This window comes from Streptacidiphilus sp. ASG 303, from assembly GCF_020991365.1.
Lineage (GTDB): Bacteria > Actinomycetota > Actinomycetes > Streptomycetales > Streptomycetaceae > Peterkaempfera.
In genome coordinates this window covers 115,344-168,063 of sequence record NZ_JAJLRA010000013.1, presented here as the reverse complement: position 1 = coordinate 168,063, position 52,720 = coordinate 115,344, and the positions used below count along the sequence as shown (strand labels likewise).

General features: G+C 77.2%; 39 protein-coding genes (1 of these 39 running past the window's edge). 28 read left to right on the top strand and 11 right to left on the bottom strand.

Going from position 1 to position 52,720, the window contains the following annotated elements:
• Positions 1 to 17: 17 nt before the first annotated feature.
• Both LO771_RS18280 and LO771_RS18275 read right to left on the bottom strand, forming a co-directional pair.
• Positions 18 to 404 carry an ATP-binding protein gene (locus LO771_RS18280; protein ID WP_230653753.1) on the bottom strand — a complete coding sequence of 129 codons (387 nt, stop codon included), beginning with the start codon at positions 402 to 404 and terminating at the stop codon, positions 18 to 20.
• A gap of 322 nt (positions 405 to 726) precedes the next feature.
• Positions 727 to 1,032 carry an STAS domain-containing protein gene (locus tag LO771_RS18275; protein WP_230653750.1) on the bottom strand — a complete coding sequence of 102 codons (306 nt, stop codon included), beginning with the start codon at positions 1,030 to 1,032 and terminating at the stop codon, positions 727 to 729.
• Positions 1,033 to 1,217: 185 nt separating this feature from the next.
• Here LO771_RS18275 and LO771_RS18270 point away from each other — a divergent pair, with 185 nt between their 5' ends.
• The 3 genes from LO771_RS18270 (at position 1,218) to LO771_RS18260 (ending at position 3,106) form a co-directional block, all read left to right on the top strand.
• Positions 1,218 to 1,367, top strand: a complete 150-nt coding sequence (locus tag LO771_RS18270; protein ID WP_230653747.1) for a hypothetical protein — start codon at positions 1,218 to 1,220, stop codon at positions 1,365 to 1,367.
• Between the two features lie 168 nt (positions 1,368 to 1,535).
• Positions 1,536 to 2,330 (top strand): SDR family NAD(P)-dependent oxidoreductase, encoded by a 795-nt coding sequence (locus tag LO771_RS18265; RefSeq protein ID WP_230653744.1) that lies wholly within the window; start codon positions 1,536 to 1,538, stop codon positions 2,328 to 2,330.
• Positions 2,331 to 2,422: 92 nt separating this feature from the next.
• On the top strand, positions 2,423 to 3,106 hold the full coding sequence (locus tag LO771_RS18260; protein WP_230653740.1) for a dihydrofolate reductase family protein: 684 nt from the start codon (positions 2,423 to 2,425) through the stop codon (positions 3,104 to 3,106).
• Between the two features lie 20 nt (positions 3,107 to 3,126).
• On the opposite strand, the gene LO771_RS18255 is transcribed toward LO771_RS18260, so the two are convergent.
• Positions 3,127 to 4,005 (bottom strand): CDP-alcohol phosphatidyltransferase family protein, encoded by an 879-nt coding sequence (locus LO771_RS18255; RefSeq protein ID WP_308188934.1) that lies wholly within the window; start codon positions 4,003 to 4,005, stop codon positions 3,127 to 3,129.
• Positions 4,006 to 4,410: 405 nt separating this feature from the next.
• Between LO771_RS18255 and LO771_RS18250 the strand changes: the two genes are divergently transcribed.
• The 6 genes from LO771_RS18250 (at position 4,411) to LO771_RS18225 (ending at position 10,236) form a co-directional block, all read left to right on the top strand.
• Complete coding sequence (locus LO771_RS18250) at positions 4,411 to 5,412, top strand: zinc-binding alcohol dehydrogenase (protein ID WP_374228190.1); 1,002 nt, start codon at positions 4,411 to 4,413, stop codon at positions 5,410 to 5,412.
• A 184-nt stretch (positions 5,413 to 5,596) separates the two neighbouring features.
• Positions 5,597 to 5,995, top strand: a complete 399-nt coding sequence (locus tag LO771_RS18245; RefSeq protein ID WP_230653737.1) for a 6-carboxytetrahydropterin synthase — start codon at positions 5,597 to 5,599, stop codon at positions 5,993 to 5,995.
• A gap of 11 nt (positions 5,996 to 6,006) precedes the next feature.
• Complete coding sequence (locus tag LO771_RS18240) at positions 6,007 to 7,260, top strand: glycosyltransferase family 4 protein (protein WP_230653735.1); 1,254 nt, start codon at positions 6,007 to 6,009, stop codon at positions 7,258 to 7,260.
• Positions 7,257 to 8,126, top strand: coding sequence for a class I SAM-dependent methyltransferase (locus LO771_RS18235; RefSeq protein ID WP_230653733.1), 870 nt, complete (start codon positions 7,257 to 7,259; stop codon positions 8,124 to 8,126). Before LO771_RS18240 ends, LO771_RS18235 begins: the two co-directional genes overlap by 4 nt.
• Positions 8,123 to 9,292 carry a lysylphosphatidylglycerol synthase transmembrane domain-containing protein gene (locus tag LO771_RS18230; protein WP_230653731.1) on the top strand — a complete coding sequence of 390 codons (1,170 nt, stop codon included), beginning with the start codon at positions 8,123 to 8,125 and terminating at the stop codon, positions 9,290 to 9,292. The genes LO771_RS18235 and LO771_RS18230 overlap by 4 nt, the downstream gene beginning before the upstream one ends.
• Positions 9,293 to 9,534: 242 nt before the next feature.
• Complete coding sequence (locus LO771_RS18225; protein WP_230653728.1) at positions 9,535 to 10,236, top strand: GNAT family N-acetyltransferase; 702 nt, start codon at positions 9,535 to 9,537, stop codon at positions 10,234 to 10,236.
• Positions 10,237 to 10,353: 117 nt separating this feature from the next.
• On the opposite strand, the gene LO771_RS18220 is transcribed toward LO771_RS18225, so the two are convergent.
• A complete protein-coding gene (locus LO771_RS18220) occupies positions 10,354 to 11,553 on the bottom strand; it encodes a CopD family protein (RefSeq protein WP_230653726.1) in 1,200 nt (399 codons plus the stop codon).
• Positions 11,554 to 11,714: 161 nt separating this feature from the next.
• On the opposite strand from LO771_RS18220, the gene LO771_RS18215 reads away from it, so the two are divergent.
• The 4 genes from LO771_RS18215 (at position 11,715) to LO771_RS18200 (ending at position 18,117) form a co-directional block, all read left to right on the top strand.
• Entirely contained in the window at positions 11,715 to 12,140 is a 426-nt protein-coding gene (locus tag LO771_RS18215; protein ID WP_230653724.1) for a helix-turn-helix transcriptional regulator, read from the top strand.
• Between the two features lie 217 nt (positions 12,141 to 12,357).
• Complete coding sequence (locus LO771_RS18210) at positions 12,358 to 14,754, top strand: excinuclease ABC subunit UvrA (protein ID WP_230653722.1); 2,397 nt, start codon at positions 12,358 to 12,360, stop codon at positions 14,752 to 14,754.
• A gap of 260 nt (positions 14,755 to 15,014) precedes the next feature.
• Positions 15,015 to 16,058, top strand: coding sequence for a cation diffusion facilitator family transporter (locus LO771_RS18205; protein WP_230653719.1), 1,044 nt, complete (start codon positions 15,015 to 15,017; stop codon positions 16,056 to 16,058).
• A gap of 370 nt (positions 16,059 to 16,428) precedes the next feature.
• On the top strand, positions 16,429 to 18,117 hold the full coding sequence (locus LO771_RS18200; RefSeq protein ID WP_230653716.1) for a glycoside hydrolase family 13 protein: 1,689 nt from the start codon (positions 16,429 to 16,431) through the stop codon (positions 18,115 to 18,117).
• A 187-nt stretch (positions 18,118 to 18,304) separates the two neighbouring features.
• Here the strand turns inward: LO771_RS18200 and LO771_RS18195 are convergent, their stop codons facing one another.
• The 3 genes from LO771_RS18195 to LO771_RS18185 all read right to left on the bottom strand — a co-directional run bounded on the left by LO771_RS18195 (position 18,305) and on the right by LO771_RS18185 (position 26,476).
• The gene (locus LO771_RS18195; protein ID WP_374228191.1) at positions 18,305 to 20,695 is read right to left on the bottom strand and encodes a PP2C family protein-serine/threonine phosphatase; all 2,391 of its coding nucleotides are present in this window, start codon (positions 20,693 to 20,695) and stop codon (positions 18,305 to 18,307) included.
• Positions 20,696 to 20,985: 290 nt separating this feature from the next.
• Complete coding sequence (locus LO771_RS18190; RefSeq protein WP_230653714.1) at positions 20,986 to 25,572, bottom strand: HAMP domain-containing protein; 4,587 nt, start codon at positions 25,570 to 25,572, stop codon at positions 20,986 to 20,988.
• Between the two features lie 307 nt (positions 25,573 to 25,879).
• On the bottom strand, positions 25,880 to 26,476 hold the full coding sequence (locus tag LO771_RS18185; RefSeq protein ID WP_230653712.1) for a TetR/AcrR family transcriptional regulator: 597 nt from the start codon (positions 26,474 to 26,476) through the stop codon (positions 25,880 to 25,882).
• Between the two features lie 212 nt (positions 26,477 to 26,688).
• Between LO771_RS18185 and LO771_RS18180 the strand changes: the two genes are divergently transcribed.
• Positions 26,689 to 27,633: an NAD(P)-dependent oxidoreductase gene (locus LO771_RS18180; protein ID WP_230653768.1), complete on the top strand. Its 945-nt coding sequence runs from the start codon at positions 26,689 to 26,691 to the stop codon at positions 27,631 to 27,633.
• A gap of 223 nt (positions 27,634 to 27,856) precedes the next feature.
• On the top strand, positions 27,857 to 28,675 hold the full coding sequence (locus LO771_RS18175; RefSeq protein ID WP_230653765.1) for a hypothetical protein: 819 nt from the start codon (positions 27,857 to 27,859) through the stop codon (positions 28,673 to 28,675).
• Positions 28,676 to 28,862: 187 nt separating this feature from the next.
• Here the strand turns inward: LO771_RS18175 and LO771_RS18170 are convergent, their stop codons facing one another.
• On the bottom strand, positions 28,863 to 32,720 hold the full coding sequence (locus LO771_RS18170; protein WP_230653710.1) for a S8 family serine peptidase: 3,858 nt from the start codon (positions 32,718 to 32,720) through the stop codon (positions 28,863 to 28,865).
• Between the two features lie 348 nt (positions 32,721 to 33,068).
• Entirely contained in the window at positions 33,069 to 33,437 is a 369-nt protein-coding gene (locus LO771_RS18165; protein ID WP_230653708.1) for a helix-turn-helix transcriptional regulator, read from the bottom strand.
• Positions 33,438 to 33,534: 97 nt separating this feature from the next.
• Between LO771_RS18165 and LO771_RS18160 the strand changes: the two genes are divergently transcribed.
• Entirely contained in the window at positions 33,535 to 35,616 is a 2,082-nt protein-coding gene (locus LO771_RS18160) for an HAD-IC family P-type ATPase (protein ID WP_230653706.1), read from the top strand.
• Positions 35,613 to 36,023, top strand: coding sequence for a (2Fe-2S) ferredoxin domain-containing protein (locus LO771_RS18155; RefSeq protein WP_230653703.1), 411 nt, complete (start codon positions 35,613 to 35,615; stop codon positions 36,021 to 36,023). The genes LO771_RS18160 and LO771_RS18155 overlap by 4 nt, the downstream gene beginning before the upstream one ends.
• 209 nt (positions 36,024 to 36,232) lie before the next feature.
• Here LO771_RS18155 and LO771_RS18150 read toward each other — a convergent pair whose 3' ends face one another.
• Positions 36,233 to 37,291, bottom strand: coding sequence for a hypothetical protein (locus LO771_RS18150; protein ID WP_230653700.1), 1,059 nt, complete (start codon positions 37,289 to 37,291; stop codon positions 36,233 to 36,235).
• A 572-nt stretch (positions 37,292 to 37,863) separates the two neighbouring features.
• Between LO771_RS18150 and LO771_RS18145 the strand changes: the two genes are divergently transcribed.
• Both LO771_RS18145 and LO771_RS18140 read left to right on the top strand, forming a co-directional pair.
• A complete protein-coding gene (locus LO771_RS18145) occupies positions 37,864 to 38,289 on the top strand; it encodes a PPOX class F420-dependent oxidoreductase (RefSeq protein WP_230653697.1) in 426 nt (141 codons plus the stop codon).
• 150 nt (positions 38,290 to 38,439) lie between these two features.
• Positions 38,440 to 40,281, top strand: a complete 1,842-nt coding sequence (locus LO771_RS18140; protein ID WP_230653695.1) for a glycoside hydrolase family 15 protein — start codon at positions 38,440 to 38,442, stop codon at positions 40,279 to 40,281.
• A gap of 83 nt (positions 40,282 to 40,364) precedes the next feature.
• On the opposite strand, the gene LO771_RS18135 is transcribed toward LO771_RS18140, so the two are convergent.
• Complete coding sequence (locus LO771_RS18135) at positions 40,365 to 41,693, bottom strand: DUF3370 family protein (RefSeq protein ID WP_230653692.1); 1,329 nt, start codon at positions 41,691 to 41,693, stop codon at positions 40,365 to 40,367.
• A gap of 313 nt (positions 41,694 to 42,006) precedes the next feature.
• Here LO771_RS18135 and LO771_RS18130 point away from each other — a divergent pair, with 313 nt between their 5' ends.
• From LO771_RS18130 to LO771_RS18090, 9 genes are all read left to right on the top strand, one after another.
• Positions 42,007 to 43,326, top strand: a complete 1,320-nt coding sequence (locus tag LO771_RS18130) for an ABC transporter substrate-binding protein (RefSeq protein WP_230653690.1) — start codon at positions 42,007 to 42,009, stop codon at positions 43,324 to 43,326.
• A 98-nt stretch (positions 43,327 to 43,424) separates the two neighbouring features.
• Positions 43,425 to 44,303 (top strand): carbohydrate ABC transporter permease, encoded by an 879-nt coding sequence (locus tag LO771_RS18125; protein ID WP_230653688.1) that lies wholly within the window; start codon positions 43,425 to 43,427, stop codon positions 44,301 to 44,303.
• Positions 44,300 to 45,244: a carbohydrate ABC transporter permease gene (locus tag LO771_RS18120; protein WP_230653685.1), complete on the top strand. Its 945-nt coding sequence runs from the start codon at positions 44,300 to 44,302 to the stop codon at positions 45,242 to 45,244. The genes LO771_RS18125 and LO771_RS18120 overlap by 4 nt, the downstream gene beginning before the upstream one ends.
• Positions 45,241 to 46,050 carry a GntR family transcriptional regulator gene (locus LO771_RS18115; protein WP_230653682.1) on the top strand — a complete coding sequence of 270 codons (810 nt, stop codon included), beginning with the start codon at positions 45,241 to 45,243 and terminating at the stop codon, positions 46,048 to 46,050. Before LO771_RS18120 ends, LO771_RS18115 begins: the two co-directional genes overlap by 4 nt.
• Positions 46,047 to 47,096, top strand: a complete 1,050-nt coding sequence (locus LO771_RS18110) for an ROK family protein (RefSeq protein WP_230653679.1) — start codon at positions 46,047 to 46,049, stop codon at positions 47,094 to 47,096. The genes LO771_RS18115 and LO771_RS18110 overlap by 4 nt, the downstream gene beginning before the upstream one ends.
• Positions 47,093 to 48,763, top strand: coding sequence for a DUF4127 family protein (locus LO771_RS18105; protein WP_230653676.1), 1,671 nt, complete (start codon positions 47,093 to 47,095; stop codon positions 48,761 to 48,763). Before LO771_RS18110 ends, LO771_RS18105 begins: the two co-directional genes overlap by 4 nt.
• Positions 48,760 to 50,592, top strand: coding sequence for an FAD-dependent oxidoreductase (locus LO771_RS18100; RefSeq protein WP_308188933.1), 1,833 nt, complete (start codon positions 48,760 to 48,762; stop codon positions 50,590 to 50,592). The genes LO771_RS18105 and LO771_RS18100 overlap by 4 nt, the downstream gene beginning before the upstream one ends.
• 12 nt (positions 50,593 to 50,604) lie before the next feature.
• Positions 50,605 to 51,327, top strand: coding sequence for an N-acetylmannosamine-6-phosphate 2-epimerase (locus LO771_RS18095; RefSeq protein WP_230653675.1), 723 nt, complete (start codon positions 50,605 to 50,607; stop codon positions 51,325 to 51,327).
• Positions 51,324 to 52,720, top strand: the 5' portion of a protein-coding gene (locus LO771_RS18090) for a hypothetical protein (RefSeq protein ID WP_230653674.1). 1,318 nt of this gene lie beyond the right edge of the window; 1,397 of the gene's 2,715 nt are visible here — the first part of the coding sequence; it begins with the start codon at positions 51,324 to 51,326; its stop codon lies off the right edge, out of view. Before LO771_RS18095 ends, LO771_RS18090 begins: the two co-directional genes overlap by 4 nt.

The window sequence follows — 52,720 nt, the reverse complement described above, 5'->3', positions numbered from 1 at the left end:
GGGTGGGGGTGGTGGGGTCAGGTGAGGGGGAGGTGGGCGTGGAGGCGTTTGCCGTGGGGGGTGGTCTCGGTGTGGAGGCGGGTGCAGAGGGCGAGGACGATCTCGAGGCCGTGGCCGCCGATGCGGGCGGCGTCGTGGGTGCGGGGGGCGGGGAGGGCGGGGTGGGTGTCCTCGACGGTGATGTGGAGGTGCTGGTCGGTGAGGGTGAGGTCGAGGCGGCAGGGGCCGGGGGCGTGGCGGGTGGCGTTGGTGACGAGTTCGCTGACGACGAGGAGGGCGGTCTCGCGGGTGCGGTCGGTGAGGGGGTGGCCGGTGGCGGCGGCGTGGGTGAGGAGGTCGGCGGTGAGGGTGCGGGCGGTGGCGGCGGTGCCGGGGGTGCCGTCGAGGGTGGCCTGCCGGCGCATGGGCGTGCTCCTGCCGCTGTCGGGTGCGCCGCCGGGGACGCCGCCGTCGGGGGGGCCGTCGCCGGGCCGGTCCGGGGGGCCGGCGGGGCCGGGGCGCGGCGGACCCTGCGGACACGGGCCCGGTGCGCGGGTTCCCGCGCAGCCGGTCCGGATCGGGCCGGGAAGGGGGGCGCCGAAGCGGCTCCGCTCCCGGGGTTCGTCCTGGTCCGACGCGGTCCGGACGGCGGTGTCGGGGGTGGTCACCCCGGGCGGCTACCCCCCGATCCGCGTCCGATACCCGGTCGGGCGGTGCGAATTCCCGGTACCGGGCCGGCGCCGCCCGTCACGCGGCGTCCAGCAGCCCCGTCACCCCGGCCACCTCGAACAGGAACAGGGCCTGCTCCCGTGCCCCGACGATCCGCATCCGGCCGCCGGCCGCGCTGATCCGGTGCCGTGCGGCCAGCAGGACGTGCAGACCGGAGGAGTCCATGAACGACACCTCGGTCAGGTCCACGACCACGGTCGCGGCCGCCCTCTCGGCCAGCGGCGCCAGCTCCGCCGCCAGCACCGGGCAGGTGTCGAAGTCGACGTCGCCGGCCACCGCGACCCGCACCGTGCCGGTCGCGTCCACCTCGGTCCTGGCTTCCACCGGTCGCATCCCTTCCGCGGCCTCAGGTGACCGGGCTTCTTCCGTCCGGGTGAGTACCGCCGGCCCCCAGCCTGACACATGCCGGGGCCTGCGCCCATCCCTGACCCGGGGCGGGCCGGCCGCGGGGGCCGGAATGCGCCATCCGACGCAGGCCCCGGCGCCCGCGGCGCCGTCCCACGACCCCGATGCGGCCAAGGGCTGACCTGTGCACGGACGTGTGCAGCGGGCACCCGTACGACCGGCTGCTCCTCTCCGCCTCCCCCGCGGTCCACGGCGCCGGCGGCTGCTGCGGCACCGCCGTGGAGGGCGGGCACATGACCGCCGTCCTCCGCTGAATGGCCCGGGCCGCAGCCCGCAGCCCGCAGCCGCCCGCCCCCGCCGTCCCCGGCCGGCCGCCGGACGGTCCCGTGCCCGCGCCCGGGCTGCTCCGTCCGTGGGCCGGGGGGAGGGGCCGCTCGCGTGGCAGGCCGCCCCGCGTCCGCGGGTGTGCGAGCGTGCGGCGCATGCGCATCGATCTGGGCGGCAGGACCGCCGTCGTCACCGGCTCCTCCCAGGGCATCGGCCTGGCCGTCGCGGCCGGCCTGGCGCAGGCGGGCGCCAGGACGGTCCTCACCGGCCGGGGCGAGGACCGGCTGCGGCAGGCGGCCGACCGGGTCGCCGGGGCGGCGCCCGGAGCCGAGGTCGTCACCGTCGCCTCGGACCTGACCACGTCCGAGGGGGCCGAGGCGCTGCTCCGGGAGGTCCCGGACGCGGACGTGCTGGTCAACAACCTCGGGATCTTCGAGGTCGCCGCCCCGCTGGAGATCACCGACGAGCGGTGGCGCACGTACTTCGACACCAACGTGCTGAGCGCGGTGCGCCTGATCCGCGCCTACCTGCCGGGCATGGAGCGGCGCGGCTGGGGCCGGGTCCTGAACATCGCCAGCGACTCCGCCCTGGTCATCCCGGCCGAGATGATCCACTACGGGATGACCAAGACCGCCCTCCTGGCCGTCTCCCGCGGCTTCGCGAAGGCGGCCGCCGGCACCGGGGTCACCGTCAACTCCGTGATCGCCGGGCCCACGCACACCCCCGGCGTCGAGGACTTCGTGTACGACCTGGTGGGGCGCGACCGCCCCTGGGAGGAGGCCCAGCGGGAGTTCATGCGCCTCCACCGGCCGCAGTCGCTGCTGGGGCGGCTCATCGAACCGGAGGAGATCGCCCACCTGGTCGTCTACCTCAGCTCCCCGCAGGCGTCGGCGACCACGGGTGCGGCGGTCCGGGTCGACGGGGGCTACGTGGACTCCATCGTGCCGTGACGGCGCCGGTCCTGATCCGCCGTGGCCCCGTGGCGCCGTGACCTCCGGGACCCGTGCCCGCCCCGCGGGGGCCTGTGCCAGTCTTGTCCCCCATGAGACCGCGCCCCCATGTGCTCCTGTCGGCCGCCGCGTCGCTGGACGGGTGCCTCGACGACACCAGCTCCACCCGTCTGCTGCTCTCCAACGAGGCGGACTTCGAGCGGGTGGACGAGGTCAGGGCCGGGGTGGACGCCATCCTGGTCGGCGCCGCCACGATCCGGGCGGACGACCCCCGGCTGCTGGTCTGCTCGGAGGACCGGCGGCTGCGCCGCGTCCGCGAGGGGCTGCCGCCGACGCCGGTGAAGGTCACGCTGACGGAGAGCGGGGACCTCGACCCGGCGGCCCGCTTCTTCACCACCGGCGACGGCGACAAGCTCGTCTACACCACCACGGGGGCGCTGGCCTCCGTCCGGGAGCGCCTGGGGCGGGCCGCCACGGTCGTCGGTGCGGGCGACCCGCTGGACGTGCACGCGGTGCTGGCCGACCTCGCGGGGCGCGGGATCGGGCGGCTCATGATCGAGGGCGGCGGCGCCGTGCACACCATGTTCCTCACGGCCGGCGTCGTCGACGAGCTGCACCTCGTGTACGCCCCGTTCTTCGTCGGCCAGGCCGACGCGCCGCGGCTCGTCCGCCCGGCCGTCTTCCCGCAGGGGCCGGACCGGCGCATGACGCTGGCGGAGGCCCGGCAGATCGGCGACGTGGTGCTGCTCCGCTACCTTCCGCACCGCGACGACTGACCCTCCGTCGGGAACCCCGCCTACCGGAGGCGCACCGGCCCGGCGGCGACCCGCGCCCCGCGGTCCCGCCCCGGTCCGTCCTGGGGCCGGGGCGGCCCGGCGGCCGCGGCGGCCACCGGGAGCCCGGGGAGCCCGGCCGCCACGGGGAGCACCTCGGCACCGGCGGCCCGCGCGGCACCGGCCGGGGCGGGCGGGGCCGCCGGCGCGGGCGGGGAGCCCGCGCGGTCCGCGGCGTCCGTGAGCCCGGAGGCGGCCGCGACGGCGCCGCGCGGCCGGGTCCGCCACAGCCACACCGTGTCCCGGCCGAAGGACCACACGAGCGCGGCGAGCGCCGCGGCGGCCACGGCGGTCGACGCCGTGGGCGGCAGGACCCCCGCGCACACCACCGCCAGGGTGACGCCCTGCTGGGCGGCCACGGCCTTCCGGGCGAGGCTCGGCGGAAGGGCGGCGCGCAGCCACGGCGCGACCCGGGCGGCCGCGACGAAGGCGTACCGCATGGCCCCGGCCGCCAGGACCCACGTGCCGCACGAGGCGGCCGCACGGACGCTCAGCACCAGGATGAGGAAGGCGTCCGCCTCCATGTCGAACCGCGCCCCCAGCGGGGACGCCGTGCCGGTGCGCCGGGCGACCCGGCCGTCCACCGCGTCGAGGGCGAGCGCCGCCGCGGCCAGGCCCGTCAGGACCGCGCCGTGCCCGGTGCCGTCCGCGACCAGCGCCGCCACGCCGCCGCCGAGCACGGTCCGGGCCAGGGTGACGCGGTCGGCCGGCCCCGGCGCGGAGGCCCCCGACCGCCGCAGGGCGCCGGCCAGCAGGGCCGGGACGGCGACGGCGAGCACCCCGCCCGTGAGCCACCCCGCGGGGCCCAGGCCCACCGAGGCCCCCAGCAGGACCAGCAGCATGACCTGCGCGGCGGCACCGGCGGCCGGCGTCCGCCAGACCGGACCCCGCCCGGCCGGACCCCTCCGTGCCGGACCCCGCCCGACCGCGCCGTGCCCGGCCGGACGGTCCCGCCGGGCCGTGCCCCGCCCGCGCGGGGCGTGCCCGGCCGCGTCGCGGCCCTCCGGTCCCCGCCGGGCCGCGCCGCGCCGCACCGGGCCCCGCCCGTCCGTGCCGTGCCCGGCCGGCCTGCGCCCGGCCGTGCCTCCGCCGCGCCGGTACCGCACGTCCATCACCGCTCCCGTCTCCGCCTGAGTCTCCCCCCGGTCCGCACCGCCCCCGTCCGCGGCCGCGCCGGGGGACCGCGTACGGTACCGGCACGACCGGGGCGGCGGGCGCCGCCCGTCCGTCCGTCATGGAGGTCTCTGGTGGAACGCACGGCACGCGCCTTCTGGTTCACCCCGTCCGGCGGGGGAGCGTCCGGCGGGGGAGCGGGGGAGATCCGGTCCGCCGTCCTCCCCGCGACCGGCCCCGGCGAGGTCCTGGTCCGGTCCCTCTACTCGGGGGTGAGCCGCGGGACCGAGTCCCTGGTCCTGCGCGGCGGCGTCCCCGAGAGCCAGCGCGAGGCGATGCGGGCGCCCTTCCAGGAGGGCGACTTCCCGGGGCCGGTCAAGTACGGCTACCTCAGCGTCGGGGTGGTCGAGGAGGGCCCGCCGGACCTGGCCGGCCGTCACGTCTTCTGCCTCCACCCGCACCAGACGCGGTACGTCGTCCCGGCGGCCGCGGTCACCCCCGTGCCGGACGGGGTGCCCCCGGCGCGCGCGGTGCTGGCCGGGACCGTGGAGACCGCGGTCAACGCGCTGTGGGACGCCGCGCCGCTGGTGGGCGACCGGATCGCCGTCGTCGGCGCCGGGATGGTCGGCTGCTGTGTCGCCGCGCTGGCCGCCCGCGTCCCCGGGGCCAGGGTCCAACTGGTCGACGTCGACCCCGCCCGGGCCGCCGTCGCCGAGGCCCTCGGCGCGGACTTCGCGCTGCCCGACCGGGCCGAGGGCGGCTGCGACCTGGTGCTGCACGCCAGCGCCACCGCGGAGGGGCTCGCCCGCTCCCTCGACCTGCTGGGGCACGAGGGGACGGTCGTCGACCTCAGCTGGTACGGCGACCGGCAGGTCGCGCTGCCCCTGGGGGAGGCCTTCCACTCCCGCCGCCTCACCGTGCGCAGCAGCCAGGTCGGCACGGTCTCGCCGGCCCGCAGCGCGCGGCGCGGCTTCGCCGACCGCATGGCCCTGGCCCTGCGCCTGCTCGCCGACCCCGCCTTCGACGTGCTGGTCACCGGCGAGAGCGCCTTCGAGGACCTGCCCCGGGTGATGCCGATGATCGCCGGCGGTGAACTTCCGGCGCTCTGCCACCGTATCGTCTACGGGCCCGCCTGACCGGGTCCGCCTGACCGGGCCCCCGGTCCGGGCGCCGCGGCGGCGCCCGCCGGCAGGGCCGCACCCGGCCCGACCGCACACCGCAGCACCGCACGCCCCGGCACCGCCGGATCCCCCGACCCCCGACCCCGCACCGCCCGGTCCCCGCACCGCGGGACCGCCTACCGCCCCGGGAGGGACCCCCTTGTTCAGCGTCACCGTCCGCGACCACATCATGGTCGCCCACAGCTTCCGCGGCGAGGTCTTCGGCCCCGCGCAGCGGCTGCACGGCGCGACCTTCCTGGTGGACGCGACGTTCCGCCGCGCCGAACTCGACGCCGACAACCTCGTCGTCGACATCGGGCTGGCCTCCGCGGAGCTCGCCGGGGTGCTCGGCGGGCTCAACTACCGCAACCTCGACGACGACCCCGAGTTCGCCGGGGTCAACACCTCGACGGAGTTCCTGGCCAAGGTCATCGCCGACCGGCTCGCCGACCGGGTGGCGGCCGGCGCCCTCGGCGAGGGCGCCCGCGGGCTGGCGTCGCTCGCGGTCGTGCTGCACGAGTCGCACGTCGCCTGGGCGAGCTACGAGCGCACGCTGTGAGGACGTCCGCCGTGACGGGGTCCCCGCCGGGGGCGGCGGGGGCCCGGCCCGTCCACCTCGTCGTCCCCGGCGACGTGGACGACCCGGGCGCGCCCAGCGGCGGCAACGTCTACGACCGCCGCATGAGCCGCTGCCTGGCCGCGGCGGGCCGGCCGGTCCGCGAGGTCGCCGTCGCCGGCGACTGGCCGCAGCCCGGCCCCGCCGCGCGGGCGGAGCTCGACCGGTCGCTCGCCGCCCTCCCCGACGGCGCCGCCGTGCTCCTCGACGGGCTCGTGGCGTGCGGCGTGCCGGAGGTCGTCGTGCCGCACACGCGCCGGCTGCGGACGGCGGTCCTCGTCCACCTGCCCCTCGCCGACGAGACCGGACTGGCCCCCGACCGCGCCGCCCGGCTCGGCGCCAGGGAGCGGGAGACCCTGCGCGCCGCCGACCTGGTGGTGGCCACCAGCCCCCGGGCCGCACAGGACCTGACGGTGCGTCACGCACTCGACCCGGCCCGGGTCCACGTCGTCGCCCCGGGCGTCGACCCGGCGCCGCCCGCACCCGGCAGCGACGCGGGGAACCGGCTGCTCTGCGTCGCCTCCCTGACCCCGCGCAAGGGGCAGGACCTGCTCGTCGAGGCGCTCGCCGCCGTCTCCGGCCTCCCCTGGGACTGCACGTTCGCCGGGCCGCACGGCCGCGACCCCGGCTACGCCGCCCGCCTGAGGGAGCGCATCGCACGGCACCGCCTCGCGGACCGCGTGCACCTGCCCGGACCGCTGGCGGGGGAGGCGCTGGACGCGGCGTACGCCTCCGCCGACCTGCTGGTGCTGCCGTCCCGCGCCGAGACCTACGGCATGGTGGTCACCGAGGCGCTCGCCCGGGGGCTGCCCGTCCTGGCCGCCGCCGTCGGCGGCGTCCCGGACGCCCTCGGCCGCGACCCCGGCGGCGGCCTGCCCGGCGTCCTCGTCCCCCCGGACGACGGGGCGGCCCTCGCGGCGGCCCTCCGCCGCTGGCTCGGCGACCCGGAGGAGCGGCGGCGCCTGCGCGCCTCGGCGCTGCGGCGGCGCTCCGCCCTGGAGGGCTGGGACCGGGCCGCCGGGCGCCTGGACGCGGTACTGCGGCTGCTGCACGCGGAGCCCCCGCACGCGGCGGCCGACCTGCACGGGAGGACCGGTCCGCGCCGCGGGACCGGCCTGCACGGGAAGACCGACCTGCGCCGGAGGACCGGCCCGCACGGGACGGCAGGCCCCCGCGAGGAGCCCCGTCCGGACGAGGAGACCCGTTGAACGCCCCGGAGGCACCGCAGTTCACCCCGCACTGGCTGGCGCTGCGGGAGGACGCCGACGCCGACGCCCGCGCCACCGGCCTGCTCGGACCGCTGCGGGACCACCTCGCGGCGGCCGACGCCCCCCGGCGGGACGGCCGCCTGGTCGTGCGCGACCTCGGCTGCGGCACCGGCTCCCAGGCCCGCTGGCTCGCCGGGCGGCTGCCCGGCCCCCAGCACTGGATCCTCCACGACCGGGATCCCGCCCTGCTCGCCCTCGCCGCCGCGGGCACCGCCCGCCTCACCGCCCACGGGACCGCGGTCACGGCCGAGACCCGCGAGGGGGACCTCACGGACCTCCGCGCCGCGGACCTCGCCGACACCTCGCTCGTCACCGCCTCCGCCCTCCTCGACCTGCTCACCGCCGAGGAGGTGGACGCCCTCGCCGCCGCCTGCACCGGGGCCGGCCGTCCGGCGCTGCTCACCCTCTCCGTCACGGGCAGCGTCGCCCTCCACCCGGCCGACCCCCTCGACACCGCGGTCGCCGCTGCTTTCGACGCCCACCAGCGGCGCCGCACCGGCGGCCGCCGCCTGCTCGGTCCGGACGCGGTGGCCGCCGCGGCCGAGGCGTTCGGACGCCTCGGCGCGACGGTGCTGCACCTCCCCAGCCCGTGGCGGCTCGGGCCGGACCGGGCCGCGCTGGCGGAGGAGTGGCTGCGGGGCTGGGTCGGCGCGGCGTGCGAGCAGGAGCCCGACCTCGCACCCCGGGCGGACGCCTACCTCCGGCGCAGGCTCGACGCCTGCGCCGCCGGCGCGCTGCACGTCACGGTCGGCCACGGCGACCTGCTGGCGCTGCCGCCCGCCGCCCCCGGCGGCGGCGCCCGGTGAGGCGGCGCACCGGGCCCCTGCTGCGGACCCTGGCCGGCGCCGTGATCCTCGCCGTCCTCGTGCGGCGGCTCGGCGCCGGCGCCTTCACGGCGGCCCTGCGCGAGGTCGACGGCCGGGCGGTCTTCGCCGCGCTCGGCATCGGCCTGCTCACCACCGTCCTCAGCGCGTGGCGCTGGCGTCTCGTGGCGGACCGCCTCGGCCTGCGGCTGCCGCTGGCCCGGGCCGTCGCTGACTACTACCGGGCGCTGCTGCTCAACGCGGTCCTGCCCGCGGGGGTGCTCGGCGACGTCCACCGCGCGGTGCACCACGGGCGGCGGTCCGGCGACGTGGGCCGGGGGGTGCGGGCCGTGGTCCTCGAACGCGTCGCCGGGCAGGCGGTCGTCCTCGTCCTCGGGGGAGCGGTGCTGCTCGCCCGGCCCTCCCTGGTCGCCTCGCTCGCCTCCTCCTCGGCCCCCGGACCGGCCGGCCGGCTCGCCGCGGCCGGCGCGGCGGTGGCGGCGGCGGTGGCCGCGGTCCCCGCCCTCCGGACCCTGCGCAGGAAGGCCGCCCGGCGGGAAGAGGCCCGGCGCGAAGAGGCCCGCCGGGAGACGGACCGGGGGAGGGACGCCCCGGCGACGGCCCCGGCCGACGCGCGCCGGGTCCTGCTCGCCCGCGGCGCCTGGCCCGGCGTGGTGCTCGCGTCGGCGGCCGCGATGGCGGGACACGTCGCGCTCTTCCTCGTCGCGGCGCGCGCCGCGGGCTCGGCGGCCCCCGCCGCCGACCTGGTGCCGCCGCTGGTGCTGGCGCTGCTGGTGATGGGCATCCCGCTCAACGTCGGCGGGTGGGGCCCCCGGGAGGCCGCCGCCGCGCTGGCGTTCGGCGCCGCCGGACTGGGCGCCGACCGGGGCCTCGCAACCTCGGTGGTGTACGGGGTGCTGACCCTCGTGGCGGCCCTGCCGGGCGCCGCGGTGCTGCTCGCCCCGGCGGTCGCGGCACTCGCCGGACGGCTCCGCCGCGGCGCGCCCCGTCCGATCCCCGGGGAGCCCGCACGGACGGCAGCCGCTGCACCCGGCGCAGCCGCCCCACCTGGCGCATCCGACGCACCGGCCGGCCCCGGCGGCGCCCGCCGCCTGCGGACCGCCGCCCTGCGGGGATCCCCCGGCCGGCGCGGGGATGCGGCCGCCTGACGCCCCGTCGTGCGGCACCGGCGGGGGCGGGGCGGCCGTACCGGCCGGCGGACCGCCGCCGCGCCGGGGTCCGGGTGCGGGTCGGGTGTCCGCGCCGGGGGCCCGGTGCCCGGACGGGCGGGAATACCGGGGACCCGGCGCGGGTTGAAGCGGCGTCTCCGCAGTCCCGGTACCAGAAGGACGCCCGCCATGCCCCAGGCGCAGCCGCACGCCGCCCCGCCCCGCACGACCGGGGCCGCGTCGTGAGCGCACCGCACCCCCTGGACAACCCCGTCTGGTGGTCGCTGACCGGCGCCCACGCCCACCTCGCCGAGCGGCGGGGCGGCGCCCTGCGCTACCCGGCCGACGTCTCCCCGTTCGCCGCGGTGCCCGACGAGCCGGACGCGGCCGACTGGGCGGGCGTCGCCAAACTCGCCGCCTCGGGCACGGGGCCGCTCCTCACCACCGGCGTGGCGGCCGCCCCGCCCGAGGGGTGGGAGACGCTCTTCAGCGTCGAGGGGGTGCAGCTGGTGGACGACGGGCTCGCCGCGGCCCCCGACGCGGAGGCCGTGCGGCTGGGCGCCGAGGACGTGCCCGAGATGCTGGACCTGGCCGGGCGGACCAGGCCCGGCCCGTTCCTGCCGCGCACGGTCGAACTGGGCACGTACCTAGGCATCCGGCGCGGCGGCGCGCTGGTGGCGATGGCCGGCGAGCGGCTGCGGCCCCCGGGGTGGACGGAGATCAGCGCGGTCTGCACCGACCCGGACTTCCGCGGGCAGGGTCTGGCGGCCCGGCTGGTCCTTGCGGTCGCGGCCGGCATCCGCGCCCGGGGCGAGACGCCCTTCCTGCACGCCGCCGCGGACAACACCCCGGCGATCCGCCTGTACGAGGCGCTGGGCTTCCGTCTGCGCCGCACCACCTCCTTCGTCGGCTCCCGCCCGCTCGACCCGGTACCGGCGGTCTGAGCCCGGGCTCCGCGCGGCCGCCCGGGGCCGCAGCCCCGCCGCCCCGGGCCCGGCCGACCGGCGCCCGCGCCGGGCCGCAGGGGTGCGCCGCTCCCCGGCCGGGGCCCGGCGGCCGCGTCAGGGCGCCGGGGCCGGTGCCGTGCCCCCGTCCCGGACGGTGCGGCGGGAGAGGGCCTCGGAGGCCCTCGCGGTGGCGTAGAGGGAGGCCGCGAGGGTGAGGGCCAGGGCCAGGCCCGCGGCGAGGATCCCGCCGGTCGCGGCCGGCGGGTCGCCCGCGTCGCCCGCCTGGGCGCGCGCCGAGCCGTTCAGGAAGGGGACGACGGCCAGGACGGCGACGCCGAGGACCGCCTCGCCCAGGACCACCCGGGGGAAGTGGCGCAGGGTCAGCCGCAGCAGCGTCGGGGTCGCGTCGGCCGCCCGGGCCCGGGCGATGCGCGGCATCAGCCGGAACTGGTTGAAGGCCCCCGCCGCGACCATGCCCAGCACCAGCGCGGTCTTGACGAGCAGGAGGACCCCGAAGGCGGTGGTCCACAGCTGCTCCGGCGCGCCGACGCTCCGCCAGGTGAGCCAGAGGCCGGAGACGAGCACCGCCCCCACGGCGGCCAGTGCGACGGTGCCGAAGCGCCGCCAGACGCCCGCCCAGAGCACCCCCGCGTGCCCGCCGCGCCTCCCGCGGAGCCCGGCGAGGGCGGCGAGGGCGGCGAGGCCGCCGACCCAGGCGGCGCCGCCGAGGATGTGGGCCTGCACGAGCAGGCGGTCCAGGGTGTCGTCCAGGACCTCGGGCGCGGCCTTGACCGGGACGGACCCGATGAGCGTGACCGCCGCGCAGAGGGGGAGGGCGGTCAGCACGAGGGCGTCCAGGTGCCTGCGGCCCCTGCGGGTGAAGAGCGCGGTCAGCGCGAGGGCGGCCAGGACCAGCACGGCGTTCTGCACCGTGAGCAGTGTGCCCCGCGCCACCCAGGCGCCGGGTTCGGCGGGCGCGCCCAGGAGGTCCGCGATGCGCCCCGGGGCCAGCGCCCGGCCGAAGGGGGTCCCCTCGTCGGCCCGCGCGACCCGCGCGGCGAGCTGGGCGTAGCCGGCGACCGGCAGGACGACGCCCGTCCAGGCCAGGTACCGCGCGGCCCGGCGTTCCAGTGCGGCCGTGGCGGCGGCGCCGGCTTCCCCGCCGCGCAGCCCGGGGCGGACCGCGGCCGCGTACGCGAGGGTGGCGCCGAGGGCGCCGGAGAGTCCGGCGAACCAGCCGAACCTGGTGAGGATCCGCCACAGCGGGGGAACGGCGTCGGGGGCTGCGGACGCGGCAGCCAGCGATATGCTCATGAAGGTTAGCCTAACCTAACTTGAGGGCGCGTCGGTGCCCCTCGGGACCGAGGGGCGCGGGGCGCGCGGTCGGCGCGCCACGCCTTCGCGCGGACGGGCCCCCACGCCACCGCCGCCGTCACCGCCAGCGGCGCCGCCCGGTGCTGTGGGAGGCTGGCCGGGTGAACCTGGAGGACCTCGTCCGGCTGCGCCGGGCCCGTGACCTGATGGACCGCGACTACGCGAAGCCGCTCGACGTCCCGGCGCTGGCGCGCGTCGCCCTCATGTCGCCGGGCCACTTCTCCCGCAGCTTCCGCGCCGCCTTCGGGGAGACGCCGTACAGCTACCTGATGACGCGCCGGATCGAGCGGGCCATGGCGCTGCTGCGGCGGGGCGACCTGACGGTGACGGAGGTCTGCTTCGAGGTCGGCTGCACCTCGCTGGGGTCGTTCAGCTCGCGGTTCACCGAGCTGGTCGGCGAGAGCCCGAGCGCGTACCGGGCCCGCCGCCCCGACGAGGTCTCCGCCCTCCCGGCCTGCGTGGCCAAGGTCCACACGAGGCCGGTCAGGAACGGAGAAGCGAGACCTCCCTCCCCGCCCGTAGCGTGAGACGCGTGGACACCGGGCTCCCGCCCTGCTCCGCCGTCGACGGCCACGACCCGGTCCGACGCACCGGCCGGCGCCGCCGGCCGGGCGGCGTGCCGCTGCCGCGGCCCGCCGGCGAAGGAGGACCGTACGCACCGCCCGAGGCCGGCCGGACCGGTCCGGCCGACCCCGACGGGGACCGCGGAGCCGGCCCCGCCCGACGGATGGAGAGACGCCGAGCATGGCCACGACGACGGACGCGCAGCCGCCTGCGCCGCACGGTGCCGACAGCCACGACCTGATCCGGGTGCAGGGCGCGCACGTGAACAACCTCAAGGACGTCAGCGTCGAGATCCCGAAGCGCCGCCTGACGGTGTTCACCGGCGTCTCCGGCTCGGGCAAGAGCTCCCTGGTGTTCGGCACGATCGCCGCGGAGTCGCAGCGGCTGATCAACGAGACCTACAGCGCCTTCGTCCAGGGCTTCATGCCGACGCCAGCACGGCCCGAGGTCGACGTCCTCGAAGGGCTGACGACCGCGATCGTCGTCGACCAGCAGCGGATGGGCGCCGATCCCCGCTCCACGGTCGGCACCGCCACCGACGCCAACGCGATGCTGCGCATCCTCTTCAGCCGGCTCGGGCAGCCGCACATCGGCCCGCCCAGCGCGTTCGCCTTCAACGTCCCCTCGGTCCGGGCGAGCGGTGCGATCACCGTCGAGCGCGGCGCCGGGAAGGCCGTGAAGGCGTCCTTCACCCGCACCGGCGGCATGTGCCCCCGCTGCGAGGGCATGGGCACGGTCTCCGACATCGACCCCGCCCGGCTCCTCGACGACTCCAGGTCGCTCGCCGACGGCGCCATCACCGTCCCCGGGTACCAGGGGGGCGGCTGGAACCACCGGCTCTACACCGAGTCCGGCCTCCACGACCCGGACAAGCCGGTCCGCGAGTACACCGCGCAGGAGCTGCACGACCTCCTCCACCGCGAGCCGACCAGGATGAAGATCGCGGGCATCAACATGACCTACGAGGGGCTGGTCCCGCGGATCCGGAAGTCGATGCTCTCCAAGGACAGGGAGGCGCTGCAGCCGCACATCCGGGCGTTCGTGGACCGCGCGGTCACCTTCACCGCCTGCCCCGCGTGCGACGGCACCCGGCTCGCCGAGGCGGCCCGGTCGTCGCGGATCGGCGGGACCGGCATCGCCGACGCGTGCGCGATGCAGATCAGCGACCTGGCCGCATGGCTCCGCGGCGTCGGCGAGCCCTCGGTGGCCCCGCTGCTCACGGCACTGCAGCGGACCCTCGACTCCTTCGTGGAGATCGGGCTGGGCTACCTCTCGCTCGACCGGCCGGCGGGCACGCTGTCGGGCGGCGAGGCGCAGCGCGTCAAGATGGTCCGCCACCTCGGCTCCTCGCTCACCGACGTCACCTACGTCTTCGACGAGCCCACCACCGGCCTGCACCCCCACGACGTCCAGCGGATGAACGGCCTGCTGCTGCGGCTGCGGGACAAGGGCAACACGGTGCTCGTCGTGGAGCACAAGCCGGAGGTGATCGCGATCGCCGACCACGTCGTCGACCTCGGCCCCGGCGCCGGTACGGCGGGCGGCACCGTCTGCTTCGAGGGCACCGTCCAGGGGCTGCGGACCGCAGGCACCGTCACCGGCCGCCACTTCGACGACCGGGCCGCCCTCAAGGGGACGGTGCGGACCCCCACCGGCACGCTCCCGGTCCGCGGCGCGACGGCGAACAACCTGAGGGGCGTCGACGTCGACATCCCGCTCGGGGTGCTCACCGTCGTCACGGGCGTCGCCGGCTCCGGCAAGAGCTCGCTCGTGCACGGTTCGCTGGTCGGCGGTCCGGCGGGCGCCGGCGCCGGTGTGGTCGCGGTCGACCAGGGCCCGATCCGCGGCTCGCGGCGGAGCAACCCGGCGACGTACTCCGGACTGCTCGACCCGGTCCGCAAGGCGTTCGCGAAGGCCAACGGCGTGAAGCCGGCGCTGTTCAGCGCCAACTCCGAGGGCGCCTGCCCCGCCTGCAACGGCGCCGGCGTCGTCTACACCGACCTGGTGATGACGGCCGGCGTCGCCACGACCTGCGAGGAGTGCGAGGGGCGGCGGTTCGACGCGTCGGTGCTGGAGTACCGCCTCGGCGGCCGCGACATCAGCGAGGTGCTCGCGATGTCAGTGGACGAGGCCGGGGAGTTCTTCGGCGCCGGCGAGGCGCGCACGCCGGCCGCGCACGCCGTCCTCGGCCGGCTCGCCGACGTCGGGCTCGGCTACCTCCGCCTCGGCCAGCCCCTCACCACGCTGTCCGGCGGCGAGCGGCAGCGGCTCAAGCTGGCCGTGCACATGGCCGAGAAGGGCGGCGTCTACGTCCTCGACGAGCCGACCGCCGGCCTCCACCTCGCCGACGTCGAGCAGCTGCTCGGCCTGCTCGACCGGCTCGTCGACTCCGGCACGTCGGTCATCGTCGTCGAGCACCACCAGGCGGTCATGGCGCACGCCGACTGGATCATCGACCTCGGGCCCGGCGCCGGCCACGACGGCGGCCGGATCGTCTTCGAGGGAACCCCCGCCGACCTCGTCGCCGCCCGCTCCACCCTCACCGGCGAGCACCTCGCGGCCTACGTCGGGGCCTGACCGGCCCCCGCGGCCGCCGTGGGGCGGGTCCGTCCGTCCGGACCCGCCCCGCCCGGTGCCCGGGGGAGGGGCCGGCCGACCGCAGGGGGAGGGCACCGGCCGCCGGCCGCGGGGGGCGTCCTCCCGGCCGGTCCGCCGTGCGGCCGGTCCGCCGCAACCGGCAACGACAACGGTCACCACTGCAGTCTTTGGATCTTCGGCCGTTTCGCGGTTCACTGCCGTCACAGGGGTGCACGCGGCGGTGGAGAGGACCGGGCAGCATGAGCGACCACGGACACGGCGGCCACGGCCAGGACGGGCACGGCCACGCCCACGCCCACGGACCGGGCGGCCACGCGCACGGCGTGTCGGCCGACGCGGACCGCCGCTGGCTGGTCGTCGCCCTCGTGCTCATCCTGGTGTTCATGGCCGGCGAGGTCGTGGTCGGCGTCGTCGCGCAGTCGCTGGCGCTGCTGTCGGACGCGGCCCACATGCTCACCGATGCGGCCTCCATCGGGCTGGCACTGGTGGCGATGCGGCTCGCCGCCCGCCCCGCCCGGGGCCGGTACACCTACGGCCTCAAGCGCGCGGAGATCCTCTCCGCCCAGGCCAACGGCATCACCCTGCTCCTGCTCTCGGTGTGGCTGGCCTGGGAGGCGGTGCGGCGGCTGCTCTCGCCGGCCGAGGTCGCCGGCGGCCTCGTGCTGGCCACCGCCCTGGTGGGGGTCGCGGTCAACCTGGCGGCCGCCTGGGCGCTCTCCCGGGCCAACCGCACCTCCCTCAACGTCGAGGGCGCCTTCCAGCACATCCTCACCGACCTGTACGCCTTCCTCGCCACCGTGGTCGCGGGCGTCGTCATGGTCACCACCGGACTCACCCGCGCCGACGCGGTCGCGACCCTGGTGGTGGTCGTCCTGATGCTGCGGGCCGGCACCGGGCTGATCCGCGAGTCGGGCCGGATCTTCCTGGAGGCCGCGCCGGCCGGGATGGACCCGGCCGAGGTCGGGGACCGCCTCGCCTCCGCCGACCAGGTCGCCGAGATCCACGACCTCCACCTGTGGCAGATCACCTCCGGCGACAACGCCCTCTCCGCCCATGTCCTGGTCGCCCCCGGCGGGGACTGCCACCAGGTGCGCCGCACCCTGCAGCGGCAGCTGCGCGAGCACTACGGCATCACCCACGCCACCCTCCAGGTCGACCACGTCGGCGAGGACCCCGACGCCGACCTGCTCGACATCTCCCCCCGGCCGGGCGGGCCGTCCGCCGACACCCACTGCGAGGACGCCCACGGTCCCGTCCACCGGCCCGGCCCCCACGGCCACTGACGGACACCGGCGGTCCGGCCGCCGCCGCCGACGGACCGGCCCCGGCCGGGCGCGTGCGCGCGGGGGCGCCGGGTAGGGGGTCCCCGCCGCACGGGCGCCGCGATCCGCCGCAGTGCCGCGGTGCGCCCCCCGCCCGTCCTCGACAGGAGGCCGTGGGGACGGCGACGCTGTCCTCCGCGGAGTCCCGACCCGCCCGCCCCCGACCCGTGACCCGGGGCCCGCCCGGCCCGTGACCCGTGATCCCTGACCCGAGGCCCGTTCGGCCCCGCGGCGCGGCCCGCCCGGGGAGGCCGCCCGGCCCCGGCCCCGGCCCCGCCTGCCGCCCGCCGTCCGCGCCGCACCTGCCCGTCCACCCGAGAAAGGCCGCCCTGTGACCCCAGACCCCGCCGCGACCGCGCCCGTGCCGCCCCGCACCCCCGGGGACGACGCGGACTGGTGGCGCCAGGCCGTCGTCTACCAGGTGTACCCCCGCAGCTTCGCCGACTCCGACGGCGACGGCCTCGGCGACCTCAGGGGCGTCACGTCGCGCATCCCCCACCTGCGGTCCCTCGGCGTCGACGCCGTGTGGCTGAGCCCGTTCTACCCCTCCGCCCTCGCCGACGGCGGCTACGACGTCGACGACTACCGCGCCGTCGACCCGCGCCTGGGCACCCTGGAGGACTTCGACGCGATGGCGGCCGCCCTGCACGCCGCGGGCATCCGGCTGATCGTCGACATCGTCCCCAACCACAGCTCGAACCGCCACGCCTGGTTCCGGGAGGCGCTCGCCGCGCCCCCGGGCTCGCCCGCCCGCGACCGCTACCTCTTCCGCGACGGGGGCGGCCCCGACGGCTCCCTCCCGCCCTCCGACTGGCAGTCGGTCTTCGGCGGCCCCGCCTGGACGCGGGTCACCGAGCCCGACGGCACGCCCGGCCAGTGGTACCTCCACCTCTTCGCCGCCGAGCAGCCCGACCTGAACTGGGACAACCCCGAGGTCCGGCAGGACTTCCTGACGACGCTGCGCTTCTGGGCCGACCGCGGCGTGGACGGCTTCCGCGTGGACGTGGCCCACGCCCTGGCCAAGGACCTCACCGAGCCGCTGCCCTCCGCGGCGGAGATCGCCGACGCCGCCCACGGCACCCACCCGCTGTGGGACCGCGACGAGGTCCACGCGATCTACACCGAGTGGCGCGAGGTCCTCGACTCGTACACGCCCCCGCGGACGGCCGTCGCCGAGGCGTGGGTCCACGCCTCGCGCCGCGCCCGCTACGCCGTCCCCGGCGGACTCGGCCAGGCGTTCAACTTCGACCTCCTCCAGGCGGACTGGGACGCCAAGCAGTTCCGCACCGTCGTCACCGACAACCTCGCGCTGGCCGCCGAGTCCGGCGCCTCCTCCACCTGGGTCCTCTCCAACCACGACGTGGTGCGCCACGCCACGCGCTACGGCCTGCCGCCCGGCGGCGGCCGGCACGGCCAGGGGCAGGACGGGGTGGACTGGCTGCTGACCGGCGGCACCTCCCCGGTCCTCGACGCGGAGCTCGGCCTGCGCCGCGCCCGGGCCGCGACCCTGCTGATGCTCGCCCTCCCGGGCTCGGCCTACCTGTACCAGGGGGAGGAGCTCGGCCTGCACGAGGTCGCCGACATCCCCGCCGACCGGCGCCAGGACCCGACGTTCTTCCGCAGCGGCGGCACGGAGGTCGGACGGGACGGCTGCCGGGTGCCGCTGCCGTGGACCGCGGACGGGCCCTCCTTCGGGTTCGGCGACGGACCGGCGCACCTGCCGCAGCCGGCCTGGTTCGCCGCGCTCGCCGCCGACGTGCAGGAGCGGGACCCGCACGCGACCCTGACCCTCTACCGGGAGGCGCTCGCCTGGCGGCGCCGGCTGCAGGGCCCCGAGGAGCTGGAGTGGGTGGAGGGCTCCGGCGAGGGGGTGCTGCACCTGCGCCGGCCCGGCGGCTGGCAGTCCGTCACCAACTTCGGCCCCGAGCCCGCCGACCTGCCCCCGGGGATCCTCGCGGTCGCCAGCGGCCCGCTGGAGGACGGCCGGCTCCCGGCCGACACGACCGCCTGGCTCGTGTGACGGGCACCCCGGGAGGGGCGGCCGCGGGCGGCGGACCCGCCGCCCGCCCCTCCCGGGGCGCGGCGGCCCGCCCGGTCCGGCGTCCGCGGGGGCCGTCCGCGGCCGCGGCCGGGCCCGCGCCCCCGCCGGGCCCGCGCCCCCGCCGGGCCCGCGCCCCCGCCGGGCCCGTCCCGCCCGGCGCGTCCGCTCAGGGCAGGTGGACGCCGACCACGCAGGTGTCGTCGTCGGTGTCCGCGCTGCTGTGGGTGAGCAGGTGGTCCAGCCGCTCCTCCAGCGAGCCCGCGGACTCCTCGGCCGTCGCCAGGAGCTGCTTCAGCGACTGCTGGACCGAGCGGTCCTTCCGCTCGATCAGCCCGTCCGTGTACATCAGCAGGGTGTCGCCCGACTCCAGCTGCAGCGCGCCCTCCTCGTAGGGCAGGTCCGGGGCGGCCCCCAGCAGCACCCCGTCGACCAGCGGCAGGGAGGACGCCCGCCCCCGGCGCAGCAGCACGGGCGGCAGGTGGCCCGCCCGGGCCCAGCGCAGGACGCGGCTCTCCGGGTCGTACAGGCCGCACACCACGGTGGCGGTGACCCGCTCGGTGAGGTGGCACGTGACGTTGTTCAGCCACGCGAGGAGCTGGCCGGGGCCGGTGCCGGTGGCCGCCAGGCCCCGCAGGGCGCCCCGCAGGGCCACCATGCCGGTCGCGGCGTCGATGCCGTGGCCGGCGACGTCGCCCACGCACAGCAGCACCTGCCCGGAGGGCAGCGTGACCGCGTCGTACCAGTCGCCGCCGACCAGGTGCTCCTCCTCCGCCGGGCGGTAGCGCACCGCGATGCCCAGCCCGCTGGTGTCCACCGGCCCCCGGGCGGGCGGCATGATGGCGTGCTGCAGCTGCAGGGCCAGGCGGTTGTGCTCCTCGGCCTGCTGCTCCGAGTGCGCCAGGCGGTCGCGGGTGGCGGCCAGGGCGACCTCGGTCCAGTGCTGCGCCGAGACGTCCTGGTAGGCGCCGCGCAGGGCCAGCAGGCGGCCCTCGGCGTCCAGCACCGGTTCGGCGACCACCCGGATGTGCCGGGCCACCCCGTCGGACCTCCGGAGCCGGAAGGCGGTGGAGGCGGGGCGGCGGTGGTGGAGCAGGGTCCGCAGGAACCGCCCGATCGCCGCCCCGTCGTCGGGGTGCGCGTGGTCGGCGAGCCGCTCCAGAGGGACGGGTTCCGCGGTGGGCGGGAGCCCGTACAGGCTGAAGAGCTGCTCGTTCCAGATCCGCTCGCCCGTCTGCACGTTCTCCTCGAAGCCGCCGATGCGGCCCAGGCGCTGGGCGTGCTGGAGCAGTCCGGCCAGCCGCGCGGCCTCGTCCTCGACGCGCCAGATGAGCAGCACGCCGTCCCGGTGGCGGCTCAGGCTGATGCCCGCGACCGCGGTGAGCGGCACCTGGCCCACCAGTGCGGTGAGGGCGATCCGCTCGGCGCGGAAGGGCTCGCCCGTGGCGTGGACGCGCTCGGCCTTCTCGAGGAGGCCGCCCTCCCCGGCCGCCAGCGGGTACGTCTCCAGCAGCAGTGCGCCGACGACGCTGCTGCGGGGGCGTCCGGCCGGGTCGACGAAGGACGGGTTCGCGTGGTGGACGCGGAAGTCGGTGAGCCGCCCGTCCTCCAGGTGGGGCAGGAGCACCAGCGCCGGGTCGTGCAGGCCGTCGGCCAGGTCCACCAGCTCGGAGACGCCGGACGGCGCCCGCGTGCCCGGCGCGCCGTGGCCGCCGTCCTGGGCGCGCCCGTCCAGGGTGTGGGCGCAGAGTTCGGCGAGCGCCTCGACCTGCCGCTGGATCTGCGGCGGCTGCGGCTCCAGGGGGGCCGGCCAGCAGATCTCCAGGACGCCCAGGATGCGGCCGCCCGTGCCCGCCGGGACGGCCACCCGGCCGCCGCCCGGGTTCTCCCGGTGGCCGATGGAGGGGAGGCCGGTGACGGAGAGGGCGGGGAACCACACGGTCCGGCGCTCGCTCAGGGCCCGCCGGGCGGGCGTCGCCACCGCCGGGGGCACGTAGTGCCACCGCCGCGCCTCCTCGGCGGAGAACCCGGCGCAGCCCGCCAGCGCGAGCGACGCGTCCGGGCCGGCGGCCCAGACGGCGACCGCGGTCGCCCCCAGGGGGGTCAGGGCGTGCTCCAGGAGGGACGCGGCGACGGCCTGGGTGTCGTCGTCGGCGGCAAGGACGCCGCTCTCCGCCGTGCGCAGCCGTACCGCGACCGACGCGGCGCTCCGCTCCTCGGCGCTGGTCTGCGCCAGGAAGTCCCTGGCGGCCTCGGTGAGCCGGTCCTGGGCGGCCTGGTTGACGATGTCGGCGGCGAGCTCCAGCCGGGACAGGCCCGCCCGGGCGGCGAGGGCGTCGAGCTGCGCGGCGGCCTGGGCCGGTCCGCAGCGCAGGCGCTCCACCAGGACGCCCTTGGCGACCTCGATCAGGGCGCGCCCGTCGGCGGCGGCCTGGGCCTCCCGTATCTGCCGCTGGAGCCGTTCGACCGTCGCAGCCAGCCGGCCGACCTCCGCCCCGGCGCCGTCCGTCCCCGGGCCGTCCGTCCCCGGGCCGTCCGTCCGCACACCGTCCGTCCGCACGGCGTCGGTCCGCACGGCGTCGGTCCGCACGGCGTCGGTCCGCACACCGTCGGTCCGCACGGCGTCCGTCCGGGCGCCGGGCACGGTGCCGTCGCCGGGAGCCCCGGACGCCTCGCCGTCCGGTTCCTTCCCGGCGGGCGCCGCCGCGGGCGGGACGACCGGGAGCGGGGCCGTGTAACCCGACGGGCCGCCCGTCGGGGCGTCCTCCCCGGGCCGTCCGGCGCCGCCGACCGCACCGGGGTCCGCCCCCCTCGTCGCCGCGGGGCCCGCGGGCCGGCCCTGGCCGCCGCTCACGCGGCGAGCCAGCGCTGGATGCAGCGGATGAGGTCGTTGGCGTCGACCGGCTTGGTGACGTAGTCGCTGGCCCCGGACGCGAGGCTCTTCTCCCGGTCGCCCGGCATGGCCTTGGCCGTGACGGCGACGATGGGCAGCTGCGCGTACTCGGCGGTCGCCCGGATCGCGGCGGTGGCCGCGTAGCCGTCCATCTCCGGCATCATCACGTCCATCAGGACCAGGTCGACCTCCGGGTGGGCGGTCAGCGTCTCGATGCCCTTGCGGCCGTTCTCCGCGTGGAGCACCCGCAGGCCGTGCAGCTCCAGGATGCCGGTGAGGGCGTAGACGTTGCGGGCGTCGTCGTCGACCACCAGGACCGTGCGGCCGGCCAGGCGGCTGTCGGCCTCCGGGAGCGCCGGCTCCTGCACCTCCTCCGGCCGCACCAGGGGCAGCACGTCGCCCGGCTGGTCCGCCGAGAGGTGGAGGGTGATCCGCTCGCGCAGCTCGTCGAGGCTGGAGAGCAGCTCCAGCGGCCGGGTGTCCGCGCGGGACTGCAGGCTCCGCTCCTGCACCGGGTCCAGGCGCCGGTTGTTGTGGGCCAGTATGGGCAGCGCCCGCAGCGCGGTGTCGCCGTCCACCGCCTCCAGGAACCGCTGCGCCGCGCCGCCGGGCATGTCGAGTTCCAGGACGACGCAGTGGCAGGCGTCGGCGGCCAGGGCGGCCGCCGCCTCCTGCTCGCTGAGGGCGGTGACGATCTCGACGGGACCGCGTGCGCCGCTCGGGCCGGGGTTGTCGGCGAGGTCCGCGACCGCGTTCTCGGCGACCAGGGAGAGCAGGCCGCGCGGCCGCTCCTCGATCACCAGCAGCCGGCGTGGCTGCGGGGGCTGCGGGGGCTGCGGGGCCGCCGCGGCCGCCGCCGGTTCCGCGCCGGTTCCGCTCGCGGCGTCCGGGAGGGGCTGCGCGGCGGGCACGGCCGCGGGCAGGACCTCGAAGTCCGGCCGCGCGACGGGCATGTAGAGGGTGAAGGTGCTGCCGCGGCCGAGGCTGCTGCGGGCGGTGATGGCGCCGCCGAGCAGGTAGGCGATCTCCCGGCTGATGGACAGGCCCAGGCCGGTCCCGCCGTACTTGCGGCTGGTGGTGCCGTCGGCCTGCTGGAACGCGCCGAAGATGGTCTCCAGCTGCTGCTCGGCGATGCCGATGCCGGTGTCGGTCACGCGGAAGGCGACGGCCGGTCCGTGCGAGTGGACCTGGGCGGGCAGCTCGGCGGTGCCGACGGGCTCGATGCGCAGCTCCACGCGGCCGGACTCGGTGAACTTCACCGCGTTGGAGAGGAGGTTGCGGAGCACCTGGCGCAGCCGGGAGTCGTCCGTGAGCAGGTCCGCGGGCACCCCGGGGGCGGTGGTGATGCGGAACTCCAGGCCCTTCTGCGTGGTCATGGGGCGGAAGGTCGCCTCCACGTAGTCCAGCAGCTGGCGCAGCGGGACCCGCTCGGGGGTGATGTCCATCTTGCCCGCCTCGACCTTGGAGAGGTCGAGGATGTCGTTGATCAGCTGCAGGAGGTCGGAGCCCGCGGAGTGGATGATGCCCGCGTACTCGACCTGCTTGGGCGTCAGGTTGCGGCCGGGGTTCTGGGCGAGCAGCTGGGCGAGGATCAGGAGGCTGTTGAGCGGGGTGCGCAGCTCGTGGCTCATGTTGGCCAGGAACTCCGACTTGTACTTGGAGGCGAGGGCGAGCTGCTGGGCCCTGGCCTCCAGCTCCTGGCGGGCCTGCTCGATCTCCAGGTTCTTGGTCTCGATGTCGCGGTTCTGCGTCGCCAGCAGCGCGGCCTTCTCCTCCAGCTCGGCGTTGGAGCTCTGCAGCTCCTCCTGGCGGGCCTGGAGCTCCTCGGAGCGGGCCTGGAGCTCGGAGGCCAGGCGCTGGGACTCGCCGAGGAGCTCGTCGGTGCGGGCGTTGGCGACGATGGTGTTGACGTTGACGCCGACGGTCTCCATCAGCTGGTCGAGGAAGTCCCGGTGGACCTGGGTGAAGCGGTGCACGGAGGCCAGCTCGATGACGCCGAGGACCTGGTCCTCGACGACGATCGGCAGGACCAGCAGGCAGGCGGGGGCGGTGCTGCCCAGGCCGGAGGAGACGGCGACGTAGCCGGGGGGCACGTCGTCGACGGCGATGGTGCGGCGGCTGCGGGCCGCCTGGCCGACCAGGGACTGCCCCAGCCGGAACCGGGCCTGCGGCCCGTCCCCGCCGGAGTGCCCGTAGGAGCCGACGAGGCGCAGTTCCACGCCCTCCGTGGTGTCCTCGGCGAGGAAGAACGCGCCGTACTGGGCGGAGACCAGCGGGGTGAGCTCGTCCATGACCAGCTCGGCGACGACGGCCAGGTCGCGGCGGCCCTGCATGAGGCCGGAGATGCGGGCCAGGTTGGACTTCAGCCAGTCCTGGTCGCGGTTGGCCCGGGTGGTCTCGCGCAGTGACCCCACCATGGAGTTGATGTTGTCCTTGAGCTCGCCGACCTCGCCGGGGGCCTCCACGGTGATCGAGCGGGTCAGGTCGCCCTCGGCGACCGCGCTGGTGACCTCGGCGATCGCGCGGACCTGCCGGGTGAGGTTGCCGGCCAGCTCGTTGACGTTCTCCGTCAGCCGCTTCCACGTGCCGGAGACGCCCTCCACCTCGGCCTGGCCGCCGAGGCGGCCCTCGCTGCCGACCTCGCGGGCGACGCGGGTGACCTCCGCGGCGAAGGAGGAGAGCTGGTCGACCATCGTGTTGATGGTCGTCTTCAGCTCCAGGATCTCGCCGCGGGCGTCGACGTCGATCTTGCGGGTCAGGTCGCCGCGGGCGACGGCCGTGGTCACCTGGGCGATGTTCCGCACCTGGCTGGTGAGGTTGTTCGCCATGAAGTTGACGTTGTCGGTCAGGTCCTTCCAGGTGCCGGCCACGTTCGGCACCCGCGCCTGGCCGCCGAGGATGCCCTCGGTGCCGACCTCGCGGGCGACGCGGGTCACCTCGTCGGCGAAGGCCGACAGGGTGTCCACCATCGTGTTGATCACCCCGGCGAGCGCGGCGACCTCGCCCTTCGCCTCGACCGTGATCTTCTGCGACAGGTCGCCGCGGGCGACCGCGGTGGCGACCTGGGCGATGTTCCGCACCTGGCCGGTGAGGTTGTTCGCCATCACGTTGACGTTGTCGGTCAGGTCCTTCCAGGTGCCGGAGGCGCCGCGGACGGTGGCCTGGCCGCCGAGGTTGCCCTCGGTGCCGACCTCGCGGGCGACGCGGGTCACCTCGTCGGCGAAGGCCGAGAGCTGGTCGACCATCGTGTTGATGGTCTCCTTCAGCTCCAGGATCTCGCCGCGCGCGTCCACCCGGATCTTCTGCGACAGGTCGCCGCGGGCGACCGCCGTGGTGACCTCGGCGATGGAGCGGACCTGCGCGGTGAGGTTGGCCGCCATGACGTTGACGGACTCGGTGAGGTCGCGCCAGGTGCCGGAGACGCCCTTGACATCGGCCTGGCCGCCGAGGCGGCCCTCGGTGCCGACCTCGCGGGCCATGCGGGTGACCTCGTCGGCGAAGGAGGAGAGCTGGTCGACCATCGTGTTGATGGCGTTCTTGAGCTCGAGGATCTCGCCGCGGGCGTCGACGTCGATCTTCTGGGAGAGGTCGCCGCGGGCGACCGCCGTGGCGACCTGGGCGATGTTGCGGACCTGCGCGGTGAGGTTGCCGGCCATGAAGTTGACCGAGTCGGTGAGGTCGCGCCAGGTGCCGGAGACGCCCTTGACGTCGGCCTGGCCGCCGAGGCGGCCCTCGGTGCCGACCTCGCGGGCCATGCGGGTGACCTCGTCGGCGAAGGAGGAGAGCTGGTCGACCATCGTGTTGACGGTGTTCTTGAGCTCGAGGATCTCGCCGCGGGCGTCGACGTCGATCTTCTGGGAGAGGTCGCCGCGGGCGACGGCGGTGGTCACCTGGGCGATGTTGCGGACCTGGTCGGTGAGGTTGCCGGCCATGAAGTTGACCGAGTCGGTGAGGTCGCGCCAGACGCCGCCCACCCCCGGTACCTGCGCCTGGCCGCCCAGGCGGCCCTCGCTGCCGACCTCGCGGGCGACGCGGGTGACCTCGTCGGCGAAGGAGGAGAGCTGGTCGACCATCGTGTTGACGGTGTTCTTGAGCTCGAGGATCTCGCCGCGGGCGTCGACGTCGATCTTCTGGGAGAGGTCGCCGCTCGCGACCGCCGTCGCGACCTGGGCGATGTCGCGGACCTGGCTGGTGAGGTTGCCGGCCATCGCGTTGACGGAGTCGGTGAGGTCCTCCCAGGTGCCGGACACCCCGGGCACCTCGGCCTGGCCGCCCAGGCGCCCCTCGGTGCCGACCTCGCGGGCGACGCGGGTGACCTCGGAGGTGAAGAGGGACAGCTGGTCGACCATGCCGTTGAAGACCGTGGCGATCTCGCCCAGCAGGCCGTCCGCGTCGTCGGGCAGCCGGGTGCCGAAGTCCCCGTCGCGCACGGCGGTCAGTCCGGCGAGCAGCAGGCGCAGTTCGGGTTCGCCGACCTTGCCGACGCCGCGGGGCGTCCTGCTGCGCGCCGCCGGCCGCGAACCGTCGACCGATATCTCTCCCATGCCCGACCCCACTCCGGATGACCGACGCCTGCCCCGAAGGAGGGCCGCGGCGCGCCCGAGCACGGGGAGGACACGAGGTGGCCGCCCGATACTTGAGCTCTTCCATATTTGTTTTTAGGTACCTGTACAGCAGTATCGGAGGGTACCCCACCCCTGCTCTCCGGCAAGTATTCCGTCCCCGGGCGGCGGCCGTCTGCTCCTCCACCCGCCTGCCCGCTCACCCGCCTGCCCGTCCGCCCGCTCACCCGCCCGCCCGCCGTGGCCGTGCCCGGCGGGCGGGCGGTCCGCCGGCTCCCGCGGGCCGCCCTCACCCCGCCCGGACGACGCTGCCGTCCAGCAGGGGCGCGAGCTCGCGGGCCACGGTGGCCAGGGCGCGCACGTCCTGCTCCGCCCTGGCGATCACGATCGCCCCCTCCAGGGCGCTGACCATCAGCGTCGCCAGCGGCCCGGCCCGCTCCGCCGGCACACCCATCCCGGCCAGCGCCCGGGCGACCGGCCCGGTCCAGGCCGCGAAGGCGTCCGCGGCCGCGGCCCGGACGGGCGCGGCGGACCCGGCGCAGTCCACCGTCGCCGCGGCCACCGGGCATCCCGCGGCGAAGCCGGCCGACTCGAACTCGTCGGTCCACTGCCGCACCATGGCCGCGAACAGCCCGCCGGGCGTCGGCTCGGCCATCCCGGCGCAGAAGCGCGCCACGCGGTCGCCGGCGTAGCGGCCGGCCCACGCCAGCGCCTCGCCCACCAGCTGCTCCTTGCCGCCGGGGAAGTAGTGCTGCAGCGACCCCCGGGGCGCCTGCGCATGGGCGGCGACGTCGCGCATGCCCGTCGCCGTGACGCCGTCGCGCCGGATGAGCTGGGCCGCGCTGAAGACCATCCGCTCCCGCGGCCCCCGCCGGGCATCCGCCATCACCCACCTCCCGCCGACCACCGGTCCCCGACCGGGGAGCGGTCCGCGCCCCGCGGTCCCGACCAGTCTAGGGACGCCGGCCGCGGCCCTCGGCGGGGGCGCCGCGGCCGGCGGCGGGGGAGTGCGCCCGTCCGCCGCGGCGGCCGCCGCGGGCCGCTACTATGACAGCTGTCATAGTCGGCGGGTCCTTCGACCAGGGGCGGCGGTGCGGGATGGACGTCGGTTTCATCGGACTCGGTGTCATGGGGCAGCCCATGGCGCTCAACCTGGCCCGGGCGGGCACCCCGCTCGTCGTCTGGAACCGCACCCCGGACGCCTGCGAACCCCTGCGCGCGGCCGGGGCCGCGGTCGCGGCGAGCCCCGCCGAGGTCTTCGCGCGGGCCCGGACCGTCCTCCTGATGCTCGCCGACGGCGCCGCGGCCGACGCCGTCCTCGGGCGCGGCACGCCCGCCTTCGCGGCGAACGTCGCCGGGCACGTGGTCGTCTCCACGGGCACGGCCCCGCCCGGGTACTCGCGCGCCCTGGAGGCCGACATCCGCGCGGCCGGCGGCAGCTACGTCGAGGCGCCCGTCTCCGGCTCCCGCGGCCCCGCCGAGGCCGGGCAGCTCGTGGCGATGCTCGCGGGGGAGCCCGCGGCGGTCGAGGAGGTCCGGCCGCTGCTCGCCCCCGCGTGCCGGGAGTCCTTCGTCTGCGGCCCCGTGCCCGGCGCCCTGCTGATGAAGCTCTCGGTGAACCTCTTCCTGATCACCATGGTCACCGGCCTCACCGAGGCCTTCCACTTCGCGGACCGGCACGGACTCGACACCCGGCAGTTCGCGGCCGTCCTCGCCGCCGGGCCGATGGCCAGCAGCGTCTCCACCGCCAAGGCGCCCAAGCTGACGGAGCGCGACTTCACCGTCCAGGCCGCGGCGCGGGACGTCCTGTACAACAACCGGCTGATCGCCGAGGCCGCCCGCGCCTCCGGCCTGGCCTCGCCGCTGCTGGACGTCTGCCACACCCTCTTCGGTGAGGCCGTGGCCCAGGGCCACGGCGGGTCCGACATGGTGGCGGTCCTCCGGGCGATCGAGGCCCGGACCGACGCCGGCCGGCCCCCCGCCGGACCGGCCGACGCCCCGCCCCCCGCCGGACCGGCCGACGCCCCGCCCCCCGCCCCCTGACCGCCCCGGCCGTCCTGACCGCCCGGGGCGGCACGCCTGTCCCGCCCGCCCCGCACTCCCCGTGGCACTCCCCGGGCCCCGCACGACCGCCCGCCGCCCCGACACCGCTCCGGAGAGGAGCCGCACCGGCATGGACACCACCCCGCGGGACACCCCGCCACCGCCCCCGCTCCCGGCCGCACCCCCGCCTCCGGGCCGCGACGGCGCGGCCGCCGCCCGCCGCATGTGGCGGCTGACCGAGCCGCTGCACGCCGTCACGTACTTCACCCCGGAGGCGGCGGCCGCGTTCGAGGCGGCCGGCCTGCGCGGCTTCTGGCGCGGCTACTTCGCCGGCCGGGCGGCGCCCCTCGGCCCCGTCGGCCCGGCGCCGGTCACCGCCGCCTTCGCCGGCTTCGCCCCCGCCGTGGTCGCCCGCGCCCTGCCCGCCGTCTGGCGGACCGCCCCGCCGGAGCGGGTCCTGGAGGCCCGCCGCGACGGCGCGCGGACCGCGCTGCGCCGCCTCCTCGCCGGCCACGCCGCCGCGGCCGAGGAGGCGGCGCCCCTCCTGGCCCGCGCCACCGACGGGCTCGACACGGCCGGCCGGGTCCTCTCCGCCGCGAACGCGGCCCTGCCGCCCCCGGACGACCCGCTCGACCTGCTGTGGCACTGCGCCACCGTCCTGCGCGAGCACCGCGGCGACGGCCACGTCGCCGCCTGGACCGCCGCCGGCCTGGACGGCTGCGAGACGCTGGTCCTGCGGGCCGGCATCGACATCCCCCGCACCGAGCTGCAGCCCCACCGCGGCTGGACCGACGCCGAGTGGGACGCCGCCCGGGAACGGCTCGCCGCCCGCGGCCTCCTGGACCCCGACGGCTCCGCCACCGGCGGCGGGCGCGCCCTGCACCGGGCGGTGGAGGAGGCCACCGACCGCGCCGCCGCCCGCCCGTGGGCCCTCTTCGGCCCCCTGGCGGCGGACCGCCTCGCCGCCCTCCTCGCCCCGCTCGCCCGCGCCTGCGCGGCCTCGCTCCGCTTCCCCAACCCCATCGGCCTCCCGGCTCCCTGACGACTCGTCAGCACAACCGGGGGCCGGCGTGCGGGCGGCCGGTCCCGCCCGTGCCGTCCCGTCCGGAGCCGCCGCGGCCCCCCGCCCGGCGCCCGCCCCGCCGCGGCCGCCCCCGCAGGGGGAGACGCGGAGGCGGCCGCGGCGCACCGTGCGCCGCGGCCGCCCCGTCATCCGGGCCGTCCGGTCGTCAGCCCTTCAGCCCGTAGGCGCGGACCACCTCCTGGGTGACGGCGTTCCCCCGGTCGTCGGAGGCCGCCGCCCGCAGCGAGACGAAGCCGTGGTCCGGCGCCGTGAAGACGGCGCTCCAGGTGCCGTCCGCACCGCGCGCCACCCGGGCCGGCTGCCACGTCCCGCCGTCGTCGAAGGAGACGTCCAGCGTCGGCGCGCCGACCGTCCCTCCCTCCGCGCCCTTCAGGTGGTAGGCGGAGAGCCCCACCGTCTGGACGCCGCCGGAGGCGGCCCCGGCCAGGTCGGTGGCCACCCGGTAGTCCAGCTGCAGCAGCGGCAGCACCGCCGGGCCGTCGTCGGGCCCGCGCAGCGGCGCGTGGGTGGACCACACGGTGTGCGTGCGGGTGCTGGTCCCGTACACCGCGCCGTCCCGCCGCGCCTCCAGGTCCAGCCCGATCGCGGCCGGGGCGGTGTCGCCCGCGGTGCTGATGTGGGCGGAGGCGTCGTAGGTGTTGGTCTTCACCAGCGTGCCGTTCTTGTACGCCTTGAGGACCACCGACGCCGTCGGGCCGTCGATGGTGCCGGCCGTGCCGTCACCCCCGTCCGACCACGGCTGCAGGTTGACGGAGGTCCAGCCGTAGTCGCTCTTCGAGAGCCAGTAGCCGACGCCGTTGCGCGGCGCGACCACCGGGCCGAACCACTCCCGCACGACGTGCTGCCCCGGGCCGTAGGAGACGATGCCCGGCCCGCGCGACTCCCAGGCGCTGTCGGGCCCGGTGCGCAGGTCCTCGTGCCAGCCGGTGCCCGGCTCGGCGGAGACGTAGTCGACGCGGGTCGCCGGCATGGTCTGGACCTGCTGGAAGGCGAACTCCCTCGTGCGGTGGGGGCGGAAGTCCCAGCGGAACTCGGAGCCCTCCGCGCGCGCCCCGCCGTGGAACCGCATGTCCACCCGGGCCAGGTCCGACGCCCGCGGCCGGTAGGTCAGCGTGTCCGGCACCCGGCCGGCGTGCGCGTCCTGCAGGTCGTAGACGTACGGGGTGTCCGGGGTGCCCTCCAGGTGCAGCCGGGCGCCTCCGGACCGCACCTCCGCGAGCAGCCGCTGCGCGGCGGCCGTCGGCACGGACGCCACCGGCACCCGGCTGCGCCCGCCGTCGGGGTCGCCCACCCAGGCGGACAGCTTGCCGCCGAGGGTGTTCGCCAGGAGCACCAGCCGCGCCCCGGCGTCGGCGGCCGACCGGGCGAGCGCCGGGCCGTCGAAGCCGCCGCCGACCGCGACCACGGCGACCTTGCCGCGCACCGCGCCGAAGTCCGGCGCCGAGGCGTCCCCGGCCCAGACCGCGTCGAGGGTGCCGCTGCCGTCGTAGAGGCCGGAGCCGGCCTGCACGGCCACCGGCAGGTCCGTGCCGCCGTCGGACGCCGTCAGCAGCGGCTTCGCCAGCCGCCAGCGGGTGTTGTACTCGAACGAGCCGCTGGTGACCTTCTCCGTCGGCAGGACGAACATGTCGTCGTACCGCGCGGGCAGCAGGTACGTGGTGTCCGAGTCCGACCCCGTGCCGCCGGGGGAGCGGTACCACTCCATCTGCCGGAAGCGCGGCTCCGTCTCGTGCGGCACGACGGCCTTCACCGGGACGGCGCGGCGCGCGTCCAGCACCAGGTCCCGGTCGTGGTCGAGCACGAGCTCCGGGTCGCCCATCAGCGCCAGGCCCTGCGTGTCCGGCCCGCCGGACCCCTGCACGTCCACGAGCATGAACGCGTTGTACGTGCCCCTGCGCCACCGCAGGTCGGCGGTCCCGGTCCCCGGGTCGACCTGGGCGTAGGCGAAGTCCGGGTCGCCCATCTGCTGGTAGACCAGGGTGCCGCCCGCCGGGCCGCCCTCGCGGTCCTTCACCGCCACGTGGAGGGTGTACCGCTCGTCCTCCTCGTAGAGGCCCACCTGGGTGCGGGCGCGCACCGCGCCCGCGTCGTCGGTGGCGGTGACCTGCCCGAGGTAGCGGGTGCCAGGCGCGCCCAGGCGCGGCTCGGCGGTCGCCGTGACGTCCGCGGTGCCGTGCGCGGGCACGGTCACGGTGTCGGCGCCGAGGGTGAACATGCCCTCCGGGGCGGCGTCGCCCGCCGCCGGCGCGTCCGCGGCCGCCCGCGCCGCCGTGCTGCGCGGGCCCGGGCCGCTGCCGCCGCCCGTGGCGGCGTCGTAGGGGCCACCCGCCACGGCCGCGGTCTCCCTCAGGTGCAGGGTGACCGGCGCGTCCGAGGTGTTGGTGTAGGTGAGGGTCCGGTCGACGCGCCCGCCGTCCGCGCTGCCCCAGGGGACGAAGCCGAAGTACGCCGAGCCGGTGGCGGTGACGGAGGCGCCCACCGCGTCGGGGACCGAGAGCCGGCCCGCGCCCACCGCGTAGGCGTCGTAGCCGTCGAGCCGCTTCGCCGTGCTCATCAGCGCGTCCTTGAGCTGCTGCGCCCGCCACTCGGGGTGCTCCTGGGCCAGCAGCGCCGCGGCGCCCGCCACGTGCGGGGTGGCCATCGAGGTGCCGTCCATCCTCGTGTACCAGCCGGTCGCGGCGGTCCCGCCGGCCTTCGCCGCCAGGATGCCCACGCCCGGGGCCACGATGTCCGGCTTCATGGCGTAGTCCCGGAAGCGCGGGCCCCGGCCGGAGAAGTACGCCAGCCGGTCCTGGGAGTCGACCGCCCCCACGGTCAGTGCCGCGTCGGCCGCGCCGGGCGAGCCGATGCAGCCCTCGCAGCCGCGGTTGCCCGCGGCGACCACGAAGAGCGCACCGGTCTCGGCGGTGAGGTTGTCGAGCGCCGTGCTCTCCGCGTCCGTGCCGTCGTACGCGTCGGTGGAGCCCAGGCTCATGCTGACCACCCGCGCGCCGGAGCGGGCCGCCCACTCCATGCCCGCGATGATCCAGGACTCCTGGCCCCAGCCGTCGTTGCCGAGCACCTTGCCCACCAGCAGGTCGGCGCCCGGCGCGACGCCCTTCTCCCGGCCGTCGGAGGCCGCGCCGCTGCCGCCGACCGTGGACAGGACGTGCGTGCCGTGGCCGAAGCCGTCCTCGACGGTCTCGCCCGGCACGAAGCTCGCCGAGTCGCCCACCCGGCCCGCTAGGTCGGGGTGGTGCGTGTCGTAGCCGGTGTCGAGCACCGCCACCTTGACGCCCTTGCCGTCGTACCCGGCGGACCACGCGGCGGCGGTGCCGATCTGCGCGTTGCTGTCGGCCATCTGCGCCTTCACGCGGCCGTCCAGCCAGATCCGGGCGATGCCGTTCCCGAGCGCGGGGGCGGCCTTCCCGGACCGTGCCGCCGCCGGGGCGACCGCGTCCCAGAACCGCCGCGCGTCCTTCTTCCGCGCCCGCACGGCCGCGCCGCGGATGCCCGGCAGCGGGCGCGTCACCGTCGCCCCGGCCGGCGCGGCGGCCGACCGCGCCGCCGACCGCCCGGCGGTGTAGGAGACCAGCAGCGGCAGGCCGTCGGTGTGCGCGTCGTCGTACCGGTCGCGGACCAGGGCGGACACGTCGAACAGGCGGCGGTCCAGCTTCCGGGCGGCGACGTACGGCAGCGCCTCGTCGGGGAGGACGTAGACGTCCTTGCCGACGGTCTGGGTCCGCACACCGCCGACGGCGCCCCGCGGGCGCTCCACCTCGGCGGTCTGGTGCCCGTCGGCCAGGGTCGTGACCGTCACGGTGTCGCCGGTGACCAGGGTGACCGTCGTCCGGTCCCGGACCGGCGGGCTCTGCTGCGGACTCGCTCCGGGAGCGGCGCCGGGCACCGCGGCGGCTGCGTTCCCGGCGGTCGCGGGGGCGAACAGCGCGGCGGTCACCGCCAGGCCGGTCGCCGCCGCGGCCACCGCGGAGCGGGTCCGCCGGCGGGAGGGGGGATTCGTCATGGGGAGGGTCTACCGGCCGGTCCCGGGCGGGCGGAACGGCGCGGCGCGACGGGAAGACGCCGTGACGCAAACCTGCCAACGGTTTTGACGTGCTGTGCTGTCCATGTCGGACATGCGGGGGCGGGGAGCGGCGCGGGGCGGCAGGTGCACCGGCCGCGACCGGGTGCCGCGGCGCGCCGGAGCGGTGCCCGGCCGGTGCCGCGCGTCGCCGCTGACGGACCGTCACCCTCCGCACGGGCCGGGGGCGGCGGCCGGTCCGTCACCGCCCGGCCGCCGCCCCTGTCGCCCTCCTGCGGTCCTGCCTCAGCCGGTTCTGCCTCCCCCGGTTCTGCCGCAACCGGGTCCGGCTCAGTCGGTGGCGGCGGGGGCGTCGCTGAGGCCGAGCCGCAGGTGCTCGGTGTGGTGGACGGCCTGGTCGAGGAGTTCGGCGACGTGGCTGTCGTAGAGCGCGTACACGACGGAGCGTCCCCTGCGGGTGCCGGTGACCAGGCCGAGGTTGCGCAGCAGCCGCAGCTGGTGGGAGCAGGCGGACTGCTCCATGCCGACCTCGGCCGCCAGTTCGGTGGCGGCGCACGGCCCCTCGCGCAGGCGGGCGAGGATCAGCAGGCGGGAGGGGGTGGCCAGGGCCTGCAGCGTGGCCGCCACGCGGGGGGCGTTGGCCGCGTCCAGGCGGGCGCGCGGGACGGCGTTCTTCGCGGGAGCGGCTCCATGACCCATGCCGCCATCATACAAATCTCACATGAAAGCATGTTCATGTGTTCCTGTACGGTGGACGGGTCACCCCGTCCTCCCCCGCACGAAGGGCCTCCTCCGCATGCCCTCCACCCTCCTCGAGCGCTCCGCGCCCGCCGCGACCCCGCCCCGGGGCGCCGCGCCGCGACGGCGCACGCGGGTCCTCGCGCTGCCCGAGGCCCGCTGGGCCGCCGCGGCCGCGCTGCTGTTCCTCGCCGCCCTGCCGCTGCAGCTGACCGGCGCCCCGGCGTGGGCGTGGGGGCCGCTGTACGCCCTCGCCTACGCGGCCGGCGGCTGGGAGCCCGCGTGGGCGGGCCTGAAGGCCCTGCGGGAGAGGACCCTCGACGTCGACCTGCTGATGGTCGTCGCCGCGCTCGGCGCGGCCGCGGTCGGGCAGGTGACGGACGGCGCCCTCCTGATCGTCGTCTTCGCGACCTCCGGCGCCCTGGAGGCCCTGGCCACCGCCCGCACCGCCGACTCGGTGCGCGGCCTGCTCGACCTCGCCCCCGCCACCGCCTCCCGGCTCCGGGACGACGGCGGCGAGGAGACGGTCGCCACCGCGGACCTGGTGGTCGGCGACACCGTGCTGGTCCGGCCCGGCGAGCGGATCGGGGCCGACGGCCGGGTCCTGGACGGGGCGAGCGAGGTGGACCAGGCCACCGTCACCGGCGAGCCCCTGCCGGTGGCCAAGGAGGCCGGCGACGAGGTCTTCGCGGGCACCCTGAACGGCACGGGGGCGCTGCGGGTCACGGTGGAGCGCGACGCCTCCGACTCGGTGATCGCCCGGATCGTCGCCATGGTCGAGGAGGCGTCCGCCACCAAGGCCCCCACCCAGCTGTTCGTCGAGAAGGTCGAGCAGCGGTACTCGCTCGGCATGGTCGCCGCGACCCTCGCGGTGTTCGCCGTGCCGCTCGCCCTCGGCGCCGCGGTGACCGGTTCGCTCCTGCGGGCGATGACCTTCATGATCGTCGCCTCGCCCTGCGCCGTCGTCCTCGCGACCATGCCGCCGCTGCTGTCCGCGATCGCCAACGCCGGGCGGCACGGGGTGCTGGTGAAGTCCGCCGTGGTCATGGAGCGCCTCGGCCAGGTCGACGCCGTGGCCCTGGACAAGACCGGCACCCTGACCGAGGGGACCCCGCGCGTCACCGACGTCCGCCCGCTCACCCGGGTCGCCGCCGGAGCCGCCGCGACCGGGACCGCGGTCGCCGGGACCCCCGCCACCGGGACCGCCGCCCCCGGGACCACGGCCGCCGGAACCCCCGGCGGCCCCGACGAGGACCGGCTGCTGGCGCTCGCGGCCGGGGCCGAGCACCCCAGCGAGCACCCGCTGGCGCGCGCCGTCGTGGACGCCGCCCGCACCCGCGGCCTCGACCTCCCCGCCGCCTGCGACTTCACCTCCGCCCCCGGCACCGGCGTGGCCGCCGTCGTCGACGGCCGCCGGGTCGCCGTCGGCGCCCCCGCCCGGCTGCTGCGGGGCCGTACCGACGCGGCCGCCGCCCGCGCCCTGGCCGCCGCCGCGGACCTGGAGGACGGGGGCCGCACCGCCGTCGTGGTCGAGGTCGACGGCGTCCCCGCCGGGGTGCTGGGCATCGCCGACCGCCTGCGCCCGGACGCCGCCGCCACCGTCGCCTCCCTCACGGCGCTGACCGGGTCCGCGCCGGTGCTCCTGACCGGCGACAACGCCCGGGCTGCCGCCCGCCTGGCCGCCGAGGCGGGCATCGCCGACGTCCGCGCGGGCCTGCTGCCGCAGGAGAAGGCCGCCGCCGTCCGCGAGCAGGAGCGGGCGGGCCGCAGGGTCCTGGTCCTCGGTGACGGCGTCAACGACGCCCCCGCGCTCGCCGCCGCCCACACCGGCGTCGCGATGGGCCGGGCCGGATCCGACCTGGCGCTGGAGACCGCGGACGCGGTGGTCGTCCGCGACGAGCTCGCCACCGTCCCCGCCGTGGTGGCGCTCTCCCGCGCGGCCCGGCGCCTGGTGGTGCAGAACCTGGTGGTCGCCTCGCTGTTCATCTCCGGGCTCGTCGTCTGGGACCTGGCCGGCACCCTGCCCCTGCCGCTCGGCGTCCTCGGCCACGAGGGGTCCACGGTCCTCGTCGGGCTCAACGGCCTGCGGCTGCTGCGCGAGTCCGCGTGGGAGCGGGCCCGGGCGGAGGGCCGGCGGTGACCCGGCGCACCCGCGGGACCCCCGTCCCGGCGCAGGGGGCGGCGGCCCGCTGCACCGTCACGGTCTGCCGGGGCTGCTGCTGCGGCACGCCGAAGGTGCCCGGGCTGGACCACGCCGCCTGGCTCGCCGGCCTGCGCGCCTCCCTGGCGGGTGCGGCCGAGGTGCGGCCGACCGGCTGCCTGGACGCCTGCGAGCGGGCGAACGTGGTCGTCGTCCAGCCGTCCGCCGACGGCCGCAGGGCCGGCGGGCGCCCGGTCTGGCTCGGCCTGGTCAACGACCCGGACGCCGCCCGTGACATCACCGCCTGGGTGCGGGCCGGCGGGCCCGGCCTCGCCGACCCGCCCGGCGTCCTCGACCTGTACGCCTTCACCCCCTCCCGCCGCGTGCGCGGGCAGCTCGGGGGCTGAGCCTGGCCCGGTCCGGGCCTGGTCCGGGCCTGTTTCGGGCCGGTCCGGCAGGGCCGCCGTCCGCCGTCCGTCACCCGCCGCCCGCCCTCCGCGGCCCGCCTCCGCCGCCCGTGAGGGCGCGCGGTCCCGGACGCGGCCGGTCCCGCCGCCCGCCCGGGGCGTGCGCGGGCGGGCTGCGGGGACCGGGGTCCGGCAGGTCGTGCCGGGGTTCAGCAGGCCGTCACCGGGGTCCCGCTGTAGAGGTTGGCGTCGGCGACGCCGTTGGTGACGCTCCGGAGGTAGTAGCCGCAGGTCGGGCGGTGGGCGAAGTCGTAGGTGGAGCCGTCGGTCAGGCGCCAGATCTTGTAGTTCGAGAACGTCAGCGGCTTGCCGGAGACGGCCTGCTCGGGCTGGTGGTCGCCCAGGACCACGTAGGCGTCGGCGCCGGAGAGGGTGGCCAGGCCGTTCCTGTCGAGGAAGAGCGAGCCGCCCTGCTCGACGCCCACGCCCCAGGCCTTGCCGGAGCTGGTCAGGCCGTCCTTGAGCATGCGGGCGACGAAGGCCATGGTGCGGCCCATCCGGTCCCGGGTGACGAAGTGGGAGTCGTTGACGGTGTCGCCGTAGTTCGGCCAGGAGAACATGCCGGTGGTGAAGGTGACCGTCCTGTCGTACGGGTTCGCCAGGGCGGTCGCGGAGTCGGTGCTGCCGCCGCAGGCGTCGTAGACGACGGCGCTGTTGATGTGGTGCCCCGCGCTGCCGCCGCCCGAGCCGCCGCCCTTGGCGACGACCGACTGCACCGACGCCTGGAGGGCGGTGCCCTTCCACGCGGCGTAGTCGCACTGGTTGCCGCCCGCGAAGTAGACGAACTCGGCGTTGCGGATGTCGGTGTTGACCTGGGCGTTGTTGCCGTCCCGCGCGGAGGTCAGCACCTCGGTGGTACAGGAGTTGACGCCGCTGAGGGTCATGATCACGTCGCACTCGGGGGTCTGGCTGCCCGAGGTGGTCTTGGCGTCGGCGAGCACCACGACGTCCATGCTGCCGCTGCCGCCGGTGATCGCGGTGACGGCCTTCGCCATGGTGGCGGTGACGACCGCGCCGCTGCCGTTCATGGTGAACGCCGGCCCGTTCCACGCGGTGCGGCTGACGTCGGAGGAGCTGCCGAGGCGGATGCGGGTGACGGCGGCCTGCGCGGTCTGGGGGGCGACCAGTGCGGCGCCGGTCAGGGCGGTGAGGGACAGTCCGAGGGCGGCGAGCCTGCGGGGGAGCGGGCGGTTCAGGTGCGGACGCACGGGTCCTCCTGTAAGGGGGGCGGGGGTGGGGCTGCGCAGCCAGCACGGAAGATACAGAGAAGCCGTCAGTTGCACTAGGTGTAACGCAGAGATGGACGACAGGGGCGAGCCGCCGCCCGGACCGGTCCGCACCGCCGGGCCGATGCCCCCCTCCGGCCGTCGCGGAGCGCAGCGGCCGGACGGCGCAGCAAGGAAGCGCAGGTGGGGTGCCGGAACGGGGCGGGCAGGCTGCGGCGGGAGCCCCGCCGAGGCGCGGTCCGGCGGTGTCGTCGTGCTGTCCGGCGGCCCCCTCCCGCCCTTACACACGGGGAAGGAATTTCCCTCTCTGTAACATCCCGCGGGCGGGCCGCAGCGACGCGCCCGGGCAGGAGCCGGGCGGCAGGACGGGCAGGACGCCGGTGAGGACGCCGGTGACGAGGTGGAGGAGTCCGACGAGGCGGGCGGCGGCGCTGAGGCGGAAGCCGGTGAGCCCGTCCAGGACCGCGGCGACCGGAGCCCGACGGGCGCTCCCGGCCCTCCCGCGGCAGGATGGACGCCGTGACCGGCAGTGCAGCCACCGGAGAGGCACCGAGATGACCGAGACCCCGTCGGCCGCCCCCTGGTCCGAGGCCGAGCAGGAGTACCTGCTGGGGCAGCGCCTGGGCAGGCTCGCCACCCTGGGCCCGGACGGCGCCCCCCAGAGCCGGCCCGTCGCCTACACGGTCAACACCGACCTCGGCACCATCGACATCGGCGGCCTCCACCTGGCCGCCAGCCGCAAGTTCCGCAACATCCAGGCCGACCCGCGGGTCTCCTTCGTCGTCGACGACCTCGCCTCGACCGACCCCTGGTCCCCCCGCGGCGTCGAGATCCGCGGTGTCGCCGCCGCCGTCACCCCGGGCAGCCCCGACCTCCCGCCCGCCTTCACCGAGGGGCTCATCCGCATCACCCCGCGCCGCATCCTCGGCTGGGGTCTCGACACCGGCGCCTTCGCCCCGCCCCACGCCCGCGACGTCTGACCCCGCCCGGCGCCCCCGGCGCCCCGGCCCGCCCCTGCGGGCCCGGCCGCCCGCCCGCCGGGTGGGTCCGGACGGCCGGGGCTACCCTGGAACGAACCGGAAGCGGCCGATGCCCCGTGACCGCCGTGCGGGGCGCAGGGAGACCGGGCGATGACCACGGACGACCCACCACGTGCCGGCGCCGGGGCGGACGGCCCCCGGTGCCTGCCGATCGCCGAGCACGGGCTGATCGGCGACCTCAGGACCACCGCCCTGGTGGGCAGCGACGGCACCATCGACTGGTACTGCTGCCCGCGCTTCGACGCCCCCAGCGTCTTCGCGGCGCTCCTGGACCCCGAGCGGGGCGGCTCCTTCGAGCTCGCCGCCGACCTGCCCGCCCGGGTCCGGCAGTTCTACTTCCCCGACACCAACGTGCTGATCACGCGCTTCTTCGCCGCCGACGGGGTGGGCGAGGTCCAGGACTTCATGCCGGTCACCGACCGGCCGGGCGAGGTGGACCGCCACCGGCTCATCCGGCGGGTGATGTGCGTGCGCGGCACGCTGCCGTTCCGGGTGCGCGTGGCCCCCCGGTTCGGCTACGGGAGCGAGCCGCACACCGTCCAGGCGCTCGGACCCGGCCACGTGCTCTTCCACTCCTCTCCGCTGTCGCTCGCGCTCACCTCCGACGTGCCGCTGGACTGCGACGGGCCCGACGTCCACTCCCGCTTCAAGCTGGCCGAGGGCGAGTGCGCCGTCTTCGCCCTGGACCGCGTCGGCGGCGACGTCGTCCCCCGGGCCTGCCCGCAGGCGGAGGCGCAGCGCGCGTTCGAGGAGACGGTCGACTTCTGGCGGCGCTGGATCGCCGGCTCCCGCTACCGCGGCCGGTGGCGGGAGATGGTGCACCGCTCCGCGCTGACCCTCAAGCTGCTGACCTACGCGCCGACCGGCGCCATCGTGGCCGCGCCCACCACCAGCCTGCCGGAGCGGATCGGCGGCGAGCGCAACTGGGACTACCGGTACGTGTGGATCCGCGACGCCGCCTTCTGCGTGTACGCGCTGCTCAGGCTGGGGTTCACCGCCGAGGCCGAGGCGTTCATGGGCTTCCTCTCCGAGCGCATCAAGGCGCAGGACGGCGGCGCCTCCGGCCCGCTGAAGATCATGTACGGCATCGACGGCCGCAGCGACCTGCCCGAACGCGAACTCGCCCACCTCCGGGGCCACCTCGACTCCGCCCCGGTGCGCATCGGCAACGACGCCTCCTCCCAGCTGCAGCTGGACATCTACGGAGCCCTCATCGACTCGGTCTACCTCTACGACAAGTGGGGGCAGCCCATCTCCAGCGACCAGTGGGAGGACGTCTGCCTGCTGGCGGACTGGGTCTGCGACCACTGGGACCAGCCCGACGAGGGCGTCTGGGAGACCCGCGGCGGCCGCCGGGACTTCCTCTACTCGCGGCTCATGTGCTGGGTCGCGCTCGAACGCGCCATGCGCACCGCCCGGCGCCGCGGACTGCCCGCCGACCTCCTGCGCTGGATGGCGAGCCGCGACGCGATCTACCGCCAGATCATGCGGCGCGGCTGGTCGCCGGAGCGCCGCGCCTTCGTCCAGTGCCTGGACGGCGACGTCCTCGACGCCGCGGTGCTGATGATGCCGATGGCGAAGTTCGTGTCGCCCACCGACCCCCGCTGGCTGTCCACCCTGGACGCCCTCACCGCGGACCTGGTCTCCGACTCCCTCGTGTACCGCTACGACCCGGAGGCCAGCCCCGACGGACTGCAGGGGGCGGAGGGCACCTTCTCGATCTGCTCGTTCTGGTACGTCGAGGCGCTGGCCCGCGCCGGACGCCTGGACGAGGCCCGGCTCGCCTTCGAGAAGATGCTCACCTACGCCAACCACCTGGGCCTGTACGCGGAGGAGATCGGGCCCACGGGCGAGCAGCAGGGCAACTTCCCCCAGGCGTTCACCCACCTCTCCCTCATCAGCGCCGCCTTCACCCTCGACCGGGCCCTGTGAAAGTCCGGCCCTGGGACGGCCCGGACCTGCGACGGCCCGGGTCCTGGGGCGGCGCGCCGCCCCGGGACCCGGCCGGGGGACCCTCAGACGCTCTCCAGCAGCAGCTGCGAGCCCGCCGTGATGAGGCCCGGCACCTCGAAGTCCAGCTCCAGCAGGGTCTCCCCGCCCGCCGGGAGCAGGAAGCTGCCGAGGCCGCAGCGCGGCACCGTGGGCCGGACGTAGACGGTCCTCACCTGGGCCGTCCCGCCGTCCACCCGCAGCGTCGCGGCGCCGTTCCAGGTGTCGCCGGGCACGTCCACGGTGCCGGTGACGTTCGAACCGAAGGTCAGCGCCACCGTGCGGGCCGTCCCGGAGGGGTTGCGCAGCCGCAGCGCGACGGCGTACCGCATGCCGTAGTTGCCCCAGCTGCGCTGCGAGGAGTCGGAGAGGGCGGCGGTCGCCGGCACCGTCTGGTCGAGCTCGGCCCGCTGCCGGACGGTGGTGTTGACGGCCAGCCCGAGGTACCGGCCGGCCTCGGGGACGTCCACGGCCACCGTGCCGGTGTCCCAGCGGGAGGCGGCGTAGACGCCCGCCTCGCGGCCGTAGGTGGTGGCGGTCTGGGAGGCGATGTCGCCCGGGGCGGCCTGGTCGTCGTGCTGGGTGGAGTTGATCGCGGCGGCGGTGCTCCCGTCCGCCGTGGCCGCCGTGTAGACGTACACGCCGCCGCTCGCGGTGACCTCCAGCAGGCCGTCGGCGATCGACGAGGTCAGCGGTATGCGGGCGATCTCCACCATGGTGCGGGGGGCCACGGAGGTGGGCGCGAGGTAGTCGCGCAGCGAGCCGGTGGCCCAGTCGAGGGAGGTGGCGTAGCAGGGGCCGGTGCCGGCGCGCTGGGCCGGGTCCTGGACGAGGGGCTTGTCGGCGTTGGTCCACACCGAGCCGCGGGCGCTGACCGTGACCGGCGCGGTGCCGGGGTTGGACGCCAGGACGTGCAGCCAGGCCGTGGCCCCGGTCCTGTTCTGGTGATACAGGTACACCGGGAAGGTGCCCGAGAGGGGGTGGGCGGCGCCGCCGCGGTTGGCGGTGGTGCGCCCGCACTGGGCGAGCCACCCGGGGCCGGTGAACGTCTCGGGGTTGTTGGAGACGAACATCTCAGGGCCGCCGGGGCCGCCGGGCAGCTGGAGCAGCAGGTCGCGCGGGACGGTGGGCCCGGGTGCGGCGGGCGTCCCCGCGGACCAGGCGTCGGTGCCGATCACCGTGTCGGCCGCCCCGGCCGACGCGGCGGCGCGCCGGGCCGCCCGGTCCGGCAGTGAGTGGTCCCTACCAGCGGCCCGGCTGGTGCCGGCGGCGGCCAGCGGCAGGGCGCTGCCCGCCAGGAGGGCGGGGGCGAGCCCCAGCAGGGTCCTGCGGGAGGGGGTGGAACCGCGGGTCATGGAGCTCTCCTCGTGTCCGGGAGCCGTCCGAGCGGGTGCGTCGGCGGTCTGCGGCGTCCATCGGAGCCAAGAGGTAGATACCAGGGGTGCGTCGTCCCGGGAAGCGGTCCGACCGGAATTCCCCGCCGGGCCGCCGGTCGTGCTCCGGTTTGCGGTGGAGTGTCCCTCCCCGAAAGGCCCCTGCCGGTCCGTCCGGTGAACGAAGGGTTGACGGACCGGCGGACCTCCTGGCACCTTGCTCGCCAAGTGGTCACTACCACTTGCCGCATCCCGGCCCGTCAGGCTCTGCCCGCCCGCAGCCCGTAGGAGAGTCATGCCCAGCAGCAGAGGCGTCCGCCTCGCCGTCACCGCCGTCGCCGTCGCCCTCGCCAGCAGTGCGTGCGGGCTCGGCTCCGACGGCTCGTCCACCGACACGGGCGCCGCGTCCGGCGGGGGGAAGGTCGGCGGCACCATCACACTGGAGACCCTCCAGCTCAAGCCGACGTTCACCGACTACATGAACGGCGTGGTCAAGGCCTACGAGAAGTCCCACCCCGGCACCACCGTGAAGTGGGTGGACATCCCCTTCGAGGGGGCCCAGGAGAAGCTCACCGCCGACGCCGCCGCCGGGGCGCTGCCCGACGTGGTCAACCTCAACCCGCAGTTCGCCCAGGCGCTGGAGTCCAAGGGCCTCTTCGTCGACATGGACCAGGCCGCGGCCGACGTGAAGTCCGGCTACGTGCCCGGCGCGTGGGAGGCCTTCGCCGTCCCCGGCCGGACCGGCTCCTTCGGCCTGCCGTGGTACCTCACCTCCGAGGTCACCATGTACAACAAGAAGCTGTTCCAGAAGGCCGGCCTGGACCCCGAGAAGCCCCCGACGACCTTCGACGAGCTGCTCGCCGACGGCCGGAAGCTCTCCGACGCGGGCCACGGCGACTTCTACGGCATCCACCCCGCCCTGGAGAACCGGTTCATCACCGACCTCGCCAAGCAGGGCGTGCCCCTGCTGGACGCCTCCGGGAAGAAGTGGACCTTCAACACCCCCGAGGCCGCCGCCTACCTGCAGAAGCTGGTGGACGCCTACAAGGGCGGCGTCTTCCCGAAGGACTCCCTCACCCAGAACCACAGCAAGGAGACCGAGGCCTACCAGGCCGGGCGCATCGGCCTCTTCCCCTCGGGCCCGAACTTCCTCGCCGTCGTCAAGCAGAACGCCGCCGACATCGCCGCCGACACGGGTGTCGGCCCCCAGATCACCGGCCCCGACGGCGCCGTCAACATGTCCGTCATGGGTCTGATGGTCCCGAAGAGCAGCAAGAACCGCGCCACCGCCCTGGACTTCGCCAAGTACCTGTCCAACGCGCAGAACCAGCTCGCCTTCAGCAAGATCGTGACGATCCTGCCCAGCACCCTCTCCTCCCTCAAGGACCCGTACTTCACCGCCGCCGGCGACGGCTCGCCCGAGGCGAAGGCCCGCCGGATCTCCGCCGAGCAGATCGCCCGCGCGAAGAACCTGGTGCCCGTCCAGTACGACGCCCGCGTGACCGCCGCCGTCATCGGCAAGGTCCAGCTCGCCCTCCAGGGCCGCCTGGCGCCGCAGAAGGCGCTCGACGAGGCCGTCGACGCCGCGAACCGCATCACCGGCGCCGCCGGCTGACCCGCGCAGGACCGCCGCCGGGCCGGGCGCGCACCGCTCCCGGCCCGCGGCCCCCGCGCTCCCGAGACCCCCTGCTCCCGCAGGACAAGGAGGCATCCGTGACCGGCCGCCGCTGGTACGTCCCCTGGCTCTTCCTCACCCCGGCGCTGGCCGTCGCCACGGCCTTCTTCCTCGTCCCCTTCGCCAACACCGTCGTGCTGTCCTTCACCGACGCCAGCACCCTGGGCGGAGGCACCTTCACCGGGCTGCACAACTACGTCCGGCTCGCGCACGACCCCGACTTCTGGCTCTCGGTGCGGAACACCGCCCTCTACGTCGCCGTCGTGGTGCCCTGCATGGTCGTGCTGCCGCTGCTGCTCGCCGTGCTCGTCCAGCGCCGGGTCGCCGGCATCGGCTTCTTCCGCGCCGTCTTCTACTCGCCGGTCGTCGCCTCGATGGTGGTCGCGGGCCTGATCTGGTCGTGGCTGCTGTCCAGCGACGGCCTCGTCAACTCCCTGCTGCGCGGACTGCACCTGGTGGACGCGCCGCTGCCCTTCCTCACCGACGCCCGGATGCTGCTCCTCGGCTCCATGGCCATGACCGTGTGGAAGGGCCTGGGCTACTACATGGTCGTCTACCTCGCCGCCCTCGCCAACGTCCCCCGGTCGCTGCTGGAGGCCGCCGAGGTCGACGGCGCGGGCCCCGTGCGCCGCTTCCGCAGCGTCACCCTGCCGCTGGTCCGGCCCACCATGGTGCTGGTCGCCACCCTGTCGGCCATCGCCGGCGCCAAGGTCTTCGCGGAGGTCTTCACCCTCAGCAGCGGCACCGCCGGACCGGGCGGCGAGGCCCGCACCCTCGTCTACACCATCCGCGAGACCGGCCTCGGCCTCGGCGGCGAGGCCGGCTACGCCTCCGCGATGAGCCTCGTCCTCTTCCTCGGCACCCTCGGCCTGTCGGTCGCCGTCACCCGCCTCAACACCCGGGAGGAGCGCGCATGACGTCCCTGCACACCGGGGCCGCCGCATCGGCGTCCGCACCCGCCTCCGCCTCCGCCGACGACCGGACCGCCGGTGCCGCCCCCGGACCGGCCCCCCGCACCCGCGACCCGCGCCGCGCGCGCCGCGCCGCCGGCCTCGCGGTCCGCTACCTGCTGCTCACCGCCGTGCTGGTCCTCACCGTCGGCCCCTTCCTGTGGCAGCTGTCCACCTCCCTCAAGGGCAACGGCGAGCGGGTCTTCGGCTACCCGCCGCAGCTCGTGCCCCACCACCCGACGCTGCGCCACTACGGCGAGGTCCTCGACACCGTGCCTGTCCTGCGGTACGCCGGGAACTCCCTGGTCGTCGCCGTCGGCTCCGTCGTCACCAACTGCCTCTTCGGGTCCATGGCCGGGTACGCGCTCGCCCGGATGCGGTTCCGCGGCCGGGCGGTCGCCGTCGGCGTCTTCCTCGCCACGATGATCATCCCCTTCGAGAGCATCATGGTCTCCGAGTTCCTGGTGGCCCGCTCCCTGCACCTCACCGACACGCTGCTCGGCGTCATGCTGCCGCTCGCCGCCTCCGGCCTGTCGGTGCTCCTCATGCGCAACGCCTTCCGCCGGCTGCCCGCCGAGGTCGAGGAGGCGGCCGTCCTGGACGGCGCGGGGGAGTGGCAGCGCTTCCGGAGCATCGCCCTGCCGTCGGCCCGCGGCACCCTCGCCGCCGTCGCCGTCTTCAGCTTCGTCTTCGCCTGGGACGACTTCCTCTGGCCGCTCGTCGTGCTCTCCGACCCGGCCCACTACACGCTGACCGTGGGCATCCAGTACCTGTCCGGCACCTTCACCAACGACCAGCGGGTGATCGCGGCGGGCACGATGATGGCCGTCGTGCCGCTGCTCGCGCTCTTCTTCGCCCTGCAGCGGCTCTTCTTCCGAGGCGCAGGCGAGGGGGCGGTCAAGGGATGAGCACCACGGACACGGGAACCGGCACCGGTACGGACACCGGCACGGCCACGGCCACGGGCACCGGCACGGAGGCGGCGCCCCCGGACCGGGACGCTCCGCGCGAGCCCAAGCACGAGGTGCTGCGCCGCGCCCTGCTCGACCTCGTCGAGGCCGGCAGCCCGCACCAGATGCTCCCCAGCGAGCGGGAGCTGATGCAGCGCTACGACGTCAGCCGGGTCACCGTGCGGCGCGCCGTGGAGCGCCTCGGCCAGGAGGGCCGCATCTACCGCGTCCAGGGCGCGGGCACCTTCGTCGCCGAACCGGCGACCATCAGCAAGTCGCTGCGCCTGACCTCCTTCTCGGAGGACATCCGCGAGCGCCGCATGGTCCCCGCCGGCCGGCTGCTCGTCCTGGAGCGCGTCCACGCCGACGTCACCAACGCCCGCGACCTGTTCGTCGAGCCCGGCGCGCCCCTGGTGCACCTGGAGCGGCTGCGCACCGCCGACGGTGAGCCGATGTGCCTGGAGAACGTCTGGCTGCCCGAGCAGCTCGTGCCCGGACTGCTGGAGCACGGCGACCCCGGCTCCCTGTACGGGTGGCTGGAGCGGGCCGGGTCCGCACCCGAGAGCGCCGAGCAGACCGTCCGCGCCACCGTCGTCGACGCCCGGCAGGCCGCACTGCTGCACGTGCCGCCGCAGTTCCCCGCCCTGCACGTCGAGCGGGTCACCCGCGACGGCCGCGGCCGCGCCGTCGAGCGCGCCGTCAGCCTCTACCGCGCCGACCGGTACGACTTCCGCCTCACCATCACCCGGGAGCGCCGCACATGAACCCCGCGGACCCCTCCGCGCCCGCACCCGCCCGCCCCGTCCCCCCGCCCGTCCCCGTGCTCGCCGTCGACATCGGCGGCACCACGACCACGGCCGCCGCCGTCCTCCCCGGCCACCGCATCGCCGCCCGGGCGGCCGCGCCCACCCCGGCGCAGGACGGCCCCGACGCCGTCCTCGCCACCGCGCTGCGCCTGGCCCGCGCCGTCCGCGACGCCGCGGCCGACCGCGGTGCGGCCGCCCCGGCCGCCGCCGGCGTCGGCACGGCGGGCGTCGTCGGCCCCGACGGCCGCACGGTCGCCGCGGCGACCTCCGCCCTCCCCGGCTGGGCCGGGACCGCGGTCGCCGACCGGTTCGAGGAGGCGCTCGGCGTCCCCGCCACGGTCCTCGGCGACGTCCAGGCGTTCCTGGCCGGCGAGGCCGCCGCCGGGGCCGCCCGCGGCGCGTACCTCGCCGTCGCCGCGATGGCCGGGACCGGCATCGGCGGCGCCGTCGCCGTCGGCGGGCGCGTCCTGCGGGGCGCGTCCGGGGCCGCGGGCCACCTCGGCCACGTCCCCGTCCCCGGCGCGGAGGGCCGGCCCTGCCCCTGCGGGCGCGACGGCCACGTGGAGGCGCTGGCCTCCGGGCCCGCGATGGCCGCCGGGGTCCGGCGGCTGCGGCCCGGCCTGCCGGTGCCCGACCTGCGCGCGGCGGCCCGGCTGGCCCGCGACGGCGACCCCGCCGCGGCCGGCGTGCTGCGCGCCGGCGGCGAGGCCCTGGGCACGGCCCTGGCCGGGGTGGTCGCCGTCCTCGACCCGGACGTCGTCGTGCTCGGCGGCGGCGTCCTGGCCGCCGGGCCATGGTACGCGGACGCCCTGCGCTCCGCCCTGGCCCGGCACACCCTGCCGCTGCTGCGCGCGGTCCCGGTCGTGCAGTCGGTGCTGGACGCGGACGCCGTCCTCCTCGGCGCGGCGGCCGAGGCCCGCGCCGCCCTCGCGGACCCCGCCCCCGCCGCTCCCGGCGCACCCGCCGACGCCGTTCCCGCCCACCCGAACGGAGCCACCGCGTGACCGCCGGCCCCGGCCGCCCCACCGCCCCGTACACCGCCGCCCCGCACGCCACGGTCCAGCGCCCCGGCGGCAGGCCCCGGATCGCCCTCGTCCCCCTCGACGAGCGCCCCGCCTGCACCGCGCTGCCCCGCATGGTCGCCGCCGTGGCCGGCGCCGACCTGCTGCTGCCGCCCGCCGCCGCCCTCCCCGCGCTGCGCCGCCCCGGCGACCCCGCCGCGCTCGGCTCCTGGCTCGCCGCCACGGACGCCGACGCCGCCGTGGTGTCCCTGGAGACCCTCGGCCACGGCGGACTCATCGCCTCCCGCACCCGGCCGGCGACGGTCGCCTCCGCCACCGCCGCCTGGGAGCCCCTGCGCGCGCTCGCCGCCCGCGGCACCCCCGTCCACGCGGTCACGCTCGTCACCCGCACCCCCGACTCCGCCGACGCCATGGAGGAGCCCGCCTACTGGGACCCCCACGGCCCGGACCTCCACCGGCTCTCCGCCGCCCTGCACCGCGCCGCGGACGGGGAGGCGGGCGCCGCCGCCGAGGCCCGGGACGCCGCCGGCCGTGTGCCGCCGGAGGTCCGCGCCGACTTCCTCACCCGGCGGCTGCGCAACCACGCCGTCAACCTCGCCGCCCTGGAACTGGCCGCCGACGGCACCGTCCGCTCCCTCGTCGTCGGCGCCGACGACACCGCCCCCCACGGCCTGGCCACCGCGGAGCTGCACTGGCTCGACCGGTGGGCGGACTGGCTCGGCCTGCGCGGCCGCGTCGCGGTCCGCCCCGGCGCCGACGAGGCCTGCACCGCGCTCGTCGCCCGCACCCTCCTCGGCCTCCTCGGCGGGGGACCGGTGGTCGTGCGCGTCGAGGCCGTCGACCCCGCCGGACTGCGGCGCACCGCCCCGTACGAGAACGTGCCCGTCGGCACGACCGCCGCCCGCCAGCTGGAGGCGTGCGGGGCGACCGCCGTCGCCCCGGAGGGGCCCGCCCCGGACGCCGTCCTCCTCGTGCACACCCCCGACGGGGCCGGCGACTGGGCCGTCGCGCCGCCCGCCGCCACCGACCCGGCCCCGTCCGCCGCCCTGGCCGCCCGCGCCGCCCGCCTGCTGGACGGGGGCCACGCCGTCGCCGTCGCCGACTGCGCCCAGCCCAACGGCGCCGACCCGGCCCTGGTCGCGGCGCTCGCCGCCGAGGGCGTCCTGGAGCGGCTCACCTCCTACGCGGGCTGGAACACCGCCGGCAACACCCTCGGCACCGTGGCCGCGCACACGGTGGCCGCCGTCGCCGCGCGCCGCACCGGCCGCTTCGACGCGGACGCCCACCGCAGGCTCCTGCTCCACCGCCTCCTGGAGGACTGGGGGTACATGGCGTCCGCCCGCGGCCGGGCCCGTGCCGCCCTCGGCAGCGACCCCGCCCGCCACGACCGCGTCCCGGCGGACCACCCCGTGCTCGCCGCCGTCGCCGCCGACCTCGCCGCCTGCCGCGACCGGCTGCCCGGCTTCGGCGGCCTGGCCGTGGACCCCCGGTCCGTCGTGCTGCCGTGGAACCGCACCTTCGAGGTCGACTTCGCCCTCACGCAGGGCGCCGCCGCCGTCCCGGCCACCGCCGACGTCCCGGTCACCGCCGTCCCCGTCACCGCCACCGGCCCCGCGGCCGGCGCACGTCCGGCCGAGGAGCAGGAGTGACGAACCGTCAGGACGGCAGGCCGTCCCGCACCCTGACCGCCGACGTCGCCGTCGTCGGCGGCGGCCTCGGCGGTGTCGCCGCCGCCCTCGCCGCCGCCCGGGCCGGGCGCACCGTCGTGCTCACCTGCGACCAGCCCGTGCTCGGCGGCCAGGTCACCTCGCAGCTCGTCCCCGCCCTCGACGAGCACCCCCACGTCGAGCAGGGCGGCGTGTCCGCCTCCTACCGGGAGTTCCGCACCCTCGTCCGCTCCCGCTACGGCGGCCTGGCCAACCCGGGCGGCGGCTGGGTGAGCCGCCTGTGCTTCGAACCCGCCGCCGCCGAGCAGGCCCTCGCCGACCTGCTCGCCCCCCACGTCGCCGCCGGCCGGCTGCGCGTCCTCACCGGCGTCCGCCCGTACGCGGCGCGGCGCGACGGGGACCGCCTCGCCGAGGTCCACCTGGCCGAGGCCCCCCCGCCCGCGACCGCCCCGGACCGCCCGGGGCCGCAGGACGGCCCCGCCGGGGCGGACGGCCGTCTCGCCCTCGCCGCCGACGTCTTCTGCGACGCCACCGAGACCGGTGAGCTGCTGCCCCTCGCCGGCGCCCCCTGGACCGTCGGCTCCGAGGGCCGCGACGCCCACGGCGAGGGCCTCGCCCTGCCCGGCGGCCCGCAGCCGCACGCCGTGCAGTCCTGCACCGTCGGCTTCGCCGTCGAGCACCGCCCGGGGGAGGACCACACCGTCCCCCGCCCCGCGGGCTACCGGCGCTGGCGCGACTCCCAGCCCTTCACCCTGGAGATCGCCGGCTGGGACGACCGCCTCCACCGCTACCGCATGTTCGCCGACGGCCCCGACGGCCACCCGCCGTTCTGGACCTACCGGCGGCTGCGCGACGGCGCCCTGCTCGGCGGCCGCGACACCGCCCTGGTCAACTGGGCCGGCAACGACTACGCCGACGCCTCCCTGATCCACGAGCCCCGCCGCGCCCGCGCCGAGGCCCGCGCCCTCTCCCTCGCCTTCCTCCACTGGCTGCAGACCGAGTGCCCCCGTGACGACGGCTCCGGCCGCGGCTACCCCGGCCTGCGCCTGGCCCCGGCCGCCGCGGGCACCCCCGACGGCCTGGCCGCCGAGCCCTACGTCCGCGAGTCCCGGCGGCTGCTCACCGACCGCCCCGTGCGCGAGCAGGACCTGCTGCCCGTCCCCGGGCAGGCCCGCGCAGCCCACCGGCACGACGGCGCCGGCGTCGCCTGGTACCACCTCGACCTGCACGCCCGGGTCGGGCACCCGCAGTCCGCGTACGCGCCCACCGCGCCGTTCCAGGTGCCGCTCTCCGCCCTCGTCGCCGACACCCCCGCCAACCTGCTGGCCGCCGCCAAGAACCTCGCCGCCACCCAGGTCGCCGCGGCCGCCTACCGGGTCCACCACGGCGAGTGGGCGGTCGGCGAGGCCGCCGGGGCGCTGGCCGCGCACGCCGCCGGACGCGGCACCGGCCCCGCCCGCGTCGTCGCCGACCCCCGCGAACGCGCCCTGCTGCAGCGCACCCTCGCCCGCGACGGCGTCCCCCTCGCCTGGCTGCTCGACGTCGCGTCCGACGACCCCCTCTTCCCCTCCGCCCACCTGCTCGCCGCAGCGGGCGGCCTCGCCGGTCCGCGGACCGGCACCCTCGACGCCCTCCCGGACGAGCCCGCCACCGGTGCCGACCTGCGGGCCCTGGCCGCCGCCGCCGAGCGGCTCGCGCCCGGTGCCGCCGCGTCCGCCGGACCGGCGGCCCCCGGCTCCACCTGGCGGGACGTCACCGCCGCCCTCGGGACGGCCGTGGACCGGGCACTGGACCGCAGTGCCCGCAGCTGAGAAAGGCAACCGGTGTACCCCCACGACACATCGCCCCGCCGCACACCGCAGCGGCCCCTCCCGCAGGCGCTCGCCGGCGGCCTGGTGGTCTCCTGCCAGGCGCTGCCCGGCGAGCCCCTGCACGGACCGCACTTCATGGCCGAGATGGCCAGAGCGGCCGAGCTCGGCGGCGCCGTGGGCCTGCGGATCAACGGCCCCGCCGACGTCGCCGCCGTCCGCGCCGCCAGCAGCCTCCCGGTGATCGGCCTGTGGAAGGACGGCGACGAGGGCGTCTACATCACGCCCACGCTCCGCCACGCCCTCGCCGTCGCCGAGGCGGGCGCCGACATCGTCGCCCTCGACGCCACCGGCCGCCCCCGCGGCGACGGACTGGACCTCGCCGCCACCGCCGCCGCCCTCCACGCGCGCGGCACCCTCGTGATGGCCGACGTCTCCACCCTCGACGAGGGCCTCGCCGCCGCGGCGGCCGGCGCCGACCTGGTGGCCACCACCCTCTCGGGCTACACCCCCGCCAGTCCCGCCCGCAGCGGGCCCGACCTGGAGCTGGTCGCGGCCCTCGCCGCGCGCCTCGCCGTGCCCGTGGTCGCCGAGGGCCGCATCGCCACCCCCGAGCAGGCCGCGGCGGCCCTGGCCGCCGGCGCCGCCACCGTCGTCGTCGGCGGCGCCATCACCCGCCCGGCCGCCCTGACGGCCCGCTTCGCCGCCGCCCTCAGCACCGAGGAGACCCCGTCGTGACGCCCCCCGGACCCGCCGCTTCCCCCGCCCCCGCCGCCCCCGCGCCCCGCACCGGCACCGTCGACTGCCACGTCGTCACCCACGTGCACTGGGACCGGGAGTGGTACCGGCCCTTCGAGGCGTTCCGCGCCCGCCTTATCGAACTCGCCGAACGGGTCTGCGCCGAACTCGACGACGGCCGCATGCGCACCTTCCACCTCGACGGCCAGACCATCGTCCTCGCCGACGTCGCCGCCCTCCGCCCCGACCTCGCCGACCGGCTGCGCGCCCACGCCGCCGCCGGCCGCCTCACCGTCGGCCCCTGGCACGTCCTCGCCGACAACCAGCTCGTCTCCGGCGAGAACCTGGTCCGCAACCTGCTCACCGCCCGCCGCCACGGCGCCGAGGCCGGCGCCCTCGCGGGCGTCGGCTACTGCCCCGACGCCTTCGGCCACCCCGCCGACCTGCCCCGCATCCTGCGCGGCTTCGGCATGGACACCGCCCTCGTGTGGCGCGGCGCCCCCGACGGGGTCGCCCGCTTCCGCTGGCGCTCCCCGGACGGCTCCGAGGTGCTGGCGGCCTCGCAGGGCTACCACGCCGCCGAGGTCCTCTGGCCGGAGCCGGACGGCGACGACGGGCGGGCGGCGCGCCTCAAGGAGTTCGCCGCCGCCGAGCGCACCCGCCTCCCCGAGGGCCCCTGGCTGCTGATGAACGGCGGCGACCACCTCGCGCCCACCGACCCCGCCGCCGCGCTGCGCGCCGTGGCCGCCGCGGCCGAGGAGCAGGGCACCGCCCTGCGCGAGAGCACCCTGGAGGAGTTCTTCGCCGCCGCCCGCAGCGCCGCCGCCGGCGGGGACCTGCCCGTCGTCGAGGGCCCGCTGCGGCACCGGCCCGGCCGGCTCACCTTCCTCCTCCCCGGCACCCTCTCCGCCCGCATCCGCCTCAAGCAGGCCAACGCCGCCTCCCAGACCCTGCTGGAGCGCTGGGCCGAACCGCTCACCGCCCTCCACGCCCCGCACGACGCCGCCCTGCACGCGGAGCTGCGCCACGCCTGGGAGCTGCTGCTGCGCAACGCCCCCCACGACTCCCTGTGCGGCTGCAGCGTCGACGAGGTCCACCGCGAGAACGAGGTCCGCTTCGACCGCGTCCGCCAGGCCGGCGACCACGTCGTCCGCCGCGCCCTCGCCGCCTCCGGCCTCGACACCCGCCTGTACGGGGACCCGGCCGCGGACACCGCCGCCTTCGCCGTCCTCAACCCGCACGCCGACACCGCGAGCGGCCCGGTCCTCGTCGAGATCCTCACCGCCCCCGGCCGCCACCCGCAGGCCGTCACCGCCCCGGACGGCACCGACGTCCCCTTCGCGTGCGAGACGCTCGGCAAGGAGACCGCCTTCGAGGCCGACCTGGACCTGCT

Excerpts from the sequence above, each read along its gene's own strand:
- LO771_RS18280 (WP_230653753.1), bottom strand. The coding sequence starts at position 404 with ATGCGCCGGCAGGCCACCCTCGACGGCACCCCCGGCACCGCCGCCACC.
- LO771_RS18270 (WP_230653747.1), top strand. The coding sequence starts at position 1,218 with ATGCGGCCAAGGGCTGACCTGTGCACGGACGTGTGCAGCGGGCACCCG.
- LO771_RS18265 (WP_230653744.1), top strand. The coding sequence starts at position 1,536 with ATGCGCATCGATCTGGGCGGCAGGACCGCCGTCGTCACCGGCTCCTCC.
- LO771_RS18260 (WP_230653740.1), top strand. The coding sequence starts at position 2,423 with ATGAGACCGCGCCCCCATGTGCTCCTGTCGGCCGCCGCGTCGCTGGAC.
- LO771_RS18255 (WP_308188934.1), bottom strand. The coding sequence starts at position 4,005 with ATGCTGCTGGTCCTGCTGGGGGCCTCGGTGGGCCTGGGCCCCGCGGGG.
- LO771_RS18220 (WP_230653726.1), bottom strand. The coding sequence starts at position 11,553 with ATGAGCATATCGCTGGCTGCCGCGTCCGCAGCCCCCGACGCCGTTCCC.
- LO771_RS18210 (WP_230653722.1), top strand. The coding sequence starts at position 12,358 with ATGGCCACGACGACGGACGCGCAGCCGCCTGCGCCGCACGGTGCCGAC.
- LO771_RS18205 (WP_230653719.1), top strand. The coding sequence starts at position 15,015 with ATGAGCGACCACGGACACGGCGGCCACGGCCAGGACGGGCACGGCCAC.
- LO771_RS18190 (WP_230653714.1), bottom strand. The coding sequence starts at position 25,572 with ATGGGAGAGATATCGGTCGACGGTTCGCGGCCGGCGGCGCGCAGCAGG.
- LO771_RS18185 (WP_230653712.1), bottom strand. The coding sequence starts at position 26,476 with ATGGCGGATGCCCGGCGGGGGCCGCGGGAGCGGATGGTCTTCAGCGCG.
- LO771_RS18180 (WP_230653768.1), top strand. The coding sequence starts at position 26,689 with ATGGACGTCGGTTTCATCGGACTCGGTGTCATGGGGCAGCCCATGGCG.
- LO771_RS18175 (WP_230653765.1), top strand. The coding sequence starts at position 27,857 with ATGTGGCGGCTGACCGAGCCGCTGCACGCCGTCACGTACTTCACCCCG.
- LO771_RS18170 (WP_230653710.1), bottom strand. The coding sequence starts at position 32,720 with ATGACGAATCCCCCCTCCCGCCGGCGGACCCGCTCCGCGGTGGCCGCG.
- LO771_RS18165 (WP_230653708.1), bottom strand. The coding sequence starts at position 33,437 with ATGGGTCATGGAGCCGCTCCCGCGAAGAACGCCGTCCCGCGCGCCCGC.
- LO771_RS18160 (WP_230653706.1), top strand. The coding sequence starts at position 33,535 with ATGCCCTCCACCCTCCTCGAGCGCTCCGCGCCCGCCGCGACCCCGCCC.
- LO771_RS18145 (WP_230653697.1), top strand. The coding sequence starts at position 37,864 with ATGACCGAGACCCCGTCGGCCGCCCCCTGGTCCGAGGCCGAGCAGGAG.
- LO771_RS18140 (WP_230653695.1), top strand. The coding sequence starts at position 38,440 with ATGACCACGGACGACCCACCACGTGCCGGCGCCGGGGCGGACGGCCCC.
- LO771_RS18135 (WP_230653692.1), bottom strand. The coding sequence starts at position 41,693 with ATGACCCGCGGTTCCACCCCCTCCCGCAGGACCCTGCTGGGGCTCGCC.
- LO771_RS18130 (WP_230653690.1), top strand. The coding sequence starts at position 42,007 with ATGCCCAGCAGCAGAGGCGTCCGCCTCGCCGTCACCGCCGTCGCCGTC.
- LO771_RS18120 (WP_230653685.1), top strand. The coding sequence starts at position 44,300 with ATGACGTCCCTGCACACCGGGGCCGCCGCATCGGCGTCCGCACCCGCC.
- LO771_RS18115 (WP_230653682.1), top strand. The coding sequence starts at position 45,241 with ATGAGCACCACGGACACGGGAACCGGCACCGGTACGGACACCGGCACG.
- LO771_RS18110 (WP_230653679.1), top strand. The coding sequence starts at position 46,047 with ATGAACCCCGCGGACCCCTCCGCGCCCGCACCCGCCCGCCCCGTCCCC.